Below are 54,358 nucleotides of genomic sequence, written 5' to 3' on the forward strand. Positions count from 1 at the left end.
GTTGAAGAACGAGAGATGCAAAACCGTCCAAACAACTTTATCGTTAGCGGTGGTTGGTTGAGCCAGCAGAATTTCCATAGGTGAATACAGAGCGCATGTCTCGCAAGACAGTCGCTAAGACCGCCGTTACAGAGACGGCGTTTCGTAACTGAGCTGTGTCGAGTCGAGTACTGTCCGCGAACGCCGAAGCCACTACCTGTTCGATTTCTGCTCCTGATCGGGGTGGTCAGAAATGAACACGCTCGTGTCGTCCGGGACGTCGTCGGTCACCCAGGCGTTCGCGCCGATGCTCACGTGGTCGCCGATTTCTACCGTCCCGAGTATGTTGCTTCCGGCACCGATGACGACGTGATCGCCGATATCGGGATGACGCTTATAATCTTTCGCCAGCATGTGGTCCTCACCCTCTTCCTCCTCGAAGTGGAGTGCGCCAAGAGTGACGTTCTGGTAGATCCGGACCCAGTCGCCGACTGTCGCCGTCTCGCCGATGACGACCCCGGTCCCGTGATCGATGAAGAAATACTCACCAATCTCCGCACCTGGATGGATGTCGATGCCCGTCTCGACCTTCGAGTACTCGGCGAGTTCGCGGGCGTACTCGAAGCTGTCCTCCTCGTAGAGGATGTGCGCCACCCTGTGGGTCATGATCGCGTGAAAACCGGGATACGACCGGATGATCTCACAGTTGCTCTTCGCTGCGGGATCACCCTTATACGCGGCCTCGACGTCCTTTTCAAGGCTCCGTCGAATCGCGGGCAGCCGGTTGAGTGTCCTGTCGACGATCGGGGTCAAATTGTCTGCGTCACGACCCGAATAGGCCGTGATACCTGTGTGTATGCAGCTGCCGAGTTCGCTCAGGCGGGCACGAGTTTTGTCGGGGTCGTCCAGCAATTCCGTCGCGTTCCAGCATCTGGGAAACAGGAGCTGTTTGAGGAGAGGTGGTTCATCACGCAGAGAATCGCGGGGAGGATAGACCCGCGAGGTGTCCTTCGGGAGAGACGATTCGTCTGCTCGATAGGACTCGACGAGTTCTTGGTGGACGTCGCCGGTGTACTCATACCCCATTTGCTGGTGTTGACGCTGTCGAGTAAAGTTACTTTTTCCACTTCGCACCCAGACGCCCCCTTTGGTAGGCCGTCTGTTCCCTAATCTGCGTTTCGTTTCGGTACCGCCTCGGTCTCCCGGTACCGCTTTGATGCGTCTAGCCTCTGTGTCTCGCACACTGATTCTATCAGTCCTAAGGATTTCAACAGAGCCACTCAGTTTAAACAAACCAACGATGTCTGCGATCGTGTCGATCCGCAGAGCTAAACAATCGCCAACGTAACCGTACAGTATGGACGATACACCGGAAACGACCGAGACGATCGAACTCGACTATGCCGAACGCGTCCGGATCGGCGCGACGCGCGGAGAGTTCAACACCGAGATCGGCCGCCCGCGCGAGTATCCAGACAGCGCTGACGTGACAGTAACGACCGAAATGGGCGATCGCGTCGTGATAACTGTTGATGCAACCGCCGGCGACCACGCGACGGGCCACGCCGATATCGAGTTGTCGACCGCAGATGCCACAGCGCTCGTTACAGCGATCGAAGCCGCCGTTGATCAACTCGAGTAGCGCCGGCTTACCGTATCAGCCGTTTTGCGAGGCGCTTGAGTAATTTTAACGCGAGTCCTTGGGCAAGCTTCCGTGTGATCCACCCGAGCATACACCATACTGCTATCGAAAATGGCCTAAAACTATCGCCGCGAAGGAAATAAACAACCTACGCTTGCTCGATCGACACCGTCCACTCGCCGGCGCTCTCGACGAGCAAGTAGCCGACACCCGAGACTTGTTCGGTTCTGGTCTCGCCGTCGACGTCCGACTCTGTCGCGAACAGTCGGAGCCCGCTGTACTCACCTGCACGGTCGAAGACATCGACGAGATGACTTTCACCGCCCGTCGCAGTGAGGGTAAACTGCGTCTCGGCATCTTCGGGGAACGCTATCGGACCGAAAACGTCGGTGAGCGCGCTCTCGCGTTCGATCGGGAGTGCCTCGCCACTATTGTACACCGGAAGTTCAGTGACGTCGATCGTCCACTCGCCGTCAGCAATAGCGGTAAGCTCGACAGTCTGAGGATCGATCGAGTGGATTGTCCGGCCGTCAAACGGACCAACAGCGTTGATTCCTGCAGCGAGAGCCTCACCCGCTGAATCAAGAAAGGCGGTATTAAACCGACCCTCCCCGCTGTGATCGTATTCGACGATAATCGGACCGTCCGTTGAGAGTTCGAAACTGTCGATCGATTGCGGATCGTCACTATCTGGATCGCCAGATCCGGAAAACGAATGTGTGACAGGATCGCTGCCATCGGTTTCGTACTCGAACGTCGCGTCGGCATATGGGGGCCATGGTGGTGACTGAGAGTCCTCACCCCCAAGACACCCTGCAAGCCCGGTGAGGCCGGCAAGCGTACTACCCGAAAGCGCGAGGTACGATCGGCGATCGAGGTGGGCCCGTGTATGTGATCGGTCCATACCTCGTCTCATACGGCGGGGTTGCTAAGTGTGACGCTGCAAATTTCAGATGAGATACTCAGATGCAGTGTGCAGCCGGTTACAGCGTTTCGGCAATCCGTTCGGCGATCCTGTGGGCTCCTTCAGCCGCCGCGAGGTCGGGTCGATCGGCGGTGACGACGGTCACGTCTCGAGAGAGTTCCGCGGAGAGCCGCACTTCGAACTCCTCGGCGATACCCGGAATACACGCCATTCCGCCAGTCAGCGCGATTGGCTTACCTAACGCGAGCTGATACGGCTTCATGTGGGTATTGGCAAGCTCTGAGAGGAAGTTGTTCGCAATCTCATCGACTGCCTCGTCAACATACTCGTCAACAGGGTCCATGAGACCGCGATTGACGGTGAACTCGTGGGAACCGCCGCCAGGCTGTTGGATCACGTCAGTGAACGGCTCGAAGTCGACAAATGAGGCGTGTTCTTCTTTGTACTCGCGGGCAGTGGTGAGATCGATGTTGACGCGGCCCTGGGTCTCCTCTTCGACGGCGTTTGCGATCCGCCGATCGACTTCCGAGCCGGTGACTGCACCCGTGGAAAATGGGGCGAGCTGTTCGCCGTGACGATACGCGCAAGCCTCGAGATTCGTCGAACCCATGTTGATCGAAACAAAGACTTCGTCGATCGCCTCGAGACCGTCGCCCATCGCGGGGATCGAACCACACAGCGATTCTGGGAAGCTCCGGATTGCTGCCTGACCGATCGGGCTTCCCTCGATAACCTCGGTGAGGTTTTCCAGCCCGGCTTCGTTGTCGATCGTTGGGATCGCATAAACAACAGCGCTGTCCTCGGGAATGTTTTGTGCCCGAATGAGTTCGGTAAAGAACTTTGCGGCCAACTCCGCACGAGCGTCGTCTTCCGGGAGGCCCGATCGAAGCATGAACTCAACTGTGTCTGGATACTCTTGGGCAGCCTGCTCGCCGTAGAGAACACGCTCTGTTCCCGTGATCGGATCGTCGTACGTGGCAAGACAGGTGAGCGTGCGGATTGTGTCGAGCTCTCCATCTCTGAGGAGTTGAATAACGGTCCGCGTGCTGCCGAGTTTGACACCGACCGGGGTCGGCTCGTCGCTGTTCTCCGCGCTGCCGTCGAACGCATCGTCGTCTGTGTCTGACATGATATGGAAACGGGTTATGAAAGCGAGGCCAGGGTTGCGATGTATAGCAGGCTCAACCGGTGGTCACCGATCTCGAACGATCGGCGGTGAATGGGTTCGGGCATCGAACCAATCTCACCCGCAATTGCGTGTTGGATCTCCGAGGCGATCCAGCCGAGTTCGCGGTAGTACCGCAGTGCGTCTCGCGCAGCGTCGTGTCCGCCGACGAGAGTGAGAAACTCGACCCAGTCGTACAACAGCCGCCGGCCGAGGTCCGATCGAGGAACAGATCGGAGATACGGGCGTTCAAGATCTGCTGTCGCCCGCGCAGTCCGCAGCACCAACAGTTCACGAAACTGCTGGGCGCGGATCGACTCTTCGGCAGTCAGCCCAGGACCCGGCGGTTCCGACTTGGATACCTCGGGTTCGGCGATTCCCGCCAGATTCCGGAGTTCACTCGGATCGTACGCTCGTGGGTTGACAACCATGCTATCGTATCGCAACCTGTCCGTTTGCTCGTGTTACCGCTACGGAGAGAAGACTCACGGACAGGATATCAGTATTTTGGTACTGATCGCTTGTGAAAGCCGACAGTACGCTGCATCAGCCGAGCTCGAAATTAATTCGCTCGTGGTCCGAGCCCTGGGTTTTCCGACCAGTAATACTGATCTCGCCGATTGTACCCGTCGCCGAGACGTGCGTGCCCGCACAGGCAGTCCGATCGAACGGCTCCTCGCCCTCGCCGGCGATCTCGACGATTCGGAGATTGGTGATCGACGCCGGGAGGAGCGCGATTCGAGTGCGCTCGGGGTCGAGTTCAGCCTCAGCGGTTTCTCGATCCATCATGTACCACCGGACCTCGCGATCGTCTTCAACGAGGCCGTTGAGCGCAGTCTCAATGTCTGCGAGATCGGTTTCGGTAAAGCGATCGTACGCACAGTCGAGGTGTGCGTGATCGGCATACAGCTGGTTGCCGGTCGTTTCCGCGTCGTACGTCGACAAGAGGTGCGCAGAAAGCAGGTGTTGGGCCGTATGATACCGCATGTGTGCGTCTCGACGATCCCAGTCGAGTTCGCCGCGTACGGTCTCACCGGGTTCTGGGAGGGGCTCTGGGCCGGTCACTGAATGGTAGATCTCGTCTTTCTTTTCGACAGCCGTGACCGTCCAGGTCCGATCGTCATCGAGTGTCTCGACCGTTCCGGTGTCGTGGGGCTGGCCCCCGCCAGTCGGATAAAAGTGCGTGGCGTCGAGCACGAGACGATCCGACAGCGTCCGGGTCACTGTCGCTTCGAACGATCGCACGGTGCTGTCCTCGAAGTACAGTTGCGCAGTCATGCTCGAATCCTGGTGTGCGATCGGCTTACCGCTTCGGCTCGCGGCGATCGAACGCCATGGGAGCCTTACGCTCCGTTGGAGGTGTCGTAACGCATAAGATGCGAAGCGGCGTAAATTTCTGTAATGATACATGAGAATCGACGCGCCAGGGGGTGGCCCCGTGGGCGTTGAAATAAAAGAATCCGCCGTCACAGACGAGGCCTTCGCGGATATCCAGCGGTTCGTCTACGATTACCTGACCGCGAGCGTCGAAAGCGAAGGCGATGGCGGCCGGATGCGGTGGTATCCCTGGCACAGCGCGGAGTACCGGTTCAACCACATCAGAAACGTCACCGACCTAGCGACCGAGATTGCGAAAAAGGAGGGCGCAGATGTCGACGTCGTCCGTGTTGCGGCCGTCTTTCACGACGTTTCGAAGCTAGAGGCCGATCAAGAGACCCACGCAGAAGAGGGCGCGCGCGTCGCGCGCGAGTACCTCAACACCCATGGCGACTATCCACAGTCGTTCATCGAGGAGGTGTGTCAGACGATCGTTGACCACTCCTACCACGGCCCGCTGTCGGACGTGTCGCTCGAGAGCCAGTGTTTGATTGAGGCTGATGTCCTCGATAAAGTCGGCGCAAACGGTACAGCACTAATGCTGCTCAGGATGGGATACGAGGCCAGAACCCATATGGACGCGGCTGGCATGGTCGATCGCGTCCTCGAACGCGGGCGCGACCACGTCGATCGTATTGAGTCTGACACCGCCGAGAGCATTGCTCACCAGCGGCTCAAACGAGTTCGGTGGTTCCGCGAGTGGCTCGAAGCGGAGGTTGTCGGAATGGACGGTGAGCTCGATCGCGATCGAGACATCTAATAGCAGTTGGCAATTGGTGGGAACCGCGCACTACCCGCCTACTCAGATTGTGTCGAGGATATCGAGTACGCGTTCTTCAGCATCGCGACCAGGATCGTGTTCGGAGCCGTCGCGATCGCTTTCGTGGTGTTCTTCCACAGTCGCAGCCATCGCCTCGGCTGGTGGTGTTGAACGCCACCCGAGGGCAGCGAGCTTGGCCGTTGAGAGGACGTGAGGATACTCCCGGTAGAGAATAAAATCGACTGGGGAGAGCCCCCCAGCGGCAAGCTCGCGATCGCCTGCATGGACGATTTCGACCGAGGTATCGAGTGAGTCGGCGATGAGTTCGACCGTCTCTTCGAGCGTAAGCAGGCGGCGATCGCCGACGTTGTAGCTCTCGCCGGGGTCGCCGCGCTCGGCGACGATCCTGAGCGCCGACGCGACGTCTTCGACGTACGCGCGATGCCAAACATTCTGGCCATCTCCGGGGACGACGAGGCGATCATAGCTCGCAACCCGATCGATCCAGTAGTCCAGCCGTTCGGTGTAGTCGTGGGGGCCGTATACGATGCACGGGCGAACGGACATGGCATTGACGCCGTTTCCGGCGGCCTCGAAGACAACGCGATCGCCCTCGGCCTTCCGGTTGCCGTATGTCTCCGAGGAGTCGTCGACAGCCTGATCGGCCGAACAGGGTCGAAGCGGCGTCTCGCCCTCTCTTTTCGGAATCTCCTCCGCACCGTAGGCATCTCCGGAGGAGATGTACACATAGCCGTCGACGTCTGCGAAGATCTCGACAGCTGCAGAGACGTCTCCCGGCGCGTAGGCGACACAGTCGATAACAATGTCGGGATCGACGGTCTCAGCGGCGCGTGCGAGCGCGTCGTCGTCTGTGCGATCGCCAGCGACGTGTGTGACTCGATCGTGCTCCTCGAAGGGGTTCGGATGGTTGCCGCGGTTGAAGATGGCGACGTCGTAGTCGTGCTCGAGCAGGTCAGTGACAGTATGGCGGCCAATAAATCGGGTCCCGCCGATGACGAGCGCAGTGTCGTTCATATCGATTCGACGGCTCGCGGGAGCAAAGAACTGTGGAAAATGACGGCAAGGCCAGCCGTGAAATCAAGGTTGATACGGCGATCGACGCGACTCGTAGTACCCGCTGTGTGCGCTCGATACCTCACCACAATCACAGATGAGCTACGGGCACTCAACAGCGGCGGCCGCGGCATCATCCTGGCAACGATCGCGCTCGGGTGGGGCGTGACGATCGGCGCCCGGACGATCTATCCGGTTTTGTTGCCCTCGCTTCGCTCTGCGTACGACTTCGGACTCACAGCATCCGGGATACTCTTGAGCGTGTTGTTTGCCGCGTACGCGCTTGGACAGTTGCCCGGCGGCGTCCTCGCCGATCGGGCTGGCGAACGAATAACGCTCACACTCAGTGTGGCTGTCTCTGGTGTGGCGATAACATTCGTTGTCATCTCCCAATCAACAGCCGCGCTGTTCGTCGTGACCGCCGCGTTCGGGTTCGCGGTCGGCTTTTATGCGATCGCACGGTTTACCGCGATCGCGGCGATCTACCCCGACAGATACGGAACCGCAGCCGGTCTGACAAACACCGCACCCGAACTCGGACAAGCCCTGTTGCCACCGATCGCAGGGTTCGTTGCGTCGATCGTTGGCTGGCGACTCGGGCTTGGATTTGTGGTGCCGATTTTTGTGATCACCACTGTTGGTCTCTGGGTGACGGTCCCGGGACCGTCCGAGGATGCGGCGACCGACAGTGACGAAACCGAGAAGACGTCACCATCGGTTCGACACGTCCTCGGGGCACTCAAGAACCCGGCAATCCTGCGTGCGACCGCTGCGATGATCCTCGGGGTGTCGATCTGGCAGGTGTTCACCGGCTTTTATCCGACGTACCTCGTCGAAACAAAGGGCCTCTCGTCCTCGCGTGCGGCCGCCGTGTTTGGGCTCTACTTCGCCGCAACCGCGGTAATCCACCCTGTCGCCGGGGCTGTATACGATCGCTTCGGTGTGCGGCGCGCCTATTTTCTCTCTGGCATCGCCGCGGTGTCATTGGCCGCACTCCCGTTTGTTGACGGGCTTGGCGGTGCGATCGCGGTTTCGATCGGGATGGGGACGCTCTTGGCCTTCGAGACCCCGACGGAGTCGTATCTGGTCCAGTCGCTCCCGTCGTCGATCGAGGGAACCGGATTCGGGATACTCCGCACAACAGTGTTTGCCGTCGGCGCGGCCGGGCCGGCGGTTTTCGGCGTCCTTGCCGACCGTGGATACTTTGATGAGCTCTTTATCGCATTGGCAATCATCGCGGTGGGGATGATCCTGCTCGCGAGACAACTGCCCAGCGTGTCGGTCCGATAGCTCGAAGATCGGTAAGTTCCTTGCCGTGGCTCCCGTATCCGTGTGCATGCTTGGACTGCACGTTGGGTTCATTGCGCTGTTGATCGGAACGCAGGCGTTTTTTACCCTGCTGGCGATCAAAAACGTCGGCCATGCCGATCAAACGGTCCGCTCGCGGGCAGCGTGGCTCGCTGATCGGCTCGGTATCGACGATCACGAGGAGTTACTCCAGTATCACCGAATCACGACGGCGTTCTCCCAGCTCAGATCGTGGATTGCGCTTGGCGCACTCCTCGTGGTTCTCTACAGCGGGCTTTTTACTCGGGCTGTCGATGCAGCAAACAGCTTCGGATTCGGTCCGGTGCTTGAAGGGACGTTGTTCATAATCGGGGCGATCGTCGTGGTACAGCTGTTTTCGGTGCCCTTCGCCGTGGTCAGCACGTTCGGTATCGAAGAGATATTTGGCTTCAACGAGCAGTCGCCGACGCTATTTGTTCGCGATACCGTCCTGAACACCGTGATATCGGCTGGACTCACGGTCGTTGTCGCCGGAGCCGTTCTGTGGTTCATTGAGGCATACCCGACGTGGTGGCCGGTCGCCGCCTGGGCGCTCGTGATCGGGTTCAGCCTCCTGATGCAGATTGTCTACCCGCGAGTCATCGCGCCGCTTTTCAACGACTTCGAGCCGGTCGCTGACGGAGATCTCCGTGAGGCGGTCGAAGACGTGTTCGATCGCGCGGGCTTTTCGTGTGAACAGATCTATACGATGGACGCCAGCCGTCGATCGACGCATCTGAACGCGTACTTCACGGGCTTTGGGGAGACAAAGCGGGTCGTCCTCTTCGATACCCTCGTAGAGAAACTCTCGCTGCCAGCGGTCCAGAGCGTGCTCGCACACGAACTCGCGCACTGGAAGAAAGCCCACATCTGGAAGCAGGTCGGCGCGAGCGCGATCCAGCTCGCGATCGTCTTTGGCGCGCTCGGCTACCTCGTCTCCGCGGAGCCGCTGTACGCGATGTTCGGACTCCCAACTGAGGCGACATACGCTGGGTTGCTCGTTGGGGTCGTCGTGGTCTCACCCGTGTTAGAGCTAACTGCGCCGCTGTCGAACCGCCTGTCGCTGAAACACGAACGGGAGGCCGATGCCTTCGCGGTCTCGGTCATGGGTGAGGGACAGTCGATGATCGACGCGCTCGCAGCACTGGCTCGTGAAAACCTCGCGAACCCGTTCCCACACCCGACGTACGCGACGTTTCACTACAGCCATCCGCCGATCCCCGAACGCATCCGGTTGATCGAAGAAGAGATGGGGGACTCGACAGCCGAACAGTCGGGTGACGCAGATGGCAAGAGTCAGCCAACCGACGCAGACGACAAGAGCCAGCCAACCGACGCAGACACTGGTGGATCGACCGCCCTCTGAACGAGAAAACCGATGGCAGAACCTGGAACGTACGTCCTCGTCATGGAACGCTCCCAAGCCGCGTCGATGGAGATCGGTGCACTCGGCACGATCGAGTTTCCCGCCGGGGGCTACGGCTACGTCGGAAGCGCCTTCGGCCCAGGAGGGTTGGCTCGCGTCGACCGGCACCGATCGATCGCCTCAGGCGAGAAGTTGACGCGTCACTGGCATATCGATTATTTTCTCGGCCATCCAGAGACGCAACTCGTCGACGTGGTACTGTTTCCGGGTCGTGATCTCGAATGCACGCTTGCCGCGGGGATCGACGCCGACTCGATCGATCGGTTCGGCGCATCCGACTGTGACTGTCGGAGCCACCTGTTGTACGCGGCCGAACCGAGTGCGATCGTCTCGGCTGCCGAGTCGTACCAGTGACGGGGATAGTGAACAAAAATACGAACGACCCGAAACCGGCGGCCCGATCAGTCGTCGCCGGTCGACATCGCACTGGCGTCGACGCGGGCGTCGATCGACGTTTCAGCTGATTCGGGCAGTTCGTGACGCACATCTGCGCCGCGACCCTCTTCGATGACCTGTGCGTACGCGTCTGGGAAGACCCGCACGAAGTGTTGGCGTTCGGTCTCCCAGGATTCGAGCAGTTCTTTTGCCTTTTTGCTATCGGTGTAGGTCGCATGGTTTTCGATTAACCGTGCGAGCATCGCTTCGTCTTTCTCGGTAAGCGTCTCCGAGAGCGACACCATCCCGGTGTTGAGCTTCGGCTCGAGTTCGCCGTCTGGATCGTAGACGTACGCGACACCGCCGGACATCCCGGCACCGAAGTTGCGACCTGTCTCACCGAGTACCGCAACCGCGCCGCCGGTCATGTACTCACAGCCGTGGTCACCGACTCCTTCGACGACGGCTTTGACGCCGGAGTTTCGGACAGCAAAGCGCTCGCCAGCGACGCCGTTGATGTACGCTTCACCCTGGGTCGCACCGTACAGCGCGACGTTGCCGATCAAGATGTTCTCGTCGGCCGCGTAGCCAGCGGTCTCGGGAGTGTTTATTACGAGTTTGCCGCCCGAAAGCCCCTTGCCGACGTAGTCGTTTGCCGCTCCGGTGAGCGACATCGTGACGCCATTTGCGAGGAACGCACCAAAGCTCTGTCCGGCAATCCCGTCGAAGTCGATCGCGATCGTGTCGTCGGCGAGCCCTTCGGCGCCGTATCGTTTCGAGATCTCGTTCGAGAGCATCGCGCCGGCCCCGCGATTGACGTTCGAAATGTCCGTTTTGATCGAGACTGGCGCGCCGTTGTCCAGCGCCGGGGCAGCCTTCTCGATCAAGTCGTGATCGAGATGCGTCTCAATATCGGCGTGGTGTTGCTCTCTGACTTTGATCCGCTGTTCGCCAGCGGTTTCGGTAATGACCGTCGAGAGATCAAGGTGTTTGGCCTTCTCGTGGTCGGTGATTCGCTGGCTGAGCAGTTCGGGCCGGCCGATCATCTCGTCAAGACTGGTAAAGCCCAGTTCAGCCATGATCTCGCGAAGCTCCTGGGCGATGAACGTCATGTAGTTGATGACGTGATCTGGCTGGCCGGGGAACCGCTCGCGTAACTTCTCGTTTTGGGTCGCGACGCCGACCGGACAAGTGTTGGCGTGACACTGTCGGGCCATTACACAACCTGCGGTGACGAGCGAAGCCGTCCCGAAGCCGTACTCCTCGGCACCGAGCAGCGCGGCGATCGCCACGTCTCGACCCGTCTTCATCCCGCCGTCGACGGTGACGCGGATGCGATCGCGAAGCCGTGTCGCACACAGCATCTGGTTGGCCTCCGCGAGGCCGAGCTCCCACGGCAGGCCGGCGTTCTTAATTGAGGTCTTCGGCGATGCACCCGTCCCACCGCTGTGTCCGGAGATGTGGACGACGTCGGCATTGGCCTTCGCGACACCGGCGGCGATCGTCCCGATTCCCGCCTCAGAGACGAGCTTCACATTGATATCTGCCTCTGGATTTGCAGCCTTCAGGTCGTGAATGAGCTGTTTGAGGTCCTCGATCGAGTAGATATCGTGCAGCGGCGGCGGCGAGATGAGCCCGACGCCCGGCGTCGCATACCGAACGTGTGCGATCATCTCGTTGACTTTCCGGCCCGGCAGGTGGCCACCTTCGCCGGGCTTCGATCCCTGGGCCATCTTGATCTGAATCTCATCCGCGGAGGTGAGGTACTCAGAGGTCACGCCGAAACGTCCCGACGCGACCTGTTTGACACTGCACTCTTTTTCAGTCCCGAATCGCTCTGGGGGTTCGCCGCCCTCGCCGGTGTTTGACTTCCCGCCAAGGCGGTTCATCGCCATCGAGTTGTTCTCGTGAGCCTCCGGTGAGATGCTGCCGAGACTCATCGCGGCCGTCGTGAACCGAGAGACGATGTCTTCCACCGGTTCGACATCCTCGACAGGGACCGACGTGCGATCGGAGTCGAATTCCAACAGCCCGCGGAGGGTCTGAAGGTTCTCGTTTTGCTCGTTGATCAACGCGGCGAACTCCGTGTAGCGCTCGTAGTCGCCCGATCGGACCGCCTGCTGGAGCGTACCGACGGTCTGTGGATTCCACTGATGGTAGATCCCTGTGGTGCGGTGTTCGTACTCACCTTGGGTTTCGAGATCTGGGTCCGCACCGAAGCCAATCGCGTGGCGCGTCCGAAGATCAGATTCGAGCTGTTCGAGGCCGATCCCCTCAGTGCGAATCTCAGTGCCCTCGAAGTACTCCGAAACGAGACCTGAATCGAGCCCGACCGCCTCAAAGATCTGTGCGCCCTGATAGGACTCGACCGTCGAGATCCCCATTTTGGCCATGATCTTCAAGAGGCCGTGTTCGAGCGCGTGGATGTACGATTCGATCGCCTCGCTCTCGTCGGCACCATCCGGACCGGCGACAAGGTCGCTGATCGTCTGGTAGGCAAGATACGGGTTCACACCGCCCGCGCCGTAACCGACGAGCGTCGCGATGTGGTGAACTTCCCGCGGATCGCCAGATTCGACGACAAGCCCGACATCTGTTCTGAGGCCGTGGCGAACCAGGTCGTGGTGTACTGCACCGGTTGCCAGCAGACTCGGAATCGCAATGCGATCGGTGGCGATATCGCGATCGGACAGAACAATGATGTCCGCGCCCGCGTCGATTTCCGCGCGAACCGACTCCCGGAGCGATTCGACTGCAGTTTCGAGATCGTCCTCGGGATCGTATGTCATCGACACCGTCGCGCTCTCGAAGCCGTCGACCTGCCGTGAGAGGCCCTTGATCGAGGCCGTCTCTTCGTCGGTGAGGATCGGGGAGTCAAGCACGAGTTGCCGGGCGTGTTCTGGTGTTTCGTCGAGGAGGTTTCGCTGCGCGCCGAGCCGCGATTGGAGGCTCGTCACCAGCTCTTCGCGGATATAGTCGATCGGCGGGTTCGATACCTGCGCGAACAGCTGTTTGAAGTATGTAAACAGCGGCCGATTGAACTCAGAGAGCACCGAAAGCGGCGTGTCGTCGCCCATCGAGCCGATCGGGTCCTTTCCATCCGTCGCCATGGGTTCGAGCAGGTGGTTCAGCTGGTCGGTCGTGTAGCCGAACGCAGCCTGATGCGCCCGCAGCGAGTCGACTTCTCCCTGTGGAAGCTTGCTGTCTCCGGCAACCTCCTCAAGTGATGCCTGGTATTCGTCGACCCACTCACCGTATGAGTCCTCAAGGAGTCCATCAAACACCTCCTCGTCAGGGATGACGCGGCCTTCCTCGGGGTCGGCCATGAAAATCTGTCCGGGCTTGAGGCGACCGCGCTCTTCGATCTCGCTCGGGTCGGTGTCGAGTGCGCCCGCCTCGCTGGCGAGAATCAACCGACCGTCGGTCGTCACGTCGTAGCGACACGGCCGGAGGCCGTTACGGTCGAGTACCGCCGCAACCGCGTCTCCGTCAGTCGCAGCGACGAGGGCAGGACCGTCCCACGGCTCAACGAGGCTCGCGTGGTAGTCGTACCACTCGCGGCGGGCGTCGTCCATGAGCTCGTCGTTTTCGTAGGCCTCGGGGATCAACATCCGAAGAACGTGTGGGAGCTCTCGACCAGCGTTCAACAGTAACTCGACGACGTTGTCCACGCTGGCAGTGTCAGATTGGTCGGCGATCGTGATCGGTTTGAGCGTGTCGATCTCCTCGCCGAACGCCTCGTGTTCGAGCGCCGATTCGCGGGCACGCATCCAGTTGACGTTCCCCTGAATGGTGTTGATCTCACCGTTGTGGATGATCTTGCGATACGGGTGTGCGAGGTGCCAGGCTCCGAGTGTGTTTGTGGAGAACCGCGCGTGAACGAGGACGAGTTCGCTTTTGACACGCTCGTCCTGCAGATCGAGATAGTACTCTCGGAGCTGCTCGCCTTTGAGCAGGCCCTTGTAAACGAGTGTTTTGCGGTCAAGTGAACAGACGTAGAACCGGCCCGACCCCTCGATCGATTCGGCGGCGTGTTCGAGCGCTCGCCGGCCGACGTACAGCGCGCGATCGAACGCTTCGATGTCCATTGAATCCTCGGCGGGCGTGACGAACGGCTGACAGACAACCGGCTCGGAGTCGAGGGCCGTTCGCCCAAGATCCGCATCGCCGGTCGGAACCGTCCGCCAGTGGAACACCGCAAGGCCGTATTCTGCCAGCGTCAATTCAAAACAGTCGATGAGTTCCGCCCGGACCGCCTCGTCAGTCGGCATGAACACCGAGCCGACAGCGTACGTCTCAGGAATGTCACCAACTTCGTCAGCAAAGAACTCATCTGGGCGCTGGATCATAATGCCTGCGCCATCACCGGTGTTTTCCTCTGCGCCGGTGGTTCCACGATGTTCGAGATTTTCGAGCAGATCGATCGCGTCGGAGACGACTGAATGTGACGGGCCGTTCTCAAGATCGATGACCGCACCGACGCCGCAGTTCGATCGATCGTCGGTTGGGTCCGCGAGGCCATGCGTCGGCTCCGCTACAGAGCCCGATACATGGGTATCACTGTGTGGCTTGGTCATGTGTATTTTTTTCGTATACCCGAATAAAGCGTTGACCCTGAAAGGATAATGGTTCATAAGACACATATTAGGTTATACAAGGTAATTGATCATAATGAGATTGTTAGTATATCGCGCAATCAATCGTGAATAATGTAGCGTAACCAGAGTATAGCGAGTCGGTGACGTTTTTATTTCTGCTGCCCGCAGGTAGTGTGTGCGCATTGAGAACAGTTTCATTCCGGTTCGCGGCGTCGGCGAACGGACCGAGCGAGGGCTCTGGGAGCAGGGGATCACAACCTGGGACGCGTTCGATCGCGCTGCGGTTGGGAACACGACGGGCCAGCGGATCGAGTCGTTCATCGAAGAGGCAAGCACGCGGCTCGATCGGCGAGACACACAGTACTTCGATACCGTCTTTCCAAGCAGCGAGCGGTGGCGACTCTACGAGAATTTCAGGGACAAAGCGTGCTTTTTCGATATCGAGACAACAGGTCTCGATTCGGCTCGCGATGTCGTCACGACGGTTAGCTACCATCTCGACGGCGAGACACGGACGCTCGTCCGTGGCGATACCCTAACCGCTGACGCGCTTCGGGCCGCCTTTGCAGATGCAGATCTACTCGTGAGTTTCAACGGAATTCGGTTCGATCAGCCCTTCTTGCAGGACTGTTTCGACCTGTCGATCGACACCCCACACCTCGATCTGATGTATCCGTGCAAACAACTCGGACTATCCGGCGGGCTGAAAGCGATCGAATCCGACATTGGTATTGAACGCGATCGGCCGGATATCTCGGGACGAGACGCAGTCCGGCTGTGGCACGAATACGAACGAGGGCGCGATGGGTCGCTTGAAACGTTGATCTCGTACAACCGTGAGGACGCGGTGAACCTCCAGCAACTGACCGATATTGTTACCCAACAGCTACACCAGAATGTTTTCGAACAGTATCGATCGACGACTAGCCAGTCGGTGTAGGAGAACCGTCCGAATCGGATGATTCAGCGACCTCTGGGTCACGATCGTTCTCTGTCTCGGCCTTCGCGCGGTTAGCCACGATCTCACCCTCGTCGTCTATAGTCTCAGTCGCCCCGTCGTCATCCACGGTTTCAGCTTCGCCGCCGTCATCCACAGCCTCAGCCTCCCCATCGTCATCCACAGCCTCAGCCTCCCCATCGTCATCCACAGCCTCAGCCTCCCCATCGTCATCCACAGCCTCAGCCTCCCCGTCGTCATCCACAGCCTCCCCGTCGTCATCCGTGGTCTCGGTCTCCGCGCGGTCGTCTCCAGCCCCAGCGTCCCCCTCTCGCTGCACAGGCTCGCCTGAGTCAGGTGCGTCATGCGAACCATCCGGCTCCCCCGAGTCAGCTGTGTCGCGCGAATCACCCGAGTCACTTGCTGGGGCCGATCGCTTCGGCGTAATATACTGCATCTCGCCGCTCGCCTGAAGCGAGCCGGTAACATAGGCTCCCTCGTACACCGTGAGATCGCCCGCCTCGACGTTGCCGCGCACTGTTGCGTTCGGGTGCAGCGTCACCGAGCCGGTCGTCCTGACAGTTCCGATTACCTCCGTCTCAGCGCCAACTGAGACATCGCCGCCGCTGGCGGTAAGCCCACCAAAGATCGTGTTTCGCTCGCCGACGTCGATCGACTCGGCATTAATGTTGCCGTGGATTCGGCAGTCGTCGCCGATCGTCGCAGGCGTATCGACGAGCCACCGATCGTCCGAGATGACCGAGCCGGCGGGGATCGTGACGGGATCGACTTCTTCGACCTCCTCGCCGGCCAGCGCAGAGGCAAACTCCTCAGCGGCATCCTGGTCGCCCAGTCGCAGTAGGTGCGAGAGCACAATAAAGTAAAACAGGTACACTGGAATCGGATTCCGGATGACAATCCAGCCGTTGGCCTCGAATCCTTCGTCAATCTCGACATCATCGCCCACATCCAGGTCGCCAGAGACGAGGAGTCGACCGTTGATCCGGACTCGCTCACCCACGTACGCGTCCGCTCCCACGAGGACGCTTCCGTCGACGTGACAAAACGTATCCAGTCGACAGTCGTCATCGGCCTCAATGCTGCCGCCAATCGAGACATCCTCGCCGGCTGCGACCGTGCGGCCACGAATCCCGAGTTCTATCTCGCTGTCGCGCCCGATCAACACGTCTCCGGTGGTGACAATATCGTGCTCTTCGACCGTAGTACCGTCGGAAAGCTGGAGCGAGTTGAGCGGATCGACGCGAGATGACACGTTCTCATCCTGTCTCCGGGAACTAATAAAGCGTCCGGGACCACGAATACTAGGAATCTCGATCCAGCGTCCGGTGTAGATCCCAGTAGTCTCGATCCAGCGTCCGGTGTAGATCCCAGTAGTCTCGATCCAGCGTCCGGTGTAGATCCCAGTAGTCTCGATCCAGCGTCCGGTGTAGATCCCAGTAGTCTCGATCCAGCGTCCGGTATAGTCACGACGAATTAGCAGTGACGAAGATGTATACTGTTTTATCCGTCCCCCGTGCAGCATCGGACACCATGACCGAGCGATCGCCTCCGACTGGACCTCCGAGCGATCCTGACGGTCCGGACGGTCCGGACGGTCCGGACGATCGGGAAGACCCAACCGTCTGTGTGCTCTTGCCAACGCTCAACGAGGCTGAGACGATCGAGGAGGTCGTCTCCGGGTACATCGACGCCGGGTACGAGCAGGTGTTTGTGATTGACGGGGGCTCCGAGGACGGAACAGATGAACTCGCCGCGGCCGCCGGTGCGGACGTTCGTCAGCAAAGTGGCTCTGGGAAAGGACAGGCTGTCAGAGAGGCGGTCGAAGCGATCACCGCCGACATCGTGTTGATGGCCGATGCTGACGCGACCTACGATGTTGAGGACGCCGATCGGATGCTACAGCCCATCCTCGAGGGGGAGGCCGAACACGTCATCGGGAACCGCTTTGCGGACATGAAACCCGATGCGATGACGCGGTTCAATAAGATTGGGAACCGGATTATCAACGCCGCGTTCACAGCGATCCACGGCAAACGGTATCGCGATATCCTTTCGGGATACCGAGCGTTTACAACCGAATCCTTCCGGCAGTTTAGGCTCAATGCCGACGGCTTCGGCATTGAAACAGAGATGGCCGTCGAGTGTGCCAAACGCGGGATCGACACCGCGGTCGTCCCAATCACCTACAGACCGCGCCCGCACGGATCAGATACCAACCTGCACCCGATCCGCGACGGCGGCATCATCTTTCTTGAGCTGTACCGAAAGGCGAAGACAAACAACCCGCTGTTTTATTTCGGCAGCGTCGGGGCCGTCGCGACCGCCGTCGGGTTCGTTCTCGGACTTTACGTCATCTACGACTGGGTTGTCGCCGGTATCAGCCACGAGGTCATCGCGATCGGCTCGGTCGCGGGGGTACTGTTCGGCGTCCAACTGCTGATGTTCGGCGTGCTGTCCGACATGTTGCTGTCGTTTCACCGCGAACAGCTCGATCGGATCGATCGGATCGGCGACGATCTTGATGAGCGGTCTGAGTAACCTCCAGAAAATTCGACCGCAAAGGACTCGCTCAGATTGCGTCAACGAGGCGATCGGCGGCCTCTTCAACGCTGCCTTCGTTTTCGATAAACCGTACAGGTGCGTTTTGATCGCGTGCGTACTGGAGCGCCGCAGATCGATTGAGATCTTGCTCGAAGGCGATCTTGCGCTCGGTGGCTTCCGGCGTCTCACGGCTACTGTTTTGTCGTCGCTCGAGTATCGTTTCTGGACTCGCCTCAACGAGGGCGAATGTGGTCGGTGAGACGTCGTGGAGCACTTCTGCGGGAAGTCCCTGTATATAACCATCCTGCGTCTCTACTGCCAAGTGCGTTGAGAGAATGATGTTCGTCGATTCAGCCTCGTCGGCAACAAACTCGCCCGCGCGACGCTGGAGACGGCGTGTCTGTCTCTGCGACAGTCTGGCTAGGTCTCCTCGGCCGGTTGCGACACCACTCGTCGCGGCCTGTTCAAGCATGACGTCTCCGAAATTGATGAGTTTGTACCCCTCTCCGAGCTTTCGTCGAACCGTTTGACAAACGCTCGAGAGCCCAACGCCAGTAACACCGGAGACTAACGTGACAGTCATTAGAAACTCACCTCGCTTTCGTCGTCTTGCGGCATCGATCCTCGGTCGTCATAATACCTGCGCCCGATAAAACTGGCCCCGACTAACATCATGAGTGTATCGTAGAGGTCATCGGCTGAATCGAATTCGTCCGTTTCAGCTCTCTCGATGACGGCTTCGATCGTCGTGCTCTCTCCGTCCGGCGGTGACAGTTCTGTACTTCCCACAGTCTCAACGACCGTATCTCGTGAGACTGGAAAATCTAGTTTCCTCGCGAACAGATCGCGAGTCTCTGGCAAGCGCATACATACCATTTCGCGTCTCGTGTATTTAAAACTGGCATTATCCTAATTATTTATCATTTAGAACAAGGCGCTGTGGAGAAGTAGTGACAAAAACCGTCGGACAAATCTGCGGGATGGCAAGGTGGTCCATTCTCCCATGTCGTGGTGGTATTATTTGCCAATCGAGAGACAAACGGACAACTGTCGAGTACGATTTGGGCGATCGATCGGAATAAAAGAACTGAGACAGGTGAATTTGGCTACCGACTTTCCGCTGTTCGACCTTGTTCAAATGGATGAAATCTATGGTACGTTCACGGAAAAATAATCTTTGTGGGTAATAGTGGGTAAGACTTATCCAGAAGTGAGTCGTAGTGAGTAGCATGACGAAAGTGGAGGCTCACGACCTGCGAACCAACGAGACCGACGACCGAGGTCGAATCTACCTCGGGACGGAGTACGCGAACAAGCGCGTGACCGTCGCGGTCGTCGAAGTCGAGTCTGACCGACCCGACGAGGACGAATTAGCCGCCGCGTACCGCGAGGCTTCCGAGAGTGCCGACCATCTCGCTGAGAAGTGGAAGGGGGCATCTGACGAGGCGTGGAACGGACTCGATGAATGAGCGATGAGACTGAGGTTCGGCGTGGCGATGTCGTAGTCGTTCGTCTCGACCCTGCCGAAGGCCACGAGATAAAAAAGACTCGACCTGCGGTGATTGTGCAAAACGATATTGGAAATCGCAACTCCAGTACGACCATCGTTGCTCCGGCGACAGGGACGCATCGAGGCTACCCATTCGAAGTGCTGGTCGAAGAGGATAGGTCACCGTTCGAGAAGGACTCCTCAGTTCGCCTCGACCAGATTCGCGTCGTCTCTATCGAAAAGCGGATTCACTCGGTCATCGGGAGTCTGAGCGAGTCTACCATGGCTGAGGTGGACGAAGCACTGAAACTGAGTCTCGGACTGGATTGAGTCACCGATTTCCGGGTCACCGTATGTTTTGAGCACGACGGAATGCCGGTTTTACCGACTCTCCCGCTGCTCGGCCTTGTTCAAATGGATAAAATTCACCACACACACTATTGAAACAACATCGTTGTAACCATCAATTCCAATTTGATGGTAAGATTCTTTTTCTATGGTAACGTATCTCCCTCTATGTCAGCAGAGACGGATGCACAGGGACGGCTGTACATCCCGAAGGAGGTGCGCGAGAAGTACGGCCAGAAGTATCACATCGTCATGTACGAGGATAGAATCGAGCTGATCCCGGTCGCGGACGACCCACTCGCCGCTGTGCGCGAAGCGGCAGGCGAACTCCACGATACGTCCGTCGAGGAAATCCGGGAGGATATCGAGGCGGAAGCGAAAGACGAAGCTGCGGAAGCCGGTGGCGACAGATGACGGTGTACGTCGAGACAGATTTCCTGCTCGCACTCGCCAAAGACACCGATTGGTTGCAAGGCTCCGCGGAGGACGCCCTCGACGAGTACGACGTCGAAACGTCGCCGTTCTCGTACCTTGAACTCCTCCTCGCCCGGGAACGGTACGAGTTCGACTACGTTCCATTGGTGGCGAACCTGCTCGAACTCGTCCCCGTGCGAAACGAGGAAGAGAAACAGGTGGTTCTGAAAGCCGTCAACTACTACGACGAGGGGATGACGTCGTTCGACGCGTTCCACGCGGCGACGGCGGAAACACGTGGGGTGGACGTGCTCTCGTCCGAGAAAGACTACGAAGATATCGAGGTCGAACGAGTCCCACTCGAACCGATCGACGAGGAATAACTCTGGACTGAGGATAGAGCGGCTGAAAGAAGCGTGGTACTCGCAGCGGTTGTCGTGACCGCGTGTGCGACAGACTTGCTAAAATCGACGCATCGATCGGCTAACACGTCGTTAGAAGTCCTGAAACACATTTTATCGCCTACTGGCTCTCCCGTTACTCCACTTTGTTCCGGTCTCGGACTGACGTTACAGAGTTTATATACATTGCCGCTTTCTCCTTGATCTGTCATATCAAATTAGTAGGTCGCCATCGGATGCGACCGAGTACGCGAAAGCACTTAATGTAGTACACGCGTACTACTAAATATGGCTCAGTCCGATACCGCCGCCGATGGGAACGACGAGAAGGTGAACCTCCGGCTTCCGAAGGATTTCCTCGCGGATTTGGACGAGCAGTGGCAGGAGCAGGGCTACAACTCACGCTCGGAGTTCATGCGCGAGGCCCTGCGTGACGCGGTATACGGAACTCGGCTCTCCAAGCGGGCGCTTGAAGACCTACTGGAGAGCGAACGGCAGTTCGAGGAAGATGAGACAGTGAGCGCAGAGGAAGCCCGTGAGCGGTTCGGTACGAATGAGTGATAACAAGTGGACGTGGGAACTCTCCGAGCGAGCAGCAGAGGGACTCGAAGCTCTGGATACTGAAACACAACAGCGAGTCCTCGACAAGCTCAACGACGTGGTGACTGACGAGTTCCGCGATCCGCCGGACTTCGCCAAACCGTTGACGGGCGCGAAGCCGTGGCAATCATTACGAGTTGGTGATTATCGAGCAATCGTCCGATTCAATGTTGAAGCACGAATGATGCAGGTCGGCGCAGTAGGTCATCGATCGTCAATCTACGACAAATTTCCATAATAGTGTGTCAGGGCCACATCGATTGAAGTTGTAACATCGTTTATCTACATCGAATGTGGAGAACAGCTATCGGGAGGAGATTCGACGACCAAACAGACAATAAATGGCCTAAAAGGCCCGTCTGAAGCTATCGAGACTCCCGCTGCTCCACTTTGTTCAGTTCGATCAACAGCCGGAAGATCGCCTTGACGAGGTTCGAATCGACTTCAAATCGTTCGGCGTTCTCGCCGGCGCGGTCCATGACGACATCCTCTTGAGACTCGTCGGTCGTCGGTAGATCGTGTTCAGCTTTGACCTGCGCAACCGAATCGGCGACGTACGTTCGTCGGGCGATCAGCTCAACGATATCGTGATCGATCTCCTCAATTTCCTCGCGTAACTCCGCAAGCTCTTCTTCGGCGTGACTCTGGCTCATAGTGTTCGTGCTCCGTGTGTTCGTGTTTCGGTCCTGATTAGGGTTCCGTCCCGTGCGCCCCAGACGGACTCGACAGCGGCGATCGCCTCGGCATCACCAACCGCGACGACACTCGGTCCAGTTCCGGATAGCGAGACACCGGCGGCCTGATCTAACACGTCAACTGTCGCGTCGGGCTGAAATCCAAGCGCTGCGGAGAACGCGAGCCCATTGACGCTCATTGCCTCCGTGTAGCGGCTCTCACTCGCCAGCTCCTCGGCCAGTCGGGCCATCGGGGCGATCCGCTTGCATCGATCGACGTCCGCGTCGGCGCTGTAAGCGCGCTCGGGCGGCGTCCACACAGCGACATCCCACGAAACGGTCTCGCGCGATCGCAGCGTATCTGTGGTGTTGTCGGTCAGTGTGATCCCGCCGAGCATGCTCGCGCTTGCGTCGTCGAACGCGCCGGTTACTGTCACGCCCGCATCGCGTGCCGCGGTGACGCCAAGCAGACAGGCCTCGAGTCGATCGATCGGACCATCCGCTCCGACGGACACGTCCAGCGCGTCACACGCGGCCAACACCGCCGCGTTCGCCGCCGCGCTCGAGCTCTTCAGTCCCGCGGCCATGGGAACGTCGCTTTCGGTTCGTACGACACCCCCCTCGTCGTCGCCGAACCGATCGATCACCAACTGCACACAGCGTTCGATCAGTTCGGTATCGGCATCTGGTTCACCCGCAATCTGTCCGGTGACGGCCTCAGCGTCTGGCACCAACTCGACAGTCGCTCGCGTCTCGATGTCGATCGCGAATGCCGATCCGATGCCGGTCGCCAGCGCGTTCAGGATCGTCCCTGCGCCAGGAGCGGCTGCCCGTCCGTCCATACGGGTACTCCTGAGAGCGGATAAAAAGGTGTAGCGATGACGGCGAATAGCGGTACACTCAGCGGTAATCATCGCCTTTTTTGAGTTGAACGCGGTATAGTAGTCAATGAATCCCCGTAACGACGTCCCCCCGAGCACACTCGGCGTAGAGCTTCGACCCGAGGGGGTCGTCGTCGAGTACCTCGATGGTCGAACAACGCTGTATCACGGCGTCCCCGAGACAGTCACGGGATCGCTCACCACGGCGCCTGGGAAAGAGACCCACGTTCTCGTTACCGATCCGACGGAGACTGAAGGCGTGATGATGTACGTAAACGACCGGAATACCCACGACGATATCCTCGAAGACACTGGCGTCGGTCGAATTCTCCTCGAACAAGGCGAAAGCGAGGAGATCTTTCCGGGAGTGACGGTCCGCCATCTTGAGGGCTATCGAAACGAGGTCGAGGCCGATCCAGCCGTCGCTCGGGGTCGCGTGTTCGTCTTTATCGAGGATGAGTGGGGCGAACAGAGCTACGAATTCGTCTCCGACGCGTAGCCGTCTCTGTGTGGAGTCGTCACTGCAGGTACGTCGGATCCTCCGCGTCGCAGGACTCCTCGTGGCGTTTGGCCTCCATTTCATCGTCGAGCAACAGGCCACAGTTCTCACACTGGAACCAGATGCCGTCGTCGCGCTTGACCTGTGTGACCATACTGCACTTTCGGTGCGCCAACGCAAAATGATTTCCCCGTCAGCAATGAGAGACTACATTTAAAGACCGATCGGGACGTATTAGCGATATGAGCGACAATCGCGGCGTCGAACTCACCGTCCAAAGCGCCGAAAAGCGCGACGCAGGGCGGGGTATCGCACGCCTTCCCTCCTCAGCGATGCGTGCACTCAGCGTTCTCAGCGGCGATACAGTCGTGATCGAAGCTGAGCGGACGACAGTTGCGAAAGTCTGGCCGGGCGGGCCGGGTGCGTCGGATGGAACGGTCAAGATCGACGCCGATACCCGATCGAATGCGAGTGTGTCGGTTGGCGAGACAGTTCGAGTATATAAAGAGTCCGTACAGGCCGCGAAATCGGTTACCCTCGTGGCTCCAAGAGAACTTTCCGAAGCCGATCTCGATACCAAAACGATCGAGGCGGCAGTCAAAAGCGATCTTCGCGATCGACCGATACGGTCGGGTGAACATGTCCGAATCGAGCGGTTGGCTGGGAATCGGTTTGTTGTGACAGAGACGACACCGTCAGGAACAGTTCGAGTGACAGCCGACACAACGGTATCGGTGACCCAAGTTGGACGCATCAGCAAGGCGGTCGATCGGATGAGCCGCACCGATAGCGACGAGCCAACGCGGACCGACGGCGTCACCTACGAGGATATCGGTGGGCTGGACGATGAACTCGAACTCGTCCGAGAAATGATCGAACTCCCGCTCTCGCAGCCAGGGGTGTTCACCCGACTTGGGATTGAACCGCCGAAGGGCGTACTCTTGCACGGCCCGCCCGGAACAGGAAAGACGCTGATCGCAAAAGCCGTCGCGAACGAGGTCGACGCGAGCTTTCGAACGATCTCGGGCCCCGAGATCATGTCGAAGTACAAAGGCGAGTCCGAAGAGCGCCTCCGCGAGGTGTTCGAAGAGGCCGCAGAGAATGCGCCAGCGATTATTTTCATGGACGAGATCGACTCGATCGCCGGCAAACGAGACGATTCCGGCGATGTCGAAAATCGGGTCGTCGGCCAGCTGTTGACGCTCATGGACGGTCTCGATGCCAGAGGAAACGTAATCGTCATCGGCGCAACGAATCGCGTCGACTCGTTGGACATGGCGCTTCGTCGCGGTGGCCGCTTCGATCGTGAGATCGAGATCGGCGTTCCCGGTGAGGCAGGCCGTCGCGAGGTACTCGACGTCCACATCCGTCGAATGCCGCTGGCCGACGACGTCAACGTGGACAAGCTCGCCGCCCAGACCCACGGCTTCGTCGGGGCCGATCTGGCCTCGTTAGCGAAGGAGGCGGCGATGACTGCGCTTCGACGAGCGAGACACGCCAGTGAGCCGCTGGAATCTGTCGAAGTGACGCGATCGGACTTCGAGAGCGCGATGGCGAATGTCGAGCCAAGCGCGATGCGCGAGTACGTCGCCGAAACCCCCACAACAGACTTCGATGACGTGGGCGGACTCGAAACGGCGAAGACAAATCTCGAACAGGCGGTGACGTGGCCGCTGCGGTACGGGCCGCTGTTCGACGCGGCAGATACGACGCCGCCGACCGGCGTGTTGTTACATGGGCCGCCAGGAACCGGGAAAACGCTTCTCGCGCGAGCGATCGCCGGCGAAAGCGGGGTCAATTTCATTCAGGTCGAGGGGCCTGCACTGTTGGATCGCTACGTCGGTGAATCGGAAAAATCAGTTCGGGAAGTGTTCGAGCGGGCCCGCCAGTCGGCCCCATCGATCCTGTTTTTCGACGAGATCGACGCGATTGCCGGTGATCGAGACGGGATCAGTGGAGATTCCGGTGTCGGCGATCGAGTGGTCTCACAGCTTCTGACCGAACTCGATAGGCTCGCGGACAACCCGAACCTCGTCGTCATTGCGGCAACGAACCGCCGAGATGCGCTCGACCGCGCACTGTTGCGTCCGGGACGATTAGAACGCCACATCGAAGTGCCAGAGCCCGATCGAGACGCTCGCCGGGCGATCTTCGACGTCCACACGCGAAACAAGCCGCTCGGCGATGACGTTGATCTGGACGGTCTCGCCGATCGGACAGAGGGGTACTCGGGGGCAGAGATCACTGCGATCTGCCGGGAAGCCGCGCTGCTTGCGATCATGGCAGTTGCGAGCGAACACGAAGGCGACGCCGCAAACGAACACGCCGACGAGGTGGTGCTCACCGCCGAGCGGTTCGAGCAGGCGCTGGCGACTCTTGAGGTGGATTAATGCGGTCGGCGTGCGAGAAGCCACCTGATGACTGACGAAGAGCCACTCACGGAAGCACCGCTGACCGACGCTCGTGCCGAACAGCTCACCCGAACCTGTCGGAGTGCGGTTGGAGACAACTGTCGATCGGTGATGTACTTCGATTCGACTAATTATATGCAGGTGTATCTCCGGAGCGATCTCGAACAGGATGCCGACCAGATGTCTTTTATCGGCCACGAGTGGCACGATTTTAAAACGACCACAGACGCCTACAAAGGCTCCGAGTTGGGACAGTATCGATACACAATCCGGACCTTCGAGAACGGCTACCTTGTCCGCGCAGGTACACAAAACGCTGGCGCGTTCGTGACGACCGACGGACTGACGATGCAAGACTTCGAGGCGCTTGCGACCGCAATTGTCGAGCTATTGGCAAGCTGGGACGATCGAGAGTGACCACTCACGGGGTCGAAGCGAGATCGCCACAACTGGAAGATGTATCTGTCCGCATCACATAGCTGGAGACCGTGTCCAGTCACCCGGTAGCGTCGGCCCGTCGGTTCGTTCGATCGGTCCGGCAGTGGTGGTACACGACAAGCGGTAAACCCAGTCCGTTGGAGCTTGCGGTCTCGTTTGGTGCGATTCCAGCGGTCCTCACTGCTATTTGGATACTGCCGATCGGGTACGAGTGGGGGTTGAGCCTCGCGGCCGAGTCAATCCGCGAACCGGGCGTGCTGGTTTCGGCGTACACGCTCAACTACGTCCACGTTGACGCCCAGCACCTGTTCGATAACGTCCTCAACTACGTCGTCACGCTCGCAGCGATCTATCCGCTCGTCGGGATCGCAGGATGGCGGCAACGCCTGGCAGTCGCCGGGGGCGTCTATCTCACTATCGGGCCAGCGGCGATTACCTGGCTGACGCTGTCAGCGATTGGCGGAACAACACCACGGTTAACGGTCGGATTTTCCGGACTAACGGCGACCCTGCTCGGCTTTTTGCTCGTCGCGTTGTTCGCCGCCACCGAAGCGGCGACAGATCGCAGTATCCAAGCATCATGGGCAGTGATTCCGTTTGTGGTATCGATCGCAGCTACACTGTTGTTCTCTTCGATCGCACCTGTGCCGCTTCGGGGCGATCTCGTGGCCCTGTGTACGGGGGTCACGCTTTTTAGTATCGGAGCGGTCCTCCGAAGCCGACCCCGGTACCCCTCGCTCGATGATCACGTGCTGCTCGCGATTCTCATCGGATCGACAATATACACAGTTGGGGTTCTCGGGGCACTGTTTTTGGTCCCGAACGGAACAAATATCTGGGGGCACTTCGGTGGATACCTGTTTGGATTCTCCTTTGCGTACGTCGCGTTCGTGGTTCCAGTGTCGCTTCTGCAAGTGATCTCGCAGAGCCGTGAGGCCGATCGCGATCGCCACAATCGGTGAGCGCCGCCACCGCCCGCACCGAAAATCAAAAGGGAAGCAGGGATCGAAGCCGACCGATCACGCCAGAACTTGATTCGGCCCGATAGCGTTCAAAAACCGGGTGAAGCACGTCGAGCACTTCGGTCTCGTTTTCGAAGCGCGACTGTGCGAGGCGATCAAACGCCTCCGAAAGTTCGACGGTGTTCCCGGAGCCATCGATGGGGACTGCCGTCGAGTCGACCGCTTGGACGATCTCCTCGGCCGTTGCGGGATACTCGATCTCAGCGTCGTCGAGGCGAGCAGCCAGCGCGGCAATACCAAATTCCAGGTGGTCGGGATCCGAAGAGTCGTTCGGCGGCGGGCGTGCGGCCATTGCATGGTATTCGGAGATACTCGTTGAAAACAACTGTGGGTTCTGGCTGTCGGTCACACCGCGGACAGTTCGACGGACGATCGATCGTTTTGGGCTACTGCGCTGCTCGGCTGATCGATTACTCGATCGTCTCGATCGGTGGTTCGGCGTCAACAACCCGAAGCTCAACACCCCTCCCGGCACGATCGAAGGCTGCGGTCGATTCATCGTCCCACGGCGGAATCGAGACAATGATCACGCCGGCGAGATCATCGCGTTTTGTCACGCCGAGTGGGCCGCTCGGGTGTGAAACAAACTTCGCGTCCGCACCACCGGCCGGGCGACCGAGGTCCATCCCGAACACGGAGTTGATCGAGCGGCCGGCGTCAGGGAGATACATGTCGGTGATAATCCGCGCATCCAGATCGACAATCCCGGCGAGATCAGCATCGAACTCATTGGCCGGCGTCGATCCAAGTGACAGCGTCACGTCGCCCGGATCAGCAGCCTCGGCTTGTTCGAGCAGTACCGACAACAGCCCACGGGTGATGTAGACAGCCATTTCAGCGGGTGATGAGCGATTTGAGTGTCTTGCCGTACAGCGCCGGTGTTCGTCCGCGAGACCCGTCAAGCGCGTCCCGAAGTATGCGGCTGGCGTTTTCGTGAATGCCGTCACCGTGACCAACCAGAATTCGCTCAGGAGCGTACGATTCGAGCGCGCGTTTCGGCGGGAACAGCCGAAGCATTGGATGTACCCCAAGTTGCTCGGTATCGGTCACGAAGTACGAGGCGGTCCCGACCGACTCGGGGACGACGAGCGTTCCGGTATCGGGGTTGTACAGGCCGGCTTCTTGCCACGGCGGCACTGACGAGTCGCGCACGACGAATGTTCGATAGCCCGTCTCACCCAGCTGGTCGCCGAACCGCTTGACTGTCGCATCGAGTTTTGACTCAACACCAGTCATCCACTCGGGAATGTGAACCGCGACGTCGTGTCGGGCGGCGATCGCCGCCGCGTCGCGTTTGTGTCGATCGAGACAGACGGCAACCCCAGCGACACCGCCGAACTCCGCAATCAGGTCGTCAAGTCCATCAGCGTCGACAGGGTCGACGAGCCAGACGCCGTCGTCGGTGGCGAGCGCGTGGCTCGCACGTTCCATCGTTTCGTCCGGGTAGGCGATCCATCCGACCCCGCCCTCGAAGCGATCGATCTCGCGCAGCGCAGTCGACCCCGCGGCTTTCATCGGCATACCGATCGCTACGGGCTACATCCGGTTAAATCGTGTCAGATGGATCGTGTGGGGTCGACCAAACGCGGGCTCGATCAGAGCCGATCGGTGTTGATCTCGACGTCGGCCGGCGCGACAATGAGAAACCGCCGAAAGTGCATGAGTTCGCCGCCCATGTCTTTGATTTCGCGGGCAAATCCGGCAGCGAGCGAGTTGAGATCGCCCTCAACGGCGAGCACGAGCACGTTCCCGTCTTGAACCACACTGATCCACTCTTCGGGCGGCGTGGTGCCGTCAAGCACCCCGAGGACCACATCGTCTGTCGGCAGGTCCTCAAGATGGTCCTCAGCATCCCGGAGATTGAGGTCGAAATCACTCATACGACTACGGTTAGTTGGTGATCTCAAAAGGTTTCGGGAGCCGAGAGAGGCGTCGCCGAACACAGGTGAGCCAGGCAATCCAGACGCCCGAAGTTGACAAACAGGGATACCACCTTCCCCTTCATATATAAATGACGACTGATATCGGTTTGTGTATTAGGTCTACAGACACATATTAATACAAGGCGCCCCGTCGGTGTACCGCGGTTTTAGCTATTCTTTTCAAGAGTCGAGGTGGACGGATGTCCAGTCGCTTCGGTACTCCAAAACGTATAAATACTCCCACGACCCAGGGCCAAGTACAATGTCTCACAACGACACGGAGGATTTGTCGGGTACCCCGGCGGATCGAGTTCTTCCAGGGCACACTGGACAACACTGACGGGATTGAGTCAGTACGAATTTTCGACACGACGCTACGTGACGGCGAGCAGTCGCCACGCACATCCTTTGATTACAACGACAAGCGCGAGATCGCCGAGATCCTCGATGATATGGGCACCCATGTCATCGAATCTGGGTTCCCAGTGAACTCCGAGCCTGAGTTTGAGGCGGTCGCGGACATCGCCGCAGCGACCGACACGACAACGTGTGGGCTGGCTCGGGTTGTCGACAAGGATATCGACGCTGCGATCGACGCCGGCGTGGACATGATCCACGTCTTCGTGAGCACAAGCGATGTGCAACTCGAAGACTCCATGCACGCCAGTCGTTCAGAAGCCAAACAACGCGCCGTCGAGAGCATCGAACGCGTCCGCGATGCGGGCGTCGAGGTGATGTTCTCGCCCATGGACGCAACCAGAACCGACGAGCGATACCTCGTCGAGGTCATCGAGGCTGTCGATGAAGCCGGCGTGGATTGGATCAACATCCCGGACACGTGTGGGGTTGCGACCCCGACGCGGTTCGCGAAACTGGTTCGGACGGTCCGCGAACACACCGACGCGCGGGTCGACGTTCACGCACACGACGACTTCGGGTTGGCCTCGGCAAATGCCATCTCCGGGTTCGAAGCCGGTGCTCACCAGGCACAGGTGTCGGTTAACGGGATCGGCGAACGCGCTGGCAACGCGGCCTACGAAGAGGTCGTGATGTCTGCGGAGAGCCTGTACAACGTCGACACTGGGATCGACACGACCCGGATCACCGAGCTGAGCCGGATGATCGAGGAGAAATCCGACATCCCGATCCCGGCGAACAAGCCGATCGTTGGGCGGAACGCCTTTGCCCACGAAAGCGGGATCCACGCCGCTGGCGTGATCGAAAACAGCGATACCTTCGAACCCGGCGTCATGACCCCGGAGATGGTTGGGGCCCGCCGCGAGTTCGTGATGGGCAAACACACCGGCACTCATTCGGTCAGGAAGCGACTTGTTGAGGCCGGCTACGACCCAACTGAGTCGGAAGTCCGGGAGGTAACAAAGCGCGTCAAAGAGTACGGCGCGGAGAAACGCCGTGTGACTGACCAGGTCATTACGCGCTTTGCCGAAGAAGTTGGGGTCCGATCGACGGAGGAGGTCAGAATCTGATGGCGGTTTCACGGTTTTTTGCTCGCGAAGAGCGACAGCCGCAGGATTCACCATCACCGAGGGGCGTACCTGCGCAACGCGGCCGTCAGCGGCCACCGATAACGCGTAATCGTTATATATCTCCGATCGGATACAACAGGTATGGTCTTGCAGTCGATCGATCTCCGCGTCTCGGCGTCCGGAGCGATCGCTGTCGACGGGTCGATTATTGTAGGGGTCTAACCCCTACCACACCCACACCCCTCGTTTTGACGCACAACATTCGATCACCAGCCCCGTCCAATCCGGACGGGCCGACCCACCCTCGACAGCAATGACAACCACGCTGACACGGACCCACAACGGAACCGAACGATCACGACCAACAGCCCGAACCGCTTGCGATCGGTTTGGCAACACCACACAACCCGCGAGGTCTCATCGATGAGCGAACACGCACCACCGACACAGGAATCAGAAGCATCGACAGGCAAATCGACACCGACACAGGTCACAGATGGCTCGACTGCGATCGTCCGTGCGCTCGAAAACGCCGGAGTCGAACACGCCTTTGGCGTGCAAGGCGGCGCAATCATGCCGGTGTACGACGCGCTCTGGGACTCCGAGATTACCCACATCACGATGGCTCACGAGCAGGGCGCCTCGCACGCGGCGGACGCCTACGGCGTCGTCTCAGGGACGCCAGGCGTGTGCCTAGCGACGTCGGGTCCGGGGGCGACGAACCTCGTGACCGGGATCGCCGACGCCTCGATGGACTCGGATGCGATGATCGCGCTGACCGGACAGGTTCCGAGCCACATGGTCGGTTCGGACGCATTCCAGGAGACAGACACGACCGGTGTGACCGCGCCAATCACGAAACACAACTACTTCGCGTCAGATTCCGACACTGTCGGCAAGACGGTCGGCGAAGCGTTTGCACTGTCTGAGACAGGTCGTCCGGGGCCGACGCTTGTCGATCTTCCGAAGGACGTTTCCTTCGGAGAGACCGATCGGGATCCCGGAGAGCCAACGCCGCCACCGGGGTCGACACCGACACCGGCGGCGGATTCGGCGGCGGTCGACGCTGCCGTTGCGGCGATCGAACGCGCCGAACGGCCGCTGTGTCTGTTCGGCGGCGGCGTGATCAAAGCCGAGGCGTGCGAAGCGGCGCGGACATTTATCCACGAGTACGATATCCCCGCAGTCACGACGATGCCGGGAATCGGCACTGTGCCCGAAGACGACGAGCTCTGTCTATCCTGGGCAGGCATGCACGGGACTGGCTACGCGAACATGGCGATTACACACACTGACTGTCTGATCGCCGTCGGTACCCGCTTCGACGATCGGCTCACCGGTGGAATCGAGACGTTCGCTCCGGAGGCCGAGGTCATCCATATCGACATCGATCCCGCGGAGATCTCGAAAAACATCCACGCGGACTACCCGCTCATTGGCGATGCCGCGACGGTGCTTGAACAGGTCCACGACGCGATCGAGACGCCGCCAGCGACCCGCGAGTGGGTCGAGCAGTGTTCAGCGTGGAAAGACGACTATCCGATGGATTACCAGACGCCAGAAGACGAGCCTCTGCGGCCGGAGTTCGTCGTCGAAGCGTTCGACGAGGCGACCGGTGACGACACGATCGTCACCACCGGCGTCGGCCAACACCAGATGTGGGCGTCCCAGTACTGGACGTACAAAGAGCCGCGCACGTGGGTGTCCTCACACGGCCTCGGAACGATGGGGTATGGACTGCCCGCAGCGATCGGCGCGCGCTTTGCCGCAGACGACAGCCAGGATGTCATCTGTTTCGACGGCGATGGATCGTTCCTCATGACGATGCAGGAGCTGTCTGTTGCAGTCCGAGAAAACCTCGACATCACGGTGGCAATTCTCAACAACGAGTACATCGGGATGGTCAGACAGTGGCAAGACGCCTTCTTTGAGGGACGACACATGGCCTCGGAGTACAATTGGATGCCCGAGTTCGACAAAATGGCCGAGGCGTTTGGCGCGAAAGGCTGGCGGGTCGACGACTACGACGAAGTCGCCGATGCGATCGAGGGCGCGCTCGAATACGACGGACCCTCCGTGATCGACTTCCACATCGATCCGCGGGCGAATGTCTACCCGATGGTTCCAAGCGGCGGAGCGAACGGCAAGTTTGCGCTGACGGAGGAGCAACTATGAGCGGAGACGATCGCGACAACAGCACACCCCCAAAACACGGATTGGCCGGTCGCCCACCAGAAGAGCGACCGCATCCAGAAGGCAGACGGACCAGTCAGGGAATCCGGATCGATCCAGAGGCAGAAGCCGAACCGAGAGTCAGACAGGCCGTCGTCTCGGCGCTCGTGGAGAACGAACCCGGCGTGCTTTCGCGTGTCTCCGGGCTGTTCTCGCGTCGGCAGTTCAACATCGAGAGCCTGACTGTCGGTCCGACCACGGTCGAAGGAAACGCGCGAATCACCCTTGTCGTTGAGGAGACCGAACCGGGAATCGAACAGGTCAAAAAACAGCTCGCAAAGCTCAAGCCGGTGATGTCGGTCGGCGAGTTGGACGACGACGCAGTTCGCGCGGAACTCGTGCTCATGAAGGTCCACGGTGACGAGCCCGACAAGGTCCATGCGATCACGCAGATGTACGACGGACAGACACTCGATGCAGGACCACGGACGATCACCGTTCAGATCACCGGTAACCAGAGCAAGATCGACGACGCGATTGACGCGTTCAGACAGTTCGGGATCATCGAAATCGCCCGGACTGGCCAGACAGCGCTCGCACGCGGGGCGACTCCAACGACGCCGGGTGAAGAGCCTGCACCGGAGGGAACGATCGCCGACGAACCACAAAAGCCCCGAACACCCGCACAGCATTCGGACGATTAAAACCACCACACAAATACGATACACACACAATGGCAAACGAACTTAACGCGACAATCTACTACGAAGACGATGCAGACCCGAACTACCTGCGCAACGAAACGGTCGCTGTCCTTGGCTACGGGAGCCAGGGCCATGCACACGCGCAGAATCTCAACGACAGCGGCGTAGACGTAATTGTCGGCCTCCGAGAGGACTCTTCCTCGTGGGAGGCCGCAGAAGCCGACGGGTTGACCGTCGCAACGCCCGATGAGGCCGCAGCAGCCGCGGACGTTATCTCAATTCTCGTCCCAGACACCGTCCAGCCGGCAGTGTACGAGGCAATCTCCGACGGTATCGAGGCTGGAAACACCCTGCAGTTTGCACACGGATTCAACATTCACTACAACCAGATCCAGCCGCCCGAGGACGTGGACGTGACGATGATCGCGCCAAAGTCGCCGGGACACCTCGTTCGGCGGAACTACGAAAACGGCGAGGGAACGCCGGGGCTTTTGGCCGTCTATCAGGACGTAACCGGTGACGCAAAACAGCGAGCGCTCGCGTACGCACAGGCGATCGGCTGTGCCCGTGCGGGTGTCGTCGAGACGACGTTCCGCGAGGAGACCGAGACCGATCTGTTCGGCGAACAGGCTGTGTTGTGCGGCGGGATTGCCTCGCTCGTAAAGACCGGCTACGAGACGCTCGTCGATGCGGGGTACAGCCCGGAAATGGCGTATTTCGAGTGCCTCAACGAGATGAAGCTGATCGTTGATCTGATGTACGAGGGCGGCCTCGGCGCGATGTGGGATTCGGTCTCGGATACCGCCGAGTTCGGCGGCCTCGTTCGCGGCGACGAGATCATCGACGATCACGCCAGAGAGAACATGGAGTCGGTGCTCGAGCGCGTCCAAAACGGGGAGTTCGCCCGCGAGTGGATTGTCGAGAACCAGGCTGGGCGACCGAGCTACACCCAGCTGCGGGAAGCTGAGGGCAGCCATGAGATCGAACAGGTCGGCGAAGAACTCCGATCGCTGTTCGCGTGGGCCCAAGAGGACGAAGAAAGCGACGAGGAGTCAGCCCGCGTGCAGGCATGAGTGAGGACAATCGAGAGACGATGGGAGAGATCTCCCACACGCATCCCTACACCGGCGAGACGTTCGGCGGGGTGTACCGTCGCGGGCCAGCGATCGCAGACGGCGGAGAGTCGTCGCCAGTTCGGACGGGGGCGACTACCGACGCGGCACCGGAATCGACGACGGATGCAGAAGCGGAGACAGAGACAGATGCGAATGCGGACACGGACACAGATGACGTCGCGCGAGTGCGCGACGTCGATCACGAATCAAGCGCGACCGCCAACGAGGTCTGGGCGCGCGGCGGTGCGGTACCCGAGGTACCTGACAAATGAGTAACGGAACGCTGTACGACAAAGTATGGGATAGACACACGGTAACAACGCTGCCGAACGGCCAGGATCAGCTGTTCATCGGGTTGCACCTCATCCACGAGGTAACGAGCCCACAGGCGTTCGGGATGCTTCGAGAGCGCGACATCGACGTCGCGTTCCCCGATCGGACGTTCGCGACGACCGACCACATTGTCCCGACGACGCCGGAGGGTCGCGAACGACCCCTCAAAGACGACCAGGCCGAGAACATGCTGTCGGCGCTGGAGCAAAACACCGAGGAGGCCGGGATCACGTTCTACGGGCTCGACACCAACAAACAGGGAATCACTCACGTCGTCGCCCCAGAGCTGGGATTGAGCCAGCCGGGGATGACCGTCGCCTGTGGGGACAGCCACACCGCAACCCACGGCGCGTTCGGCTCGATCGGCGTCGGGATCGGGACGACACAGATACGGGACGTGCTCGCAACCGGCTGTATCGCCGCAGACAAACAGAAGGTCCGCCGGGTCGAGGTCACCGGCGAACTCGGCGACGGCGTCTACGCAAAGGATGTTATCCTGAAAATCATCCAGGATCTCGGCGTCGGCGGCGGCGTCGGCCACGTCTACGAGTACGGCGGCGAGGCGATCAAATCGCTCGACATGGAGGGTCGACTCGCCGTCTGTAATATGTCGATCGAAGGCGGCGCACGGGCCGGCTACATCAACCCCGACGAGACGACCTACGAGTACCTGAAGGGCCGTGAATTTGCCCCAGAGGGCGACGCGTGGGACGAACACGTCGAGTACTGGGAGTCGATCCGCTCGGACGAGGACGCCGAGTACGACGACGTTGTCGAGGTCGACGCCGACGGGATCGCCCCGATGGTTTCGTGGGGAATCAACCCCGGACAGGTCATCGAGGTCACAGACCCCGTTCCAACGCCCGAAGAGGTACCCAAACAGGATCGTGAGGCCGCCCAGAAGGCCTACGATCACATGGACGTCGAGCCTGGCGAGTCGATGCAGGGGTACGGCGTTGACGTGGCGTTCCTCGGAACGTGTACCAACGGTCGGGTCTCGGACTTCCGCGAGGCTGCAAAGGTGCTCGAAGGCCGCTCTGTAGACGACGACGTGTGGGCACTCGCCGTCCCTGGCTCCGAAACCGTGCGTGCAGAGTGTGAAAAAGCGGGCATCGACGAGGTGTTCCGTGAGGCCGGCTTCGAGTGGCGACAGGCGGGCTGTTCGATGTGTCTCGCAATGAACGACGACAAACTCGGCGCAGGCGAGGTCTGTGCCTCTTCGTCGAACCGCAACTTCATCGGTCGACAGGGCGATAAGGCCGGCAGGACCGTCCTCATGAGTCCGGCGATGGTCGCCGCGGCAGCCGTCGAGGGAGAGGTTGTCGACGTTCGGGAGGTGTTGAACTGATGGCGGGCGTTCCACAGATTCGACGGATCGCCGGCACCGGCGTGCCGATCCGCGGCGATGACATCGACACAGACCAGATCCTCCCAGCGCGGTTCATGAAGGAGGTCACCTTCGACAATATGGGCGAGTACGCCTTCTACGACGCCCGCCGCGACGAGAACGGCGTGATCAACGATCACCCACTGAACACCTACACAGGTGCAAACATTGCGGTCGTGAACCGAAACTTCGGCTGTGGCTCCTCACGTGAACACGCCCCACAGGGACTCATGCGCTGGGGTATGGAGGGAATCGTCGGTGAGTCCTTCGCAGAGATTTTCCGAGACAACTGCAAGTCACTGGGCGTTCCAGCGATGACTGCTGACGCGGAGACGGTCGATCGCCTCCAGACGTTCATCGAGGAGAACCCCGAGGCGGGGATCGAACTCGACGTCCGTGAGAAGACGATCACCTTCGACGGCGAAGTCGTCGATGCGGAGATCGACCACGCGATGCGCGAAGCCCTGCTTGAGGGGACGTGGGATACGACCGCAGTGATGCGATCGAACATGGATCGCGTCCGCGACGTGGCCAACAGCCTGCCGTACGTTGAGGATCGATGACCGAGGAGATCGTCGTCATCCCCGGTGACGGGATCGGCACCGAAGTGATTCCAGAAGCCCAGCGTGTGCTGGAGACGGTCATCGACGTCGAGTTCGTCGAAGCCGACGCCGGCGATGCGGTGAAAGAACAAACAGGCGAGGCGCTGCCGCAGGAGACATACGACCTCGCTGCGAGCGCAGACGCCACGTTGTTCGGCGCAGCCGGCGAAACCGCCGCGGACGTCATCCTCCCCCTGCGCGAGGCGGTGGATTCGTTCGTCAACATTCGGCCGGCGAAGGCGTATCCGGGCGTCGATGCGCTGCGTCCGGAGACCGATCTCGTCTTTCTCAGAGAAAACACAGAGGGCGTCTACTCGGGCCACGAGGATCGGCTCTCAGATGACCTGTCAACGCTGACCCGCGTCGTCACGACATCCGCGTCCGAGCGCCTCGCTGAATTCGCCTGCGAGTACGTCGGCGATCGCGATGTGAACGGCGTTACTGTCGCCCACAAGGCAAACGTGATGCGCGAGACCGACGGTCGGTTCCGCGACGCAGTCGTGGCAGTCGCAGCAGACAACGGTGTTGAGGTCGACGAGGTGTTGATGGACGCGTTCGCAACCCGTGTCTGTCTCGACCCGACACAGTTCGACGTGATCGTCTGTCCGAACCTCGCGGGCGACGTGCTGTCAGACCTCGCCGCTGGGCTCGTTGGTGGGCTCGGACTGTTGCCATCGGCGAATGTCGGCCCCGATCGGGCGCTCTTCGAGCCAGTCCACGGCACTGCGCCCGACATCGCTGGGCAGGGTGTTGCCAACCCCGCAGCGACGATCCTCTCTGCGGCAATGCTGCTCGAGTACCTCGGATACGATGCAGAGAGCAAGGCGGTGCACGAGGCTGTTGAGGGTGTCCTCTCGGACGGACCGCGGACTGCAGATCTCGGCGGCGACGCCTCGACGACCGAGGTCACGGACGCGATTATCGATCGGCTGTAACCACTCGGGCGGCGTTGCGACGCACCGATCGACTCCTGGGTTGGCACATGATTTTTATTAATTCGCTGCGCACATCCGAACGGCTATGACAACCGTTGACCTCAACGAGGAGACGATCGAGCGGCTCGACGCGCTTCGGGAGGCGGATGAGAGCTACGACGATCTGGTGACAGAACTGCTCAACATCTACGAGGCGAGCGAACTGACCCTGTTCAAAAGCGGCGGCGAGTAGCACGCTCGGCGGTGCAACCACGGACGTCGCGGCAGCGTTACTCTTGGTAGGCGATTCTGACCTGGTCCCACTTGCCTTTGTTTTCGAGATGTGCCTGGAGTTGGTCGGCGTACTCCTGGGTGAGCTGTTCGGCCGCACGGAGTTGATCTTGATCGACGCCGTCGTCGCCGCCACCTAACCCGAGTGCGCCCTTGATCGACGAGACGATTCCGCCGCCAGAAGACGACGAGGAACTGCCGCCAGCGCCGCCCATCGCAGCCATCTGCGATTGGATGTTGTCAAGTTCGGGAATAATCTGTTCGACCTTTTTGGTATTCGAAACGATCCTCGCCTGCTCTGGATCGTCGGGGTGTTCGATTTCAAACTCCGTCGCCGTCATGATGAGTCCCCACTGTTGGCTGCTAAACCGCGATTGGGTTACGTACTCTGTGAACTGCTGGTCGACGGCCATCCGGTCACCGACGATCGAGTCTGTCCAGTTGCTCATACCACCGATACGACCACGAGCGGTATCAGCGTTTCCGTCCATGCGATCGCCGCGAGGCCGAGGTCGGTAGCGCAATTCCGTAACGCTATCCCAGCGGGGCTGAGTACCTGCACCTATGTCGAAAGAAACCGTGCCGGAGTCATTTATTATCCACTCCGGCATGGAGATCGTGTACGCGAACCCTGCATTTTGTACGCTCGTAGGGGAGAAATCAACAGCGCAGTTCACCGATTGTTCGCTTGCAGAACTGCTAACGCCGCATCACCGCAGGCCATTCCGTGAACAGGTGGCACGTATCGAACGTGAAGATGCTCCGACGCTCGGATTGACCGTTGAGTTTCAGACGCGTACTGACACGCAACTACGCGGCATTGTCGTGAGTTCGCTGATCGAGTGGGAGGGGACCGAGCAGGTTCAGACACAGGTGTTCCCGATCACGGAGGTAGACGCCGACAGGCGTCAGCTGCTGTACGATCAAGCGATGGACGAAGCACCCCTCGGGATCACGATTACGGATCCATCCCAACCCGACAATCCACTCATCTATGTCAACGAGGGGTTTTGTGAGCTCACCGGCTATCCAGAAGCCGAAGTGCTCGGGCAGAACTGTCGATTTCTACAGGGAGAGGCCACACAGGAAGAGTCAGTGGAAACGTTGCGAGCTGCAGTCGACGCCAATGAGCCCGCCACCGTAACGGTACAAAATTACCGGAAAGACGGCTCGATGTTCTGGAACCGTGTCACGATCGTGCCCATTCATGCTGAGAGCGGGACAGTCACAAACTGGCTTGGCTACCAGCAAGACATCACCACTGAAAAACGGTACGAACAGGATCTGTCGCTGTTCAAAGCACAGGCAGAGGGCTCAGAAAAAGCTATTTTGATCACCGATCGGGCGGGGACGATCGAATACGTTAATCCTGCCTTTGAGCGGTTGACTGGCTACACCGCCGCTGAGGCCAAGGGGAACAATCCGCGGATGCTCAAATCTGCCCAGCAAGACGATGCGTTCTACGCGAGGTTGTGGAAACAGATTACGGCCGGTGAGGTCTGGGAAGCAGAACTGACCAACCAGACCAAACACGGCGAGTTCTTCGAGGTCAAACAGAAGATCATCCCCGTTATGGACGAAAACGGCGACATCACAAATTTCGTTTCGATCGAGCAAGACGTGACCGAGGACGTGCTCACGACGCAGACGCTCGATGTGTTGAACCGAGTTCTCCGCCACAACTTGCGAAACGCTCTCAACGCGATCGACGGATACGCAGAGCTATTGGAAACTGCGGAGGTAGATTCTGAGACCCGGCAAGCATCGGTCGCAGCGATTCGAAACCAGGCCGAATCGATGCGGAAAATCGCTGAGAAGACAGCAGAGATTCGATCAATATGGGATCCCGGTGAAGACCACCGGACCTGGGATCGATTCGATATTGGGTCAGTTGCGGAAAGCTATCGGTACCAGTATCCAGACGCAGTCATTACCCCTGCCGTTGGCGACGACGGAGAAATCCAGGTTCGGAACGCGGAACTGTACAAAAAAGCCCTCGACGAGGCAGTTGAGAACGCAATCGTCCACACTGATCAGTCGCCCCCCGAAGTGACGATCGCAGTACACCGAGACCCAGATGCCAACCAGCTACGGATACGCGTCGCCGACAACGGCCCCGGAGTTCCTGCGGTTGAACGAGAGACGATCGAATCGGGTGAGGAGACGCCACTGACCCACGGTCTCGGGGTTGGCTTGTGGGTGATGGAGTGGATAACGACGACGCTCGGTGGTGAACTGCTGATCGCAAACAACGAGCCCAACGGCAGCGTGGTAACATTCCGGTTGCCGGCTCCCGGGAAAAATATCCAATAGCGACGCGAATCAATCGATCATTACTCGCCGGTGAATTCGGGATCGCGCCGCTCGATGAACGCCGACACGCCCTCTGCGTGATCGGCCGACTCGATCGGTGCGGCCTGTGCAGCAGCCTCCTGTTCGATCGCCGCGGGTAGTGAGGTCGTCGGGTTGTGTCGCAAGAGTCGCTTCGAGGTCCGCAGCGCGATCGGCGGCCCCTCGGCGATCGTCTCGACGAGCCCGTCAGCGCGCTCTTCGAAGGCATCAGTCGGATACACGTGGTTTGCAATGCCGATTTCCTTCGCGCGATCGGCCGAGACTTGCTCGCCGGTGAAGACGAGTTCGCGAGCGACGTTGTCGCCAACCCGGCGGGGCAACAGATACGACGTGCCCGAATCAACAGCCAGTCCGACCTGTCGGAAGCCGAAGCCGATCGTCGCCGCCGCACTGAAGAGGGCGATATCGCAGGCGATCGCGAGGTTGGCACCCGCACCGAACGCCGCGCCGTCGACCTTCGCGACGGTTGGAAACTCACACTCGGCGACCTGCCGAATTGTCCGCCCAATATCACGAATCACGTAGCGAACGGCCTCCTCAGCCGTGCCATCCTCGGCAAATCGCTCGATCATAAGCTCGATGTCGCCGCCTGCGGAAAACGCCGGTCCATCGCCCTCGAAAACGACACACCGGGTGTCTCCGCCCTCAAGTTCGTCGAGGGCGTCTCTGATCCCCTCGGTCAGGGCTGCGGTGAGCGCGTTCCGGCGATCGGGATCTGCGAGCGTGATCGTCGCGATTCCGTCGGTACGGTCCAAACGAACCGTTGGGTCGGTGTCGCTCATTCGTCGGTGTCTGTCGCTCGAAGCTCGAACTTCTGGACCTTCCCAGTCGTTGTACGCGGCAGTTCGTCGACGAACTCGACCTCGCGGGGGTGTTTGTACGCCGCAAGCGAATCCAGACAGTACTGTTTGATTTCCTCGGCGGTGACGTCGCTGTCTTGAGTTTTGACGATGAATGCTTTGACCGTCTCACCACGGCGATCGTCGGGAATACCGACGATCGCTGCGTCGGCTACGGCCTCGTGTTCGAAGAGTAACTCTTCGACTTCCCGCGGATACACGTTGTACCCGCCGGAGACGATCATGTGTTTTTCGCGATCGACGACGTAGTAGTAGCCGTCCTCGTCGTGGTAGCCGATGTCGCCGGTGTGGAACCACCGTCTGCCGTCAACTTTGGTGAACGCCTCGTCGTTTGCTGCTGGGAGGTTATAATACCCTGTCATCACGTTCGGACCGTTGATGACAAGTTCGCCGGTGATCTCGTCGAGATCGACATCGTCCTCGTCTACAGGTCCTTCGGAGACAGGTGGAATGTCCTCGAAGTCGTCGGTGACGATCCGACAGGAGACACCCGGCAGCGTCTTGCCGATACTCCCCAACCGGCGACCGCGTTCTGGCGTATTAAACTGCGTGACAGGGCTTGTCTCGGTGAGTCCGTATCCCTCGTAGATTTTTGCATCGTACAGTTCTTCGAACTGGCGGACGACCTCGACCGGAATACCGGCCCCGCCAACACCACACATCCGCAACGACGAGAGATCGAAACTCTCGGCGTTCGACTGGTTAATCACGTCGTTGTACATCGCCGGCACACCGTGCATGAGGGTGAGTTCGGCGTCCTCGACGACCCCCATCGCCTCCTGAGCGTCCCACGACGGAAGGGGGTAGTACGCGCCACCGCCAAACAGCGTCGCGTTCATCACGACGGTCATCCCGTAGATGTGAAACAACGGAAGGACGCCAAGTTGTCTATCGCCCGGCGTGATGTCGTCGGGCACGATACTCACAGACATCTCCGCGTTCGATCGCAGGTTTTCGTGAGTCAGCAACACGCCCTTCGGTTGGCCGGTCGTCCCGGAGGTGTACGGCTGGACAGCCACGTCGTCACCTTCACGATCGACGATGTCTGTCTGTGGCTCTCCGCAGAATGACCCGAATTCGGTCCCGACGTCGGCCTCACCGACGGTGATGATCGTTTCAACGGCAGTGTCCTCGCGTACTGACTCGACGATCGGCGCGAGATCAGCGAGCGTCACAACTGCTTTGGCCCCGCTGTCTGCGAGGAGGTGTTCGATCTCCCGCGATCGGTACTGTGGGTTCATTGGAACGACAACACCGCCAGCCTGCAGCGTTCCGTGGAACGCGACGACGAATTGCGGGAGGTTCGGCAGGTAGATTCCGACCCGATCGTCCACACCAAGCCCCACCTCAGAGAGTCCTGCGGCAAATCCACCGATTTCGGCCCACAGCCGCTGGTAGTCGGCCTCGTAGTCCTCGTAGACGACCGCAGGTTCGTCAGGATGTGCTTCGACCGTTGACTCGACGTTGGTGACGAGATTCGTCATGCGTTTTGTATTGGCAATTGAGCGGGCCTAAATCTATGGTGAATAATTGTGTTATCTGTTTGTTTCAGTTGTCTCGACGCCGATTCCCGCCCCGGAGGGAACAGTCACACGGCCGTCAGCGACAGTCACCGGATCGGGGCCGAGATCGGTTTCGAGCAACGATGCAGTGGCGAGGCCGCACGGGCGAACGTCAGGGATCGCCGCGGCGACGTGGACTGCAGTCGTCCGCGCGACTACCGCGTCGATCGTCGTCGTTACTACCGGATCGATCCCGGCCGCCCGCGCTCGGGCAGCCAGCGCGACAGTCCGGCGCGGGCCGCCGATCGCCATCGGTTTACAGACGAGCACGTCGGCAGCGTCGGCTTCGGCGATTTCTGCAAAGCCGACCGACGCCAGGGACTCGTCGACCGCGATTGGCACCCCACGGCCGCGCAGTTCGGCGTGTCCAGAGAGATCATCCGCAGGGAGTGGTTGTTCGAGGTACTCGAGGGTAAGGGGAGCGAGCGCGTCGATCGCCCGCGCTGCGGTTTCGCGGTCCCACGCGCCGTTGGCGTCGATGCGGATGTCGACGGTCGGGCTCACTGCCTCCCGGACTGCGCGGATCCGATCGATATCCGAATCGAGGCCGTCACTGCCCGCCTTGAGTTTGAGACACGAAAATCCCGAGTCAACTGCCGCTGTGGCGGCCCGAACAGTTTCGTCGATCGAGCCGCCCCCGATCGTCGCGTTCACGGGGACAGACCCCGCGACATCACCCGCGCTCCCGAATACCTCCGTGCGGAGGTGCTCGGCGGCCGATCGGTCCGCTGCGGCCGCAGCCCGATCGAGCCGCGCGGATTCAATAGCATGAGCGGCCGCAGGGGTTGTCGCTGGATCGACGCTGCGTTTCGGATCGTCGGCCGATGCGGCCGATCGAAGCGCCTGCTCACACGCATCGTAGGGCTCGGTCCAGCCGGGCAGCGGTGCTGCCTCACCGATGCCACTCGGCTCCGAATCCGCGGCAATCTGGACAAGAAAGCCACGGCGCTGGGTGATCGAGCCACGGGCGGTCGACAACGGCGAGGCGAGCCGAATCGAGTAGGGGTCAATGTGAATCTGGCTTGTCATGGCGATCAGATCGCGAGGCCGATCGCAAACAGGACAGCGTAGAGCGCGAGGAGTTTGCCAGTCCGTTCCAAAGCAGGATTCAGCATCTTTCCGGCGGTTTCGGTGAGAACGGTCCGGACGACGCTGACGCCGAGCGGGAGCGTAAGAAGCGGCAAGAGGGCAGCGATCGACGCCGCCCCCGTCGCGACGAACCAGAGCGGAACCGCGTACGCGAGCGCAGTGAACGCGAAATACTCCGCACGGCAGAATCGGTAGCCGAATCTGACCGCAAGCGTCCGCTTGCCGGTCGTGGCATCTTCCTCGCGGTCGCGAACGTTGTTCACAACGAGGATATTCGTCGAAATCGCGGCGATCGGCAGGCTCGCTACGATCGCCTGAAGCGTAACGGTTCCTGGCGGAATCGTTATCGGAAACGAGCCGGCAAGTAGCGACGCTGCCTGAACGTAGTACGTGCCAGTTACCGCGACAAGCCCGAAGAAGACGAAGACGAACAGATCGCCAAGTCCGTGATAGCCGAGCGGATACGGACCGCCCGTGTAGGCAATCCCGCTGGCAACTGACAACAGCCCAATCACGAGAATCGGAACTCCGCCAACGTAGACGAGATACGTTCCGACAGCGATCGCGGCGGCGAAGGTGAGGTACATCGCTCGCTTGACTGTCGGGGGCGCAATCAGCCCTGACTGGGTTACCCGGGTGAAGCCCTGTCTTGCCTCCGTGTCAGCACCCTGAATCGCGTCGTAGTAGTCGTTCGCAAAGTTGGTTCCGATCTGGATCAAAAGCGCCCCGACGAGGGCGGCGATCGCCGGCCAGAACGCAAAAACGCCGTTACCCCACGCGATCCCAACACCGACGAGAACTGGCGCCGCCGCCGCCGGCAGTGTCTGGGGACGCGCAGCCATCACCCACGCTTTCGTCATCGAAACGTCCTGGACACTCATTGTGATATATTGGCGATCGGGGCTCAAAGCGGCTATGATTCTCCCAACTGGAGATGGTGAACGAGTTCAGTAGTGCCAGGGATACTCACGAAACTGCGGTTCGCGCTTTTCGAGGAACGCGTCTCGTCCCTCTGCAGCCTCCTCTGTCATGTACGCGAGCCGGGTGGCCTCGCCGGCGAACACCTGCTGGCCAACCAAGCCGTCGTCGGCGAGATTGAACGCATACTTCAGCATCCGCATCGCAGTTGGGCTCTTTCGTGTCATCTCGTCGGCCCATTCTAAGGCGACGGCTTCGAGCTCCTCATGGGCGATCGCCTCGTTGGCCATCCCCATCTCGACAGCCTCGCTCGCCGAGTAGGTCTTCCCACGGAAGAAAATCTCGCGGGCCTTCTTTTGGCCGACCTGTCGGGCGAGATACGCCGAACCGAATCCGCCGTCGAAGGAAGCAACATCCGGGTCAGTCTGGAGGAACTTCGCGTGTTCGTCGCTTGCGAGCGTGAGATCACAGACGACGTGCAGTGAGTGACCGCCGCCGACAGCCCACCCAGGCACCACTGCGACGACCGGCTTGGGCATAAACCGAATCAGCCGCTGGACCTCGAGGATGTGCAGCCGACCGGCCTTCGCCTCCCGGACGAGCGGATCGTCGTCGTCGCCGGCGTCGTCGTCCTCGCGGTACTCGTATCCAGAACCCCCGCGAACAGACTGATCGCCGCCTGAACAGAATGCCCAGCCGCCGTCCTTTGGCGAGGGGCCGTTACCAGTCAACAACACACAGCCGATATCCGCCTGTTTGCGGGCGTGATCGAGCGCGGCGTACAGTTCGTCGACCGTCCCCGGACGGAACGCGTTTCGCACCTCGGGGCGGTCGAACGCGATCCGGACCGCCGGGACGTCCGTGCCGCGGTGATAGGTGATGTCCTCGAACTCGTCTGTAACCAACTCCCAGCGATCGGAGTTAAACAACTCAGAGACCATACCCCGAGTGGGGTCGGTGAGGATAAAAAATCGATGACAGAGACTCGACGACAGGCTTACTCGACGGTGATCGTCTGGACCTGCTGGACGGATGTCGCTTCCCAGACATTGCTGCGCATGCCGGCACGCGAGAGCTCCATGTGTACCGTCGAGCCCGGCTGAAGCGCGTCAGCGGTCCGCTCAGCGGTCCGATCGGCATAGGAAACGACGTGGAACGTCGAGTTTTCTGACTCGTGGGTGACTGTGAGTGCCCCGTGGGTGTTCTTTTCGGTGACGACTGTGAATTCTCCGTCTACGTTCATACACAGTAATAAATAAGACAAATATTTAATTGTATCTCAATAGCTATTGATATACCTATTATTTCTCCGTACCACTAGTGAGACCTTCACAATTGTTCTCATAGAATTGTGGATCTTTCAAGTGAGTGTGGGGCATACTGACGACCATCATACCAATCGAGTGCGCGCTCCCAACGTGGCGGACGCGTTTAAGTTGCTAACCGTCGTCTATATTCATACGATGTACAGTGCACGCGATCGCGTGGAAAATCAACAGTGGATCGACGCACTCTCGGCGGCGGCAGCCGAGCTTGAGCTGGGTTCGGAGGCTCGCTCAAACGCGGTCGATCTGTTTGTCTCACACGTTCCTGACGCCGAGCGATCGAAACCCGCTGTTGCTGCCGCGGCGTTGTACGCGGGTGCGCTCGTCGCCGGTCAAGAGCGATCCCAGCGCGCGGTCGCCGAGGCGATGGGCGTCACGCGTCTCAGTGTGCAATCAAAATGGAAGGACCTGCTGTCAGATGCTGGATTTCGCCCACCAACATGGTGACCACTGCCGGCGCGACAGTCACTTTTCAGGGTTCGTAGCTGCACGTCCCTCGCGATCGGGCGTGAGGTTACCGTGGCGATCGATCTCGCCGTTGACGATCCGCGTCGAAGAGATTCGCGTGCCGTCCTCGGCGTCGACGTGATCGACGACCTCAATTCTGAGTGGGTCGAGTCCCTTCTGTTCTCGGATCTCGTTGACTCGCTCGCCACCGTCGACCGTCTCGGGTGAGACGATGAGTACGTCGAACCCCGGCTCGGTTGCAATTCCCGTCGGTTCGGTCAACTCGCGAATCGTGAGCGATCGGCCGTGTCGCGCTGCAATCGGTTCGATCTCAGCTTTGAGGGCTGCTTTTCGTTCGTCGAATGGCTTGACGTATCGTTCGACGTGTCTCGTCTTTGGCGCCAGTTCGTCGGAGGTGAGACCGACAGTCACATCCCCAAAATCGAACGCTCGCTCAAAAAGCGCGAGGTGACCGTCGTGTACAGGATCGAACGTCCCACCGATCGCCACGTCCATACGCTCGGGTCGGTCGCTGTCGTCTTAAAAGCCGTTATCTCGTGAGGCGAAAACCGAGACCAGGGTGCCGATCAGTTTTTGTCGATTCCGTCCGCGTCCGCGCCGTCCCTGGAGTCCGTCTGTGGGTCTTCGACAGTGATCGTCACCGGCGTGGTGTCGCTGTCAGCGTCTTTACCGCCCAACCGCCGATCAAGATTGAATACCGTGTTCAGTTCTGACTGTACCTGCCCGACGACACCACGGACGAGTTCGCTCGGCGCGATCGCCTCGTACTCATAGGGGTTGTTACCTGCGCCTTCGCTTTTGCGTTTCTGCCGCGACACCGTCTCCTCATCGTGGAGCTCTGCAAGCGCCTCTCGAACCGTACTCGGATACAGGCCGGTCCCGTCGGCGATCTCCTCGCTCGTCCGATTCGGATGCTGCCGGAGATACACGTAGATCCGTGCGCGGGTTTCGGTATCGAGCACCCACGCAAGTAAGTCGACGATACCCTCGTCGAACTCCGAAACGGCCCGATCGGCACTGCCCTCAAGCCGTTCTTTGGTTCGCTGGAGCTCTTCGCGGCCGACGGGCGATCGCGATCCGTCGGTTTCAGTCTCATCATCTGTCATACTGGTAACGGCGAGCCGGCGGTTAAAAAGGGTTTCTGTTGGACAACAAAGGACGAATCAGCTACGGCTCGGTATCTAAACAGAGCGCATCACAGAGTGCCGCCAATCCATATTCGTCGTGGAGTCGTCGTTGACGGGCAGTACCGCTTTCATCGTTCAGGACGGTTCGGATCCCGGTTACGCCGAGCCGATCGGCTTCTCTGTCGATTACCTCTGAGAGCGTGACAACGCCGTCACCGGTCCGATCGATGAACGACGCGTCGCGGCCGTGTCGCATCGCGCGCCACTTGTTCTCGTCGAGAATTTCTCGGCGGATGTCCATCGACGACTCACCGTCCGCGTACCGCTCGGCGAGATCCATAACGAGCGCATGAACGTATTCGACAAACGCGAGGACGATCCTGAGTTCAGATTGTCCGTCCGGGGTTCGAACCTCAACAGTACCGTGACCGGTGTGTGGGCGAACGTCGAACCAGAGTTCGCCCCGATCGTCGATCGCGCCGTGTTCGACCATCGTCCGCTCGAAGCGATCAAACGCATCGTAGTTCTCGAAGGCAGTCGGCATCCCGGTGTTCGGCAGCCCCTCGAATATTTTCGCCCGTGTAGAAGCCAATCCGGTGTCGAAGCCGTTCCAGAACGGGGAGTTCGCCGACAGCGCAAGCATCGGCGGGAGGTACCACCGCAGCTCGTTGGCGATCCAGACTGCCTTGTCGGGGTCGTCGACACCGACGTGGACGTGGAGCCCAGCAGTGGTGTTTCGGTGTTGGGGGTACTGGATCCGATCGAGTTGGGAGCGATACCGCGGCTTCCGTGCGTGATCGAGCTCACGCCACTTGGCAGCGGGATGCAACCCTGCACCGGCGATTCGATAGCCGTGGGCTGCGGCGTGGTCGACGAGTGCCTCTCGAACACGTCGAAGCTGTGTTTCTGCAGTGCTAACATCCTCGATGAGCGGCGTCTGCGTTTCGATCGTACACTTGAACAGCTCGTGGTCAATTCGTCCCGCAAGGGGTTCTGGAGGATCGGATCCGTACACCAGATCGTCGGTTCCTGAGACGGGATAGCCGGCCGCATCGACAATAAAAAACTCCTCTTCGATCCCGAGCGTTCCCATCCGCGTGAACGCATCCGGCGAGCCAGTATCCATTAGCTGACCCCTTTGGCCGGGAGGAATAAATAGGTCGTGAAGCCGGTAGACAACCAACACAACCGCCGCCGAGGCTTACTGTTTCCGCGCGACAACCCCGAGGTGATCGTCGTGATACGGTTCGAGCGATCGCGTTTCGAGGATCTCGTATGTCTCTTCGAGTTCATCGAGGACGCGATCGTAAACTGCCTCGGGATCAGCGGTCACGTCCTCGCTGCGGGCTTTGATCGCCGCGAGCAACACGCCATCCTCATCGAGAAAGGTCGCATTCCGCGCCGCAACGGTTGCCTGCCCTCTCGTTGCGACATCCTGGATGATCGCGTCTAGGTTCGATTCGACGACGTGCGCGTACGTTTCGGGCTGGCGGGCGTCTTTCAAAAGCGGGAACAGGTTCGATCGATCCGCAGCCACCGACACGAGGTCTCGAACCGGACGTGGGGCGAACTCCACGGCATACGTTGGGCCGGCAAAATCAGCGACGTGACTGACTGTCGTACCGCTCGCCGCCCCGAGGTATAGAACGGATTCGCCACCAGACAGCGGGACGTCCATTCCGAGTTCCAACATCGCGCCGAGCTTCGATCGACCCGCATCCCACACACGCCACTGGCCGTCTGTTGGCTCGCCGTAGACGGGTTCGCCGCTCGTTGCGAGTCGCTCGCGGCCGTCGAACGCACGCCGAACGATACCGTCTGGAAGCGTCATTCCTCACCTCCGTCGGTTCGCGCCTGGATCGTGGCGATTCGATCGCGCAGCTCTTCGTGGATTTCCTCGCGGTACTCGCCGCTGTAGTGGTCGATCCGCGCGGCGATCGAGAGCTTCCCCGCAAATGCGCGGGCCGCAGAGCCACGGTTGTCTGGGTGGGTTCCACGCACGTATTCGTGGGTGAAGATGATCCCGTGTTTTGGCGAGGTGCCGTGGCCGGCGAGGTGTGCAAACAGCGCGTCCTCCGCGCCGAGTACCTGCACGGTCCCGCTCGGTTTCTTTGCGAGCGCCTCAAGTCCGCCCGCGAGCGCGATGAGCCGCGCAGCGAGCACCGAACCGGCCATTGCGTCGAGATTCGGCGCGATCTGAGGGGTTTGTCGCTCGATGAACGATCGCAATGTCTCGGCTTCTTCAGCCAGTGCATCGACCTGCTCGGCCAGCGCGAGGACGTGCCCCTCTGCGTCGGTCTGTGGCTCGCGACCCGCGAGCGATCGGACTCCTGCGACCGTCGGCTCAGCCTCCTCAAAGAGCGTTCCCGCCCACTCGGCGGTCCGTTCGGCGAGTTCATTCGCGAGCCGCTCAGTATCGTCCATTGATCGAACTGCATGCACGAGCTGGCTGTCGTCTGCCTGCTCGCGGCTTCGAACGGCTCGTCTGGCGGCCTCGATCGTCGCGACCCTGAGTCGATCGTAGTACTCGGTTTCGCTGTCGGCGTACCCCTTGTCGACGGCGATCGACGGCCATGCGCGGGGCGTTTCAGCGCTCCCCGACGCGATCGAATCGATCGCTCCCTCGGTGTCGCCGGGCGGCAGTCCCGCGAACCAGGCGTCGTCTGTCATACGATCTGGTACCGCACCCGCTGGTATGTACCCTTCGCACTCGGAGGGCCGCATACCGTGAAAATCCCAGCCGGTTCGATCAACACACCGGCTTCGGGTTCACACCCATCGATTCGAGCGAGTCAGTGTACTCCTCGTAGGCCGCCTGAATCGCTTCCGTCGCCGCCTCGACCGCCTGGTCGACATCCGCGTCGTCTGCACACACCTCCTCGATCAGCTCGAGTGCCTGCTCGATCTGCTCTGTGACATCCGAACCAAGTTCGCGGAACACTGACGCGGTTCGTGGGTCGGCGTCACCGACAAAATAGCCAGTGTACTGTTCTTTCGACTTCTTTGCGACCAGACACCGACCCAACAGCGCGCCGGCGCGATCGATCGTCGCCTCGTACTCTCGGAGCACAGCCTGGATCGCCGGCACGTCGCTCGTGTCGAGATCCTCGTCGGCTGGATCGTCGAGCTTCGAAACAACGGTCTCGAAGTGTTCGGCCTCAACAGCGGCGATCGACTCGAACGTCTCGCGTGCGCCTTCATGGGATTCGTCTTCGGCCCACCCCTCGAGGGTTTCCTGGGCAGCTCGCTCGGCGACCGCAGCCGCGCGGAGCACGGTCGTCGCGTCGAGTTCACCGCCGGTTTCGGCGTACAGTGCTTTTGACGAGCCGAGCCGTGAGAGTGCGGTTGCGTTTTTTGTTTCGATGCGATCGCGGAGCGCCGAGGAAGTCATGACTATTGGTTCGTTGGGCGTCGTGATAAAAAAGTCGTCTTGGGCAGAGCGCGCGCTTACTCGCCTTTTTCGATCGGCGCGCCGACGAGGTTGCCCCACTCGGTCCACGAGCCGTCGTAGTTGATCGTGTCGTCGTAGCCGAGTAGCTCGTGCAGCGCGAACCACGCGACCGAGGATCGCTCGCCGATTCGGCAGTACGCGACGGTCGTCTCGTCGCCGTCGATGCCCTTGTCGGCGTACAGCTCACGAATCTCGTCTGCGCTTTTGAAGGTGCCGTCGTCGTTCGTGACTGCAGCCCACGAGATGTTCTGTGCGCCCGGAATGTGTCCGCCTCGCTGGGCAGTCTCCTGCAGTCCTGGCGGCGCGAGAATCTCGCCGGAGAACTCCTCTGGGCTGCGCACGTCAACGAGCGGCAGACCACGATCGATCGCTTTCTCGACATCGTCGCGGTACGCGCGGATCGACTCCCGTGGACCGGAGGCCTTGTACTCCTGTCCGGAGAATGAGGGAACCTCGTCGGTCGTCGGATAGTCGTTCTCGATCCAGTACTCGCGGCCGCCGTCGAGCAGCTTCACGTCCTCGTGGCCGTAGTATTTGAACTGCCAGTAGGTATACGCCGCGAACCAGTTGGCGTTGTCGCCGTAGAGAACGACCGTCGAATCGTCGGTGATCCCGTGTGAACCGAGTAGCTCCTCGAAGTCCTCCTTCGTGAGAATGTCACGAGTTGTCTGATCTTGCAGCTGGGTCTCCCAGTTGAACCCGATCGCCCCGGGCGCGTGCGAGTCTTCATAGGCCTCCGTGTCCACGTCAACTTCGACCAGTCGGTGGGCGGGGTCGTCAGACTCGAAGGCGTCCAGGTTCGATTCGACCCAGTCAGCCGTTACGAGTACGTCGTTCGCGTATTCAGATTGACTCATACATCCACCCATATGGTCTGGATCCTCTTAGACCCTCTATCGGCGGTGAAAACAGCCGACCGATCGGAAAAGAAGAAAAATCTGCCGATAAATTGCAGCACACACAGCTCCGTAGCCGCGGGAAGCCACAGGTCAGGGCCGGGTCAACAAACAACCAGCAATAATTGCAGTCGCTTTGGTTTCCCGCACAGGAGGCCGTATCAGAGAATACAGGTACATTGGGCGAAAAAAGCGCGTATGGACACACAGTGGCTCGTGTCGATCGAGGACGTTCCGCTCGATGATCCAGCAGTTCAGATCGTCGACGTGCGTGAGGCTTGGGAGTACGACGCGATCGGTCACTTGCCGGGTGCGGTGAACATTCCGTTCGAGCAGTTCCGTGACGACGCGTCGGCAGATCCGGGGACACTGCCCGGTCAGTCGGTCTTCGAGTCGTTACTTGGCGAGTCCGGGATCGCTCCGGACGGTCGAATTATCGCCTACGACGACACCCATGGCGTCTTCGCCGCTCGATTTTTGCTCACCGCGATCGTATACGGCCACACGAACGTCTCGCTGCTCGATGGCGATTTCAGCGCGTGGAAGCGGACACGGGCAATATCGACCGATACACCCGAGGTCAGCTCCGTCGAATACAGTCGACCGCCGGTCGCGCTCGATCGCGATGGTTCGCCACTCGTCGATACCGAAACCGTCGAGTCCCTGCTCGAGTCGGGGACAGTCACCCTCATCGACACCCGAGAGCCCCACGAGTACGCGGCAGGGCATCTCCCCGGAGCGATTCGACTCGACTGGATGGAGCTGGTCGACACCGAGAGCCGAGGGATTCGTCCTGCGGCGGAGATCGAGGCAGTTCTGGAAGAACGGGAGATTCCAACCGATCGAAGCCAGCCGATCGTCCTCTACTGCAATACTGCTCGCCGACTCAGCCACACCTACGTCGTCCTCCGATCGATCGGCTTCGAGGACGTTCGCGTCTACGAAGGAAGCCTCACCGTGTGGGACGGACCACTCGAGGCAGACCCAACCGATCCAAACCAGTGAGCGCAGTGTGCATTCGGAGCGTTGATGCGGACGGCTCCCAAATCAGCAGCTAACGCATGCAGAGCGCAGATCCGACGGTCATCCGGTCGATCGCGGTCACTGTCGACGATCTCGTCTCGGCGCTGGAGGCGACCGAACGAACGGCGATCAACGCGGTGCTCAGGATCACGCCCCCGTTTAACGGCCGAATGCGCGCACGGCTCCACATCGCGGGTGGCGAGGGCCACTACGACGCCAGCCCGCAGCCAATTCACATTCATCCCCAGAAGTTTGTCGACGGACTGGCGCCATACCCGGAGGTCGACGAAACAGCGCAGACGATCGACGAGAGCGGCTACAGCGTCGAGAAACACCGCGCAGCCCACGAACGAGCCGTCGGTCACTGGCGGCAGTCGATCCGCAATCATCTCGTTGGCACTGTCGAGATCGAAATCGAAGATGGTTCACACAAAATCGCCGTCAGCTATCTGGGTTGATCAGTCGTTGCTGTCGGCAGAAATCGAGACCGGATGCTCGATCGCTTCGAACAACGACAGGATCGTTGGCTCTTCTTCGGATCGAAGTTGTTCTGGATAAATTCCAACGCCAATTACAAAGTCGTCCGCACTGCGGGCGGTTCCAACGTGAGCGATCACATCGACGGTCTGTCCTTCAACCGTCGCCTCAGCACGAAACGCAGTAACGTCGGTTTCCGTTTCCACCATCGAAACTGTCGAGGAGCCGATTTCTTCTGGTGAAGAGATCGAACCGTACTCACCGCTGACGAGCTCTAAGACCTCTTGGCTCGATAGCTCGCCGACCGGGTTCAGCTCCTGGCCAACAATCTCAACGACGGGTGTCGTGACGATCGCAAATACGCCAGCATCGATCGATCCAACTGCTGGCAGTTCTGCTTCTTTCCGATAGATGACGAGATGGTTTGTGGCCTCAACTTCCCGCGTTTGATCCCCCACAGAGACCTCTTCGTTAAGCGTCTGCGGCTCCCGACGCTCGAGTTCGTAGCCGGTTCCCGCAAGTGCCTCCTCTGAGACCGTCGCTTCTTCTGCGGCCACAGT

Annotated in this window: 62 protein-coding genes (1 of these 62 cut by a window edge); 30 read left to right on the plus strand and 32 right to left on the minus strand. The window is 59.9% G+C overall.

Annotation, left to right across the window (positions count from 1 at the left end; genetic code table 11):
- Nucleotides 1–192: 192 nt before the first annotated feature.
- A complete protein-coding gene (gene epsC / locus E5K03_RS03400) occupies nt 193–1,065 on the minus strand; it encodes a serine O-acetyltransferase EpsC (RefSeq protein ID WP_138004967.1) in 873 nt (290 codons plus the stop codon).
- Nucleotides 1,066–1,336: 271 nt separating this feature from the next.
- Between epsC and E5K03_RS03405 the strand changes: the two genes are divergently transcribed.
- The gene (locus E5K03_RS03405) at nt 1,337–1,621 is read left to right on the plus strand and encodes a hypothetical protein (protein ID WP_138004968.1); all 285 of its coding nucleotides are present in this window, start codon (nt 1,337–1,339) and stop codon (nt 1,619–1,621) included.
- 148 nt (nt 1,622–1,769) lie between these two features.
- On the opposite strand, the gene E5K03_RS03410 is transcribed toward E5K03_RS03405, so the two are convergent.
- The 4 genes from E5K03_RS03410 to E5K03_RS03425 form a co-directional block, all read right to left on the minus strand.
- Complete coding sequence (locus E5K03_RS03410) at nt 1,770–2,525, minus strand: hypothetical protein (protein ID WP_138004969.1); 756 nt, start codon at nt 2,523–2,525, stop codon at nt 1,770–1,772.
- 79 nt (nt 2,526–2,604) lie between these two features.
- Nucleotides 2,605–3,675, minus strand: coding sequence for a hypothetical protein (locus E5K03_RS03415; protein WP_138004970.1), 1,071 nt, complete (start codon nt 3,673–3,675; stop codon nt 2,605–2,607).
- Between the two features lie 14 nt (nt 3,676–3,689).
- Nucleotides 3,690–4,142, minus strand: a complete 453-nt coding sequence (locus tag E5K03_RS03420) for a FlaD/FlaE family flagellar protein (protein ID WP_138004971.1) — start codon at nt 4,140–4,142, stop codon at nt 3,690–3,692.
- Nucleotides 4,143–4,257: 115 nt separating this feature from the next.
- Nucleotides 4,258–4,989, minus strand: a complete 732-nt coding sequence (locus tag E5K03_RS03425; RefSeq protein ID WP_138004972.1) for an alanyl-tRNA editing protein — start codon at nt 4,987–4,989, stop codon at nt 4,258–4,260.
- 160 nt (nt 4,990–5,149) lie between these two features.
- Between E5K03_RS03425 and E5K03_RS03430 the strand changes: the two genes are divergently transcribed.
- Nucleotides 5,150–5,848, plus strand: a complete 699-nt coding sequence (locus tag E5K03_RS03430; protein WP_138005254.1) for an HD domain-containing protein — start codon at nt 5,150–5,152, stop codon at nt 5,846–5,848.
- Nucleotides 5,849–5,890: 42 nt separating this feature from the next.
- On the opposite strand, the gene E5K03_RS03435 is transcribed toward E5K03_RS03430, so the two are convergent.
- Complete coding sequence (locus E5K03_RS03435) at nt 5,891–6,883, minus strand: NAD-dependent epimerase/dehydratase family protein (protein WP_138004973.1); 993 nt, start codon at nt 6,881–6,883, stop codon at nt 5,891–5,893.
- Between the two features lie 105 nt (nt 6,884–6,988).
- Between E5K03_RS03435 and E5K03_RS03440 the strand changes: the two genes are divergently transcribed.
- The 3 genes from E5K03_RS03440 to E5K03_RS03450 are packed head-to-tail and all read left to right on the plus strand — an operon-like array spanning nt 6,989 to nt 10,028.
- Nucleotides 6,989–8,212: an MFS transporter gene (locus E5K03_RS03440; RefSeq protein WP_205742947.1), complete on the plus strand. Its 1,224-nt coding sequence runs from the start codon at nt 6,989–6,991 to the stop codon at nt 8,210–8,212.
- A 46-nt stretch (nt 8,213–8,258) separates the two neighbouring features.
- Nucleotides 8,259–9,614 (plus strand): M48 family metallopeptidase, encoded by a 1,356-nt coding sequence (locus E5K03_RS03445; protein ID WP_138004975.1) that lies wholly within the window; start codon nt 8,259–8,261, stop codon nt 9,612–9,614.
- A 12-nt stretch (nt 9,615–9,626) separates the two neighbouring features.
- Nucleotides 9,627–10,028, plus strand: a complete 402-nt coding sequence (locus E5K03_RS03450) for a GIY-YIG nuclease family protein (RefSeq protein ID WP_138004976.1) — start codon at nt 9,627–9,629, stop codon at nt 10,026–10,028.
- 47 nt (nt 10,029–10,075) lie between these two features.
- Here the strand turns inward: E5K03_RS03450 and gltB are convergent, their stop codons facing one another.
- Nucleotides 10,076–14,626, minus strand: a complete 4,551-nt coding sequence (gene gltB / locus E5K03_RS03455; protein WP_138004977.1) for a glutamate synthase large subunit — start codon at nt 14,624–14,626, stop codon at nt 10,076–10,078.
- A 196-nt stretch (nt 14,627–14,822) separates the two neighbouring features.
- Between gltB and E5K03_RS03460 the strand changes: the two genes are divergently transcribed.
- Nucleotides 14,823–15,587: a ribonuclease H-like domain-containing protein gene (locus E5K03_RS03460; RefSeq protein WP_138004978.1), complete on the plus strand. Its 765-nt coding sequence runs from the start codon at nt 14,823–14,825 to the stop codon at nt 15,585–15,587.
- On the opposite strand, the gene E5K03_RS03465 is transcribed toward E5K03_RS03460, so the two are convergent.
- Complete coding sequence (locus E5K03_RS03465; protein ID WP_138004979.1) at nt 15,571–16,857, minus strand: polymer-forming cytoskeletal protein; 1,287 nt, start codon at nt 16,855–16,857, stop codon at nt 15,571–15,573. The genes E5K03_RS03460 and E5K03_RS03465 overlap by 17 nt on opposite strands.
- Nucleotides 16,858–17,135: 278 nt before the next feature.
- On the opposite strand from E5K03_RS03465, the gene aglJ reads away from it, so the two are divergent.
- Complete coding sequence (gene aglJ, locus E5K03_RS03470) at nt 17,136–18,143, plus strand: S-layer glycoprotein N-glycosyltransferase AglJ (protein WP_138004980.1); 1,008 nt, start codon at nt 17,136–17,138, stop codon at nt 18,141–18,143.
- Between the two features lie 31 nt (nt 18,144–18,174).
- Here aglJ and E5K03_RS03475 read toward each other — a convergent pair whose 3' ends face one another.
- Both E5K03_RS03475 and E5K03_RS03480 read right to left on the minus strand, forming a co-directional pair.
- Nucleotides 18,175–18,729, minus strand: coding sequence for an adenylate kinase (locus tag E5K03_RS03475; RefSeq protein ID WP_138004981.1), 555 nt, complete (start codon nt 18,727–18,729; stop codon nt 18,175–18,177).
- Nucleotides 18,729–19,013 (minus strand): DUF5789 family protein, encoded by a 285-nt coding sequence (locus E5K03_RS03480; RefSeq protein WP_138004982.1) that lies wholly within the window; start codon nt 19,011–19,013, stop codon nt 18,729–18,731. The genes E5K03_RS03475 and E5K03_RS03480 overlap by 1 nt, the downstream gene beginning before the upstream one ends.
- Before the next feature lie 362 nt (nt 19,014–19,375).
- Here E5K03_RS03480 and E5K03_RS03485 point away from each other — a divergent pair, with 362 nt between their 5' ends.
- The 6 genes from E5K03_RS03485 (at nt 19,376) to E5K03_RS03510 (ending at nt 21,636) form a co-directional block, all read left to right on the plus strand.
- Nucleotides 19,376–19,615: a hypothetical protein gene (locus E5K03_RS03485; RefSeq protein ID WP_138004983.1), complete on the plus strand. Its 240-nt coding sequence runs from the start codon at nt 19,376–19,378 to the stop codon at nt 19,613–19,615.
- Complete coding sequence (locus tag E5K03_RS03490) at nt 19,612–19,965, plus strand: type II toxin-antitoxin system PemK/MazF family toxin (protein ID WP_138004984.1); 354 nt, start codon at nt 19,612–19,614, stop codon at nt 19,963–19,965. The genes E5K03_RS03485 and E5K03_RS03490 overlap by 4 nt, the downstream gene beginning before the upstream one ends.
- Nucleotides 19,966–20,151: 186 nt before the next feature.
- Nucleotides 20,152–20,397, plus strand: a complete 246-nt coding sequence (locus E5K03_RS03495; protein ID WP_138004985.1) for an AbrB/MazE/SpoVT family DNA-binding domain-containing protein — start codon at nt 20,152–20,154, stop codon at nt 20,395–20,397.
- On the plus strand, nt 20,394–20,780 hold the full coding sequence (locus tag E5K03_RS03500; protein ID WP_138004986.1) for a PIN domain-containing protein: 387 nt from the start codon (nt 20,394–20,396) through the stop codon (nt 20,778–20,780). Before E5K03_RS03495 ends, E5K03_RS03500 begins: the two co-directional genes overlap by 4 nt.
- Nucleotides 20,781–21,086: 306 nt before the next feature.
- Nucleotides 21,087–21,359: a ribbon-helix-helix domain-containing protein gene (locus tag E5K03_RS03505; RefSeq protein WP_138004987.1), complete on the plus strand. Its 273-nt coding sequence runs from the start codon at nt 21,087–21,089 to the stop codon at nt 21,357–21,359.
- Nucleotides 21,352–21,636 (plus strand): type II toxin-antitoxin system RelE family toxin, encoded by a 285-nt coding sequence (locus tag E5K03_RS03510; RefSeq protein WP_138004988.1) that lies wholly within the window; start codon nt 21,352–21,354, stop codon nt 21,634–21,636. The genes E5K03_RS03505 and E5K03_RS03510 overlap by 8 nt, the downstream gene beginning before the upstream one ends.
- A gap of 127 nt (nt 21,637–21,763) precedes the next feature.
- Here the strand turns inward: E5K03_RS03510 and E5K03_RS03515 are convergent, their stop codons facing one another.
- Together E5K03_RS03515 and E5K03_RS03520 are read right to left on the minus strand one after the other, a co-directional pair.
- Complete coding sequence (locus tag E5K03_RS03515) at nt 21,764–22,051, minus strand: chorismate mutase (RefSeq protein ID WP_138004989.1); 288 nt, start codon at nt 22,049–22,051, stop codon at nt 21,764–21,766.
- The gene (locus E5K03_RS03520; protein ID WP_138004990.1) at nt 22,048–22,914 is read right to left on the minus strand and encodes a shikimate kinase; all 867 of its coding nucleotides are present in this window, start codon (nt 22,912–22,914) and stop codon (nt 22,048–22,050) included. Before E5K03_RS03520 ends, E5K03_RS03515 begins: the two co-directional genes overlap by 4 nt.
- Nucleotides 22,915–23,020: 106 nt before the next feature.
- Here E5K03_RS03520 and E5K03_RS03525 point away from each other — a divergent pair, with 106 nt between their 5' ends.
- A complete protein-coding gene (locus tag E5K03_RS03525) occupies nt 23,021–23,452 on the plus strand; it encodes a DUF5796 family protein (protein ID WP_137197177.1) in 432 nt (143 codons plus the stop codon).
- Between the two features lie 19 nt (nt 23,453–23,471).
- Here the strand turns inward: E5K03_RS03525 and E5K03_RS17660 are convergent, their stop codons facing one another.
- A complete protein-coding gene (locus E5K03_RS17660; RefSeq protein WP_265338709.1) occupies nt 23,472–23,606 on the minus strand; it encodes a DUF7128 family protein in 135 nt (44 codons plus the stop codon).
- A gap of 88 nt (nt 23,607–23,694) precedes the next feature.
- On the opposite strand from E5K03_RS17660, the gene E5K03_RS03530 reads away from it, so the two are divergent.
- The 3 genes from E5K03_RS03530 to E5K03_RS03540 all read left to right on the plus strand — a co-directional run bounded on the left by E5K03_RS03530 (nt 23,695) and on the right by E5K03_RS03540 (nt 27,263).
- Entirely contained in the window at nt 23,695–25,842 is a 2,148-nt protein-coding gene (locus E5K03_RS03530) for a CDC48 family AAA ATPase (RefSeq protein ID WP_138004991.1), read from the plus strand.
- Between the two features lie 27 nt (nt 25,843–25,869).
- Nucleotides 25,870–26,280, plus strand: coding sequence for a DUF7522 family protein (locus E5K03_RS03535; RefSeq protein ID WP_138004992.1), 411 nt, complete (start codon nt 25,870–25,872; stop codon nt 26,278–26,280).
- Nucleotides 26,281–26,351: 71 nt separating this feature from the next.
- A complete protein-coding gene (locus E5K03_RS03540) occupies nt 26,352–27,263 on the plus strand; it encodes a hypothetical protein (RefSeq protein WP_138004993.1) in 912 nt (303 codons plus the stop codon).
- 25 nt (nt 27,264–27,288) lie between these two features.
- On the opposite strand, the gene E5K03_RS03545 is transcribed toward E5K03_RS03540, so the two are convergent.
- From E5K03_RS03545 to E5K03_RS03560, 4 genes are all read right to left on the minus strand, one after another.
- Complete coding sequence (locus tag E5K03_RS03545; RefSeq protein ID WP_138005255.1) at nt 27,289–27,615, minus strand: hypothetical protein; 327 nt, start codon at nt 27,613–27,615, stop codon at nt 27,289–27,291.
- A 118-nt stretch (nt 27,616–27,733) separates the two neighbouring features.
- Nucleotides 27,734–28,156, minus strand: coding sequence for a hypothetical protein (locus E5K03_RS03550; RefSeq protein WP_138004994.1), 423 nt, complete (start codon nt 28,154–28,156; stop codon nt 27,734–27,736).
- A 1-nt stretch (nt 28,157) separates the two neighbouring features.
- Complete coding sequence (locus E5K03_RS03555; RefSeq protein WP_171006583.1) at nt 28,158–28,844, minus strand: hypothetical protein; 687 nt, start codon at nt 28,842–28,844, stop codon at nt 28,158–28,160.
- Nucleotides 28,845–28,918: 74 nt separating this feature from the next.
- Nucleotides 28,919–29,203 carry a DUF5779 family protein gene (locus E5K03_RS03560; RefSeq protein WP_137197183.1) on the minus strand — a complete coding sequence of 95 codons (285 nt, stop codon included), beginning with the start codon at nt 29,201–29,203 and terminating at the stop codon, nt 28,919–28,921.
- Between the two features lie 242 nt (nt 29,204–29,445).
- On the opposite strand from E5K03_RS03560, the gene E5K03_RS03565 reads away from it, so the two are divergent.
- From E5K03_RS03565 to E5K03_RS17070, 9 genes are all read left to right on the plus strand, one after another.
- A complete protein-coding gene (locus tag E5K03_RS03565) occupies nt 29,446–30,732 on the plus strand; it encodes a LeuA family protein (RefSeq protein ID WP_138004995.1) in 1,287 nt (428 codons plus the stop codon).
- 423 nt (nt 30,733–31,155) lie between these two features.
- Nucleotides 31,156–32,907 carry a biosynthetic-type acetolactate synthase large subunit gene (gene ilvB / locus E5K03_RS03570; RefSeq protein ID WP_138004996.1) on the plus strand — a complete coding sequence of 584 codons (1,752 nt, stop codon included), beginning with the start codon at nt 31,156–31,158 and terminating at the stop codon, nt 32,905–32,907.
- Nucleotides 32,904–33,608 (plus strand): acetolactate synthase small subunit, encoded by a 705-nt coding sequence (ilvN, locus tag E5K03_RS03575; RefSeq protein WP_138004997.1) that lies wholly within the window; start codon nt 32,904–32,906, stop codon nt 33,606–33,608. The genes ilvB and ilvN overlap by 4 nt, the downstream gene beginning before the upstream one ends.
- Nucleotides 33,609–33,637: 29 nt before the next feature.
- A complete protein-coding gene (gene ilvC / locus E5K03_RS03580) occupies nt 33,638–34,681 on the plus strand; it encodes a ketol-acid reductoisomerase (protein WP_138004998.1) in 1,044 nt (347 codons plus the stop codon).
- Nucleotides 34,678–34,995 carry a hypothetical protein gene (locus tag E5K03_RS03585; protein ID WP_138004999.1) on the plus strand — a complete coding sequence of 106 codons (318 nt, stop codon included), beginning with the start codon at nt 34,678–34,680 and terminating at the stop codon, nt 34,993–34,995. The genes ilvC and E5K03_RS03585 overlap by 4 nt, the downstream gene beginning before the upstream one ends.
- Nucleotides 34,992–36,404, plus strand: a complete 1,413-nt coding sequence (gene leuC / locus E5K03_RS03590; RefSeq protein WP_138005000.1) for a 3-isopropylmalate dehydratase large subunit — start codon at nt 34,992–34,994, stop codon at nt 36,402–36,404. The genes E5K03_RS03585 and leuC overlap by 4 nt, the downstream gene beginning before the upstream one ends.
- Nucleotides 36,404–37,006 (plus strand): 3-isopropylmalate dehydratase small subunit, encoded by a 603-nt coding sequence (locus tag E5K03_RS03595; protein WP_138005001.1) that lies wholly within the window; start codon nt 36,404–36,406, stop codon nt 37,004–37,006. The genes leuC and E5K03_RS03595 overlap by 1 nt, the downstream gene beginning before the upstream one ends.
- Nucleotides 37,003–37,980 (plus strand): 3-isopropylmalate dehydrogenase, encoded by a 978-nt coding sequence (gene leuB, locus E5K03_RS03600; RefSeq protein WP_138005002.1) that lies wholly within the window; start codon nt 37,003–37,005, stop codon nt 37,978–37,980. Before E5K03_RS03595 ends, leuB begins: the two co-directional genes overlap by 4 nt.
- A gap of 85 nt (nt 37,981–38,065) precedes the next feature.
- Nucleotides 38,066–38,212 (plus strand): DUF7557 family protein, encoded by a 147-nt coding sequence (locus E5K03_RS17070; RefSeq protein WP_171006584.1) that lies wholly within the window; start codon nt 38,066–38,068, stop codon nt 38,210–38,212.
- A gap of 37 nt (nt 38,213–38,249) precedes the next feature.
- Here the strand turns inward: E5K03_RS17070 and E5K03_RS03605 are convergent, their stop codons facing one another.
- Nucleotides 38,250–38,699 (minus strand): DUF5799 family protein, encoded by a 450-nt coding sequence (locus E5K03_RS03605; RefSeq protein ID WP_138005003.1) that lies wholly within the window; start codon nt 38,697–38,699, stop codon nt 38,250–38,252.
- Between the two features lie 115 nt (nt 38,700–38,814).
- Here E5K03_RS03605 and E5K03_RS03610 point away from each other — a divergent pair, with 115 nt between their 5' ends.
- The gene (locus E5K03_RS03610; protein ID WP_138005004.1) at nt 38,815–40,563 is read left to right on the plus strand and encodes a PAS domain-containing protein; all 1,749 of its coding nucleotides are present in this window, start codon (nt 38,815–38,817) and stop codon (nt 40,561–40,563) included.
- Nucleotides 40,564–40,583: 20 nt separating this feature from the next.
- Here E5K03_RS03610 and E5K03_RS03615 read toward each other — a convergent pair whose 3' ends face one another.
- From E5K03_RS03615 to E5K03_RS03640, 6 genes are all read right to left on the minus strand, one after another.
- Entirely contained in the window at nt 40,584–41,384 is an 801-nt protein-coding gene (locus E5K03_RS03615; RefSeq protein WP_138005005.1) for an enoyl-CoA hydratase/isomerase family protein, read from the minus strand.
- Nucleotides 41,381–42,946, minus strand: coding sequence for a long-chain-fatty-acid--CoA ligase (locus tag E5K03_RS03620; RefSeq protein ID WP_138005006.1), 1,566 nt, complete (start codon nt 42,944–42,946; stop codon nt 41,381–41,383). The genes E5K03_RS03615 and E5K03_RS03620 overlap by 4 nt, the downstream gene beginning before the upstream one ends.
- Nucleotides 42,947–42,997: 51 nt before the next feature.
- Nucleotides 42,998–44,053, minus strand: a complete 1,056-nt coding sequence (gene menC / locus E5K03_RS03625; RefSeq protein WP_138005007.1) for an o-succinylbenzoate synthase — start codon at nt 44,051–44,053, stop codon at nt 42,998–43,000.
- A 5-nt stretch (nt 44,054–44,058) separates the two neighbouring features.
- On the minus strand, nt 44,059–44,994 hold the full coding sequence (locus E5K03_RS03630) for a 1,4-dihydroxy-2-naphthoate polyprenyltransferase (protein ID WP_138005008.1): 936 nt from the start codon (nt 44,992–44,994) through the stop codon (nt 44,059–44,061).
- A gap of 66 nt (nt 44,995–45,060) precedes the next feature.
- Nucleotides 45,061–45,972 (minus strand): 1,4-dihydroxy-2-naphthoyl-CoA synthase, encoded by a 912-nt coding sequence (locus E5K03_RS03635; RefSeq protein ID WP_138005009.1) that lies wholly within the window; start codon nt 45,970–45,972, stop codon nt 45,061–45,063.
- A 56-nt stretch (nt 45,973–46,028) separates the two neighbouring features.
- Nucleotides 46,029–46,274, minus strand: coding sequence for a hypothetical protein (locus E5K03_RS03640; RefSeq protein WP_138005010.1), 246 nt, complete (start codon nt 46,272–46,274; stop codon nt 46,029–46,031).
- Between the two features lie 220 nt (nt 46,275–46,494).
- On the opposite strand from E5K03_RS03640, the gene E5K03_RS03645 reads away from it, so the two are divergent.
- On the plus strand, nt 46,495–46,803 hold the full coding sequence (locus E5K03_RS03645) for a transcription initiation factor IIB family protein (RefSeq protein WP_138005011.1): 309 nt from the start codon (nt 46,495–46,497) through the stop codon (nt 46,801–46,803).
- Nucleotides 46,804–46,821: 18 nt separating this feature from the next.
- Here the strand turns inward: E5K03_RS03645 and E5K03_RS03650 are convergent, their stop codons facing one another.
- From E5K03_RS03650 to E5K03_RS03680, 7 genes are all read right to left on the minus strand, one after another.
- Nucleotides 46,822–47,319 (minus strand): phosphopantetheine adenylyltransferase, encoded by a 498-nt coding sequence (locus E5K03_RS03650; RefSeq protein WP_138005012.1) that lies wholly within the window; start codon nt 47,317–47,319, stop codon nt 46,822–46,824.
- Nucleotides 47,320–47,390: 71 nt separating this feature from the next.
- Nucleotides 47,391–47,930, minus strand: coding sequence for a winged helix-turn-helix domain-containing protein (locus tag E5K03_RS03655; RefSeq protein ID WP_138005013.1), 540 nt, complete (start codon nt 47,928–47,930; stop codon nt 47,391–47,393).
- 61 nt (nt 47,931–47,991) lie between these two features.
- Nucleotides 47,992–49,077 (minus strand): glutamate--cysteine ligase, encoded by a 1,086-nt coding sequence (locus tag E5K03_RS03660; protein ID WP_138005014.1) that lies wholly within the window; start codon nt 49,075–49,077, stop codon nt 47,992–47,994.
- A gap of 75 nt (nt 49,078–49,152) precedes the next feature.
- On the minus strand, nt 49,153–49,782 hold the full coding sequence (locus tag E5K03_RS03665; protein WP_138005015.1) for a fibrillarin-like rRNA/tRNA 2'-O-methyltransferase: 630 nt from the start codon (nt 49,780–49,782) through the stop codon (nt 49,153–49,155).
- A complete protein-coding gene (locus E5K03_RS03670) occupies nt 49,779–50,621 on the minus strand; it encodes an NOP5/NOP56 family protein (protein WP_138005016.1) in 843 nt (280 codons plus the stop codon). Before E5K03_RS03670 ends, E5K03_RS03665 begins: the two co-directional genes overlap by 4 nt.
- A 79-nt stretch (nt 50,622–50,700) precedes the next feature.
- On the minus strand, nt 50,701–51,342 hold the full coding sequence (locus tag E5K03_RS03675; protein WP_138005017.1) for a rubrerythrin family protein: 642 nt from the start codon (nt 51,340–51,342) through the stop codon (nt 50,701–50,703).
- Nucleotides 51,343–51,398: 56 nt separating this feature from the next.
- On the minus strand, nt 51,399–52,259 hold the full coding sequence (locus E5K03_RS03680) for a sulfurtransferase (protein ID WP_138005018.1): 861 nt from the start codon (nt 52,257–52,259) through the stop codon (nt 51,399–51,401).
- A gap of 237 nt (nt 52,260–52,496) precedes the next feature.
- Between E5K03_RS03680 and E5K03_RS03685 the strand changes: the two genes are divergently transcribed.
- Together E5K03_RS03685 and E5K03_RS03690 are read left to right on the plus strand one after the other, a co-directional pair.
- Nucleotides 52,497–53,303, plus strand: coding sequence for a sulfurtransferase (locus E5K03_RS03685; protein WP_138005019.1), 807 nt, complete (start codon nt 52,497–52,499; stop codon nt 53,301–53,303).
- A 56-nt stretch (nt 53,304–53,359) separates the two neighbouring features.
- Nucleotides 53,360–53,779: a hypothetical protein gene (locus E5K03_RS03690; RefSeq protein ID WP_138005020.1), complete on the plus strand. Its 420-nt coding sequence runs from the start codon at nt 53,360–53,362 to the stop codon at nt 53,777–53,779.
- On the opposite strand, the gene E5K03_RS03695 is transcribed toward E5K03_RS03690, so the two are convergent.
- A protein-coding gene (locus E5K03_RS03695) for a DUF6517 family protein (RefSeq protein WP_138005021.1) crosses the window boundary here: on the minus strand, nt 53,780–54,358 show its 3' portion. It continues 102 nt past the right edge of the window; 579 of the gene's 681 nt are visible here — the last part of the coding sequence; the start codon falls outside the window, past its right edge; the stop codon is at nt 53,780–53,782. It abuts the gene before it with no gap.

This window comes from Halalkalirubrum salinum, from assembly GCF_005543295.1.
Classification (GTDB): domain Archaea; phylum Halobacteriota; class Halobacteria; order Halobacteriales; family Haloferacaceae; genus Halalkalirubrum; species Halalkalirubrum salinum.

Excerpts from the sequence above, each read along its gene's own strand:
- epsC (WP_138004967.1), bottom strand. The coding sequence starts at position 1,065 with ATGGGGTATGAGTACACCGGCGACGTCCACCAAGAACTCGTCGAGTCC.
- E5K03_RS03405 (WP_138004968.1), top strand. The coding sequence starts at position 1,337 with ATGGACGATACACCGGAAACGACCGAGACGATCGAACTCGACTATGCC.
- E5K03_RS03410 (WP_138004969.1), bottom strand. The coding sequence starts at position 2,525 with ATGGACCGATCACATACACGGGCCCACCTCGATCGCCGATCGTACCTC.
- E5K03_RS03415 (WP_138004970.1), bottom strand. The coding sequence starts at position 3,675 with ATGTCAGACACAGACGACGATGCGTTCGACGGCAGCGCGGAGAACAGC.
- E5K03_RS03420 (WP_138004971.1), bottom strand. The coding sequence starts at position 4,142 with ATGGTTGTCAACCCACGAGCGTACGATCCGAGTGAACTCCGGAATCTG.
- E5K03_RS03425 (WP_138004972.1), bottom strand. The coding sequence starts at position 4,989 with ATGACTGCGCAACTGTACTTCGAGGACAGCACCGTGCGATCGTTCGAA.
- E5K03_RS03435 (WP_138004973.1), bottom strand. The coding sequence starts at position 6,883 with ATGAACGACACTGCGCTCGTCATCGGCGGGACCCGATTTATTGGCCGC.
- E5K03_RS03445 (WP_138004975.1), top strand. The coding sequence starts at position 8,259 with ATGCTTGGACTGCACGTTGGGTTCATTGCGCTGTTGATCGGAACGCAG.
- E5K03_RS03450 (WP_138004976.1), top strand. The coding sequence starts at position 9,627 with ATGGCAGAACCTGGAACGTACGTCCTCGTCATGGAACGCTCCCAAGCC.
- gltB (WP_138004977.1), bottom strand. The coding sequence starts at position 14,626 with ATGACCAAGCCACACAGTGATACCCATGTATCGGGCTCTGTAGCGGAG.
- aglJ (WP_138004980.1), top strand. The coding sequence starts at position 17,136 with ATGACCGAGCGATCGCCTCCGACTGGACCTCCGAGCGATCCTGACGGT.
- E5K03_RS03475 (WP_138004981.1), bottom strand. The coding sequence starts at position 18,729 with ATGACTGTCACGTTAGTCTCCGGTGTTACTGGCGTTGGGCTCTCGAGC.
- E5K03_RS03480 (WP_138004982.1), bottom strand. The coding sequence starts at position 19,013 with ATGCGCTTGCCAGAGACTCGCGATCTGTTCGCGAGGAAACTAGATTTT.
- E5K03_RS03485 (WP_138004983.1), top strand. The coding sequence starts at position 19,376 with ATGACGAAAGTGGAGGCTCACGACCTGCGAACCAACGAGACCGACGAC.
- E5K03_RS03490 (WP_138004984.1), top strand. The coding sequence starts at position 19,612 with ATGAGCGATGAGACTGAGGTTCGGCGTGGCGATGTCGTAGTCGTTCGT.
- E5K03_RS03495 (WP_138004985.1), top strand. The coding sequence starts at position 20,152 with ATGTCAGCAGAGACGGATGCACAGGGACGGCTGTACATCCCGAAGGAG.
- E5K03_RS03500 (WP_138004986.1), top strand. The coding sequence starts at position 20,394 with ATGACGGTGTACGTCGAGACAGATTTCCTGCTCGCACTCGCCAAAGAC.
- E5K03_RS03505 (WP_138004987.1), top strand. The coding sequence starts at position 21,087 with ATGGCTCAGTCCGATACCGCCGCCGATGGGAACGACGAGAAGGTGAAC.
- E5K03_RS03510 (WP_138004988.1), top strand. The coding sequence starts at position 21,352 with ATGAGTGATAACAAGTGGACGTGGGAACTCTCCGAGCGAGCAGCAGAG.
- E5K03_RS03515 (WP_138004989.1), bottom strand. The coding sequence starts at position 22,051 with ATGAGCCAGAGTCACGCCGAAGAAGAGCTTGCGGAGTTACGCGAGGAA.
- E5K03_RS03520 (WP_138004990.1), bottom strand. The coding sequence starts at position 22,914 with ATGGACGGACGGGCAGCCGCTCCTGGCGCAGGGACGATCCTGAACGCG.
- E5K03_RS03525 (WP_137197177.1), top strand. The coding sequence starts at position 23,021 with ATGAATCCCCGTAACGACGTCCCCCCGAGCACACTCGGCGTAGAGCTT.
- E5K03_RS17660 (WP_265338709.1), bottom strand. The coding sequence starts at position 23,606 with ATGGTCACACAGGTCAAGCGCGACGACGGCATCTGGTTCCAGTGTGAG.
- E5K03_RS03530 (WP_138004991.1), top strand. The coding sequence starts at position 23,695 with ATGAGCGACAATCGCGGCGTCGAACTCACCGTCCAAAGCGCCGAAAAG.
- E5K03_RS03535 (WP_138004992.1), top strand. The coding sequence starts at position 25,870 with ATGACTGACGAAGAGCCACTCACGGAAGCACCGCTGACCGACGCTCGT.
- E5K03_RS03545 (WP_138005255.1), bottom strand. The coding sequence starts at position 27,615 with ATGGCCGCACGCCCGCCGCCGAACGACTCTTCGGATCCCGACCACCTG.
- E5K03_RS03550 (WP_138004994.1), bottom strand. The coding sequence starts at position 28,156 with ATGGCTGTCTACATCACCCGTGGGCTGTTGTCGGTACTGCTCGAACAA.
- E5K03_RS03555 (WP_171006583.1), bottom strand. The coding sequence starts at position 28,844 with ATGCCGATGAAAGCCGCGGGGTCGACTGCGCTGCGCGAGATCGATCGC.
- E5K03_RS03560 (WP_137197183.1), bottom strand. The coding sequence starts at position 29,203 with ATGAGTGATTTCGACCTCAATCTCCGGGATGCTGAGGACCATCTTGAG.
- E5K03_RS03565 (WP_138004995.1), top strand. The coding sequence starts at position 29,446 with ATGTCCAGTCGCTTCGGTACTCCAAAACGTATAAATACTCCCACGACC.
- ilvB (WP_138004996.1), top strand. The coding sequence starts at position 31,156 with ATGAGCGAACACGCACCACCGACACAGGAATCAGAAGCATCGACAGGC.
- ilvN (WP_138004997.1), top strand. The coding sequence starts at position 32,904 with ATGAGCGGAGACGATCGCGACAACAGCACACCCCCAAAACACGGATTG.
- ilvC (WP_138004998.1), top strand. The coding sequence starts at position 33,638 with ATGGCAAACGAACTTAACGCGACAATCTACTACGAAGACGATGCAGAC.
- E5K03_RS03585 (WP_138004999.1), top strand. The coding sequence starts at position 34,678 with ATGAGTGAGGACAATCGAGAGACGATGGGAGAGATCTCCCACACGCAT.
- leuC (WP_138005000.1), top strand. The coding sequence starts at position 34,992 with ATGAGTAACGGAACGCTGTACGACAAAGTATGGGATAGACACACGGTA.
- E5K03_RS03595 (WP_138005001.1), top strand. The coding sequence starts at position 36,404 with ATGGCGGGCGTTCCACAGATTCGACGGATCGCCGGCACCGGCGTGCCG.
- leuB (WP_138005002.1), top strand. The coding sequence starts at position 37,003 with ATGACCGAGGAGATCGTCGTCATCCCCGGTGACGGGATCGGCACCGAA.
- E5K03_RS17070 (WP_171006584.1), top strand. The coding sequence starts at position 38,066 with ATGACAACCGTTGACCTCAACGAGGAGACGATCGAGCGGCTCGACGCG.
- E5K03_RS03605 (WP_138005003.1), bottom strand. The coding sequence starts at position 38,699 with ATGAGCAACTGGACAGACTCGATCGTCGGTGACCGGATGGCCGTCGAC.
- E5K03_RS03610 (WP_138005004.1), top strand. The coding sequence starts at position 38,815 with ATGTCGAAAGAAACCGTGCCGGAGTCATTTATTATCCACTCCGGCATG.
- E5K03_RS03615 (WP_138005005.1), bottom strand. The coding sequence starts at position 41,384 with ATGAGCGACACCGACCCAACGGTTCGTTTGGACCGTACCGACGGAATC.
- E5K03_RS03620 (WP_138005006.1), bottom strand. The coding sequence starts at position 42,946 with ATGACGAATCTCGTCACCAACGTCGAGTCAACGGTCGAAGCACATCCT.
- menC (WP_138005007.1), bottom strand. The coding sequence starts at position 44,053 with ATGACAAGCCAGATTCACATTGACCCCTACTCGATTCGGCTCGCCTCG.
- E5K03_RS03630 (WP_138005008.1), bottom strand. The coding sequence starts at position 44,994 with ATGAGTGTCCAGGACGTTTCGATGACGAAAGCGTGGGTGATGGCTGCG.
- E5K03_RS03635 (WP_138005009.1), bottom strand. The coding sequence starts at position 45,972 with ATGGTCTCTGAGTTGTTTAACTCCGATCGCTGGGAGTTGGTTACAGAC.
- E5K03_RS03640 (WP_138005010.1), bottom strand. The coding sequence starts at position 46,274 with ATGAACGTAGACGGAGAATTCACAGTCGTCACCGAAAAGAACACCCAC.
- E5K03_RS03645 (WP_138005011.1), top strand. The coding sequence starts at position 46,495 with ATGTACAGTGCACGCGATCGCGTGGAAAATCAACAGTGGATCGACGCA.
- E5K03_RS03650 (WP_138005012.1), bottom strand. The coding sequence starts at position 47,319 with ATGGACGTGGCGATCGGTGGGACGTTCGATCCTGTACACGACGGTCAC.
- E5K03_RS03655 (WP_138005013.1), bottom strand. The coding sequence starts at position 47,930 with ATGACAGATGATGAGACTGAAACCGACGGATCGCGATCGCCCGTCGGC.
- E5K03_RS03660 (WP_138005014.1), bottom strand. The coding sequence starts at position 49,077 with ATGGATACTGGCTCGCCGGATGCGTTCACGCGGATGGGAACGCTCGGG.
- E5K03_RS03665 (WP_138005015.1), bottom strand. The coding sequence starts at position 49,782 with ATGACGCTTCCAGACGGTATCGTTCGGCGTGCGTTCGACGGCCGCGAG.
- E5K03_RS03670 (WP_138005016.1), bottom strand. The coding sequence starts at position 50,621 with ATGACAGACGACGCCTGGTTCGCGGGACTGCCGCCCGGCGACACCGAG.
- E5K03_RS03675 (WP_138005017.1), bottom strand. The coding sequence starts at position 51,342 with ATGACTTCCTCGGCGCTCCGCGATCGCATCGAAACAAAAAACGCAACC.
- E5K03_RS03680 (WP_138005018.1), bottom strand. The coding sequence starts at position 52,259 with ATGAGTCAATCTGAATACGCGAACGACGTACTCGTAACGGCTGACTGG.
- E5K03_RS03685 (WP_138005019.1), top strand. The coding sequence starts at position 52,497 with ATGGACACACAGTGGCTCGTGTCGATCGAGGACGTTCCGCTCGATGAT.
- E5K03_RS03690 (WP_138005020.1), top strand. The coding sequence starts at position 53,360 with ATGCAGAGCGCAGATCCGACGGTCATCCGGTCGATCGCGGTCACTGTC.